General features: G+C 38.5%; 46 protein-coding genes, 1 pseudogene and 2 riboswitches (1 of these 49 running past the window's edge). Of the genes and pseudogenes, 41 read left to right on the top strand and 6 right to left on the bottom strand.

What is annotated here, in order from left to right; translation table 11 throughout:
• The 3 genes in view from BAU15_RS03285 to BAU15_RS03275 are tightly spaced (at most 3 nt apart) and all read left to right on the top strand, a layout consistent with a single transcriptional unit that may run on beyond the window.
• Positions 1–42, top strand: the end of a protein-coding gene (locus BAU15_RS03285) for an AAA family ATPase (RefSeq protein WP_161841343.1). Its footprint begins 894 nt before the window's first position; only the last 42 of its 936 coding nucleotides appear in the window; the start codon falls outside the window, past its left edge; the stop codon is at positions 40–42.
• Positions 43–45: 3 nt separating this feature from the next.
• Positions 46–1,065: a DUF58 domain-containing protein gene (locus BAU15_RS03280; RefSeq protein ID WP_161841342.1), complete on the top strand. Its 1,020-nt coding sequence runs from the start codon at positions 46–48 to the stop codon at positions 1,063–1,065.
• Positions 1,043–3,499, top strand: coding sequence for a DUF4129 domain-containing transglutaminase family protein (locus tag BAU15_RS03275; RefSeq protein ID WP_161841341.1), 2,457 nt, complete (start codon positions 1,043–1,045; stop codon positions 3,497–3,499). Before BAU15_RS03280 ends, BAU15_RS03275 begins: the two co-directional genes overlap by 23 nt.
• Positions 3,500–3,664: 165 nt before the next feature.
• Here the strand turns inward: BAU15_RS03275 and BAU15_RS03270 are convergent, their stop codons facing one another.
• On the bottom strand, positions 3,665–4,276 hold the full coding sequence (locus BAU15_RS03270) for a hypothetical protein (protein ID WP_161841340.1): 612 nt from the start codon (positions 4,274–4,276) through the stop codon (positions 3,665–3,667).
• Between the two features lie 298 nt (positions 4,277–4,574).
• Between BAU15_RS03270 and BAU15_RS03265 the strand changes: the two genes are divergently transcribed.
• The 13 genes and pseudogenes from BAU15_RS03265 to tkt all read left to right on the top strand — a co-directional run bounded on the left by BAU15_RS03265 (position 4,575) and on the right by tkt (position 22,836).
• Complete coding sequence (locus BAU15_RS03265) at positions 4,575–5,903, top strand: APC family permease (protein WP_161841339.1); 1,329 nt, start codon at positions 4,575–4,577, stop codon at positions 5,901–5,903.
• A gap of 122 nt (positions 5,904–6,025) precedes the next feature.
• Positions 6,026–6,868, top strand: a complete 843-nt coding sequence (locus tag BAU15_RS03260) for a DUF368 domain-containing protein (protein ID WP_161841338.1) — start codon at positions 6,026–6,028, stop codon at positions 6,866–6,868.
• Between the two features lie 546 nt (positions 6,869–7,414).
• Positions 7,415–9,298 (top strand): BglG family transcription antiterminator, encoded by a 1,884-nt coding sequence (locus BAU15_RS03255; RefSeq protein ID WP_161841337.1) that lies wholly within the window; start codon positions 7,415–7,417, stop codon positions 9,296–9,298.
• Positions 9,299–9,303: 5 nt separating this feature from the next.
• Positions 9,304–10,104, top strand: a complete 801-nt coding sequence (locus BAU15_RS03250; RefSeq protein ID WP_161841336.1) for a tyrosine-protein phosphatase — start codon at positions 9,304–9,306, stop codon at positions 10,102–10,104.
• 8 nt (positions 10,105–10,112) lie between these two features.
• A pseudogene (locus BAU15_RS03245) lies at positions 10,113–11,420 on the top strand (PTS sugar transporter subunit IIC).
• 39 nt (positions 11,421–11,459) lie between these two features.
• Positions 11,460–11,759 (top strand): PTS sugar transporter subunit IIB, encoded by a 300-nt coding sequence (locus tag BAU15_RS03240; RefSeq protein WP_161841335.1) that lies wholly within the window; start codon positions 11,460–11,462, stop codon positions 11,757–11,759.
• Between the two features lie 3 nt (positions 11,760–11,762).
• A complete protein-coding gene (locus BAU15_RS03235; RefSeq protein ID WP_161841334.1) occupies positions 11,763–12,128 on the top strand; it encodes a PTS sugar transporter subunit IIA in 366 nt (121 codons plus the stop codon).
• A 1,109-nt stretch (positions 12,129–13,237) separates the two neighbouring features.
• Positions 13,238–14,653, top strand: coding sequence for a Na+/H+ antiporter NhaC (nhaC, locus tag BAU15_RS03230; RefSeq protein ID WP_161841333.1), 1,416 nt, complete (start codon positions 13,238–13,240; stop codon positions 14,651–14,653).
• 474 nt (positions 14,654–15,127) lie between these two features.
• Positions 15,128–16,864 carry an adenine deaminase gene (gene ade / locus BAU15_RS03225; protein WP_161841332.1) on the top strand — a complete coding sequence of 579 codons (1,737 nt, stop codon included), beginning with the start codon at positions 15,128–15,130 and terminating at the stop codon, positions 16,862–16,864.
• A gap of 333 nt (positions 16,865–17,197) precedes the next feature.
• Positions 17,198–19,267: a BglG family transcription antiterminator gene (locus tag BAU15_RS03220; protein WP_161841331.1), complete on the top strand. Its 2,070-nt coding sequence runs from the start codon at positions 17,198–17,200 to the stop codon at positions 19,265–19,267.
• Positions 19,264–19,542, top strand: a complete 279-nt coding sequence (locus BAU15_RS03215) for a PTS sugar transporter subunit IIB (RefSeq protein WP_161841330.1) — start codon at positions 19,264–19,266, stop codon at positions 19,540–19,542. Before BAU15_RS03220 ends, BAU15_RS03215 begins: the two co-directional genes overlap by 4 nt.
• A gap of 18 nt (positions 19,543–19,560) precedes the next feature.
• Positions 19,561–20,838, top strand: a complete 1,278-nt coding sequence (locus BAU15_RS03210) for a PTS ascorbate transporter subunit IIC (protein WP_161841329.1) — start codon at positions 19,561–19,563, stop codon at positions 20,836–20,838.
• Positions 20,839–20,859: 21 nt separating this feature from the next.
• Positions 20,860–22,836 (top strand): transketolase, encoded by a 1,977-nt coding sequence (gene tkt, locus BAU15_RS03205; RefSeq protein WP_161841328.1) that lies wholly within the window; start codon positions 20,860–20,862, stop codon positions 22,834–22,836.
• 142 nt (positions 22,837–22,978) lie between these two features.
• On the opposite strand, the gene BAU15_RS03200 is transcribed toward tkt, so the two are convergent.
• A complete protein-coding gene (locus tag BAU15_RS03200) occupies positions 22,979–23,248 on the bottom strand; it encodes an AbrB/MazE/SpoVT family DNA-binding domain-containing protein (protein WP_161841327.1) in 270 nt (89 codons plus the stop codon).
• 230 nt (positions 23,249–23,478) lie between these two features.
• Between BAU15_RS03200 and BAU15_RS03195 the strand changes: the two genes are divergently transcribed.
• The 8 genes from BAU15_RS03195 (at position 23,479) to BAU15_RS03160 (ending at position 30,283) form a co-directional block, all read left to right on the top strand.
• On the top strand, positions 23,479–24,249 hold the full coding sequence (locus BAU15_RS03195) for a TatD family hydrolase (protein WP_161841326.1): 771 nt from the start codon (positions 23,479–23,481) through the stop codon (positions 24,247–24,249).
• Complete coding sequence (gene rnmV / locus BAU15_RS03190) at positions 24,249–24,842, top strand: ribonuclease M5 (RefSeq protein WP_161841325.1); 594 nt, start codon at positions 24,249–24,251, stop codon at positions 24,840–24,842. Before BAU15_RS03195 ends, rnmV begins: the two co-directional genes overlap by 1 nt.
• Positions 24,839–25,729 carry a 16S rRNA (adenine(1518)-N(6)/adenine(1519)-N(6))-dimethyltransferase RsmA gene (gene rsmA / locus BAU15_RS03185; protein ID WP_161841324.1) on the top strand — a complete coding sequence of 297 codons (891 nt, stop codon included), beginning with the start codon at positions 24,839–24,841 and terminating at the stop codon, positions 25,727–25,729. Before rnmV ends, rsmA begins: the two co-directional genes overlap by 4 nt.
• 193 nt (positions 25,730–25,922) lie before the next feature.
• Positions 25,923–26,023: riboswitch (TPP riboswitch) on the top strand.
• 421 nt (positions 26,024–26,444) lie between these two features.
• Positions 26,445–27,122 (top strand): thiaminase II, encoded by a 678-nt coding sequence (tenA, locus tag BAU15_RS03180; protein WP_161841323.1) that lies wholly within the window; start codon positions 26,445–26,447, stop codon positions 27,120–27,122.
• Positions 27,109–27,912, top strand: a complete 804-nt coding sequence (gene thiM / locus BAU15_RS03175; RefSeq protein WP_161841322.1) for a hydroxyethylthiazole kinase — start codon at positions 27,109–27,111, stop codon at positions 27,910–27,912. Before tenA ends, thiM begins: the two co-directional genes overlap by 14 nt.
• A gap of 107 nt (positions 27,913–28,019) precedes the next feature.
• Complete coding sequence (gene thiD, locus BAU15_RS03170; protein WP_161841321.1) at positions 28,020–28,835, top strand: bifunctional hydroxymethylpyrimidine kinase/phosphomethylpyrimidine kinase; 816 nt, start codon at positions 28,020–28,022, stop codon at positions 28,833–28,835.
• Positions 28,828–29,466, top strand: a complete 639-nt coding sequence (thiE, locus tag BAU15_RS03165; RefSeq protein ID WP_237580118.1) for a thiamine phosphate synthase — start codon at positions 28,828–28,830, stop codon at positions 29,464–29,466. Before thiD ends, thiE begins: the two co-directional genes overlap by 8 nt.
• A 184-nt stretch (positions 29,467–29,650) precedes the next feature.
• Entirely contained in the window at positions 29,651–30,283 is a 633-nt protein-coding gene (locus BAU15_RS03160; protein WP_161841319.1) for a hypothetical protein, read from the top strand.
• 1,275 nt (positions 30,284–31,558) lie between these two features.
• On the opposite strand, the gene BAU15_RS03155 is transcribed toward BAU15_RS03160, so the two are convergent.
• Positions 31,559–32,668, bottom strand: a complete 1,110-nt coding sequence (locus tag BAU15_RS03155) for an ABC transporter ATP-binding protein (protein ID WP_161841318.1) — start codon at positions 32,666–32,668, stop codon at positions 31,559–31,561.
• A 200-nt stretch (positions 32,669–32,868) separates the two neighbouring features.
• Here BAU15_RS03155 and mgsA point away from each other — a divergent pair, with 200 nt between their 5' ends.
• The gene (gene mgsA / locus BAU15_RS03150; RefSeq protein ID WP_161841317.1) at positions 32,869–33,291 is read left to right on the top strand and encodes a methylglyoxal synthase; all 423 of its coding nucleotides are present in this window, start codon (positions 32,869–32,871) and stop codon (positions 33,289–33,291) included.
• A gap of 329 nt (positions 33,292–33,620) precedes the next feature.
• Positions 33,621–33,720, top strand: a riboswitch (THF riboswitch).
• 38 nt (positions 33,721–33,758) lie between these two features.
• Complete coding sequence (locus BAU15_RS03145; protein WP_161841316.1) at positions 33,759–34,280, top strand: folate family ECF transporter S component; 522 nt, start codon at positions 33,759–33,761, stop codon at positions 34,278–34,280.
• A 122-nt stretch (positions 34,281–34,402) separates the two neighbouring features.
• On the opposite strand, the gene BAU15_RS03140 is transcribed toward BAU15_RS03145, so the two are convergent.
• Both BAU15_RS03140 and BAU15_RS03135 read right to left on the bottom strand, forming a co-directional pair.
• A complete protein-coding gene (locus BAU15_RS03140; protein WP_161841315.1) occupies positions 34,403–36,172 on the bottom strand; it encodes an ABC transporter ATP-binding protein in 1,770 nt (589 codons plus the stop codon).
• Complete coding sequence (locus tag BAU15_RS03135; protein ID WP_161841314.1) at positions 36,162–37,892, bottom strand: ABC transporter ATP-binding protein; 1,731 nt, start codon at positions 37,890–37,892, stop codon at positions 36,162–36,164. The genes BAU15_RS03140 and BAU15_RS03135 overlap by 11 nt, the downstream gene beginning before the upstream one ends.
• Before the next feature lie 477 nt (positions 37,893–38,369).
• Between BAU15_RS03135 and BAU15_RS03130 the strand changes: the two genes are divergently transcribed.
• The 15 genes from BAU15_RS03130 (at position 38,370) to BAU15_RS03060 (ending at position 56,373) form a co-directional block, all read left to right on the top strand.
• Positions 38,370–39,245, top strand: a complete 876-nt coding sequence (locus tag BAU15_RS03130; RefSeq protein ID WP_161841313.1) for a putative ABC transporter permease — start codon at positions 38,370–38,372, stop codon at positions 39,243–39,245.
• A gap of 232 nt (positions 39,246–39,477) precedes the next feature.
• Positions 39,478–40,677, top strand: a complete 1,200-nt coding sequence (locus tag BAU15_RS03125) for a 3D domain-containing protein (protein WP_161841312.1) — start codon at positions 39,478–39,480, stop codon at positions 40,675–40,677.
• A 739-nt stretch (positions 40,678–41,416) separates the two neighbouring features.
• Positions 41,417–41,824, top strand: coding sequence for a hypothetical protein (locus tag BAU15_RS03120; RefSeq protein ID WP_161841311.1), 408 nt, complete (start codon positions 41,417–41,419; stop codon positions 41,822–41,824).
• A gap of 269 nt (positions 41,825–42,093) precedes the next feature.
• On the top strand, positions 42,094–42,675 hold the full coding sequence (locus tag BAU15_RS03115) for a recombinase family protein (protein ID WP_161841310.1): 582 nt from the start codon (positions 42,094–42,096) through the stop codon (positions 42,673–42,675).
• 834 nt (positions 42,676–43,509) lie between these two features.
• Complete coding sequence (locus tag BAU15_RS03110) at positions 43,510–45,318, top strand: polysaccharide biosynthesis protein (RefSeq protein WP_161841309.1); 1,809 nt, start codon at positions 43,510–43,512, stop codon at positions 45,316–45,318.
• A 13-nt stretch (positions 45,319–45,331) separates the two neighbouring features.
• Entirely contained in the window at positions 45,332–46,528 is a 1,197-nt protein-coding gene (locus BAU15_RS03105; protein ID WP_161841308.1) for a DegT/DnrJ/EryC1/StrS family aminotransferase, read from the top strand.
• A gap of 10 nt (positions 46,529–46,538) precedes the next feature.
• Positions 46,539–47,234, top strand: a complete 696-nt coding sequence (locus BAU15_RS03100; RefSeq protein ID WP_161841307.1) for a sugar transferase — start codon at positions 46,539–46,541, stop codon at positions 47,232–47,234.
• On the top strand, positions 47,235–48,230 hold the full coding sequence (locus BAU15_RS03095; protein ID WP_161841306.1) for a glycosyltransferase family 2 protein: 996 nt from the start codon (positions 47,235–47,237) through the stop codon (positions 48,228–48,230).
• Between the two features lie 47 nt (positions 48,231–48,277).
• Positions 48,278–48,889, top strand: a complete 612-nt coding sequence (locus BAU15_RS03090; protein ID WP_161841305.1) for a GNAT family N-acetyltransferase — start codon at positions 48,278–48,280, stop codon at positions 48,887–48,889.
• A gap of 17 nt (positions 48,890–48,906) precedes the next feature.
• Positions 48,907–50,010, top strand: a complete 1,104-nt coding sequence (locus tag BAU15_RS03085; RefSeq protein ID WP_161841304.1) for a glycosyltransferase family 1 protein — start codon at positions 48,907–48,909, stop codon at positions 50,008–50,010.
• 14 nt (positions 50,011–50,024) lie between these two features.
• The gene (locus BAU15_RS03080) at positions 50,025–51,092 is read left to right on the top strand and encodes an EpsG family protein (protein ID WP_161841303.1); all 1,068 of its coding nucleotides are present in this window, start codon (positions 50,025–50,027) and stop codon (positions 51,090–51,092) included.
• A 10-nt stretch (positions 51,093–51,102) separates the two neighbouring features.
• Entirely contained in the window at positions 51,103–52,101 is a 999-nt protein-coding gene (locus BAU15_RS03075) for a polysaccharide pyruvyl transferase family protein (RefSeq protein WP_161841302.1), read from the top strand.
• Positions 52,094–53,494: an oligosaccharide flippase family protein gene (locus tag BAU15_RS03070; protein WP_161841301.1), complete on the top strand. Its 1,401-nt coding sequence runs from the start codon at positions 52,094–52,096 to the stop codon at positions 53,492–53,494. Before BAU15_RS03075 ends, BAU15_RS03070 begins: the two co-directional genes overlap by 8 nt.
• 29 nt (positions 53,495–53,523) lie before the next feature.
• Positions 53,524–54,396, top strand: coding sequence for a UTP--glucose-1-phosphate uridylyltransferase GalU (galU, locus tag BAU15_RS03065; protein WP_161841300.1), 873 nt, complete (start codon positions 53,524–53,526; stop codon positions 54,394–54,396).
• Positions 54,397–54,597: 201 nt separating this feature from the next.
• Positions 54,598–56,373 (top strand): DNA-binding protein, encoded by a 1,776-nt coding sequence (locus BAU15_RS03060; RefSeq protein ID WP_161841299.1) that lies wholly within the window; start codon positions 54,598–54,600, stop codon positions 56,371–56,373.
• A gap of 284 nt (positions 56,374–56,657) precedes the next feature.
• Here the strand turns inward: BAU15_RS03060 and BAU15_RS03055 are convergent, their stop codons facing one another.
• Entirely contained in the window at positions 56,658–57,614 is a 957-nt protein-coding gene (locus BAU15_RS03055; protein ID WP_161841298.1) for an acyltransferase family protein, read from the bottom strand.
• Positions 57,615–57,671 lie beyond the last annotated feature (57 nt).

Genomic DNA, 57,671 nt, shown 5'->3' with positions numbered 1-57,671 from the left:
AATGAAATTATTGCGGATGTGCCGGTGCCTGTGAGGAGGTAACGAATGCGCAAACGAGTGATGATTGGCCGACTATTCTTGGTCGGATTGTTTTATCTAGTGTTCTTGTTCTACGCAATTATATTTAACAATGATACAGGCTGGACGGTGTTGTTTTTTGTCACCTTAGGCGGGCTTGCGGAGATTTTATCTTTCATAAGCCCATTATCCTGGCTGTCATTGAAGAGTGAAGAGCGACGGTTGGCTCATCTAGGTGAGCAGCTAACAGTTACATTAACGAGTCAGCGGCGATTACCAGTACCGCTCTTTTTTTCATGGCTGACTTTTCATGTGCCTAATGAAAAGCGGCAGCAAACACTGGCTACTTATCTGGGGCAACGGACGACAATCGATTTGTCACTGACGCCGATGAGTAGAGGGTGGCTCAAAAAGCAACCAATCGAGCAAATCGGCGGAGATTTATTTGGTTGGTTTGAAAAGAAACGTCTACGTGATTTGTCGGTTGATTGGTTGATTTTACCTGCCCATCATCCGGCAGGAGAAGCGATCTTGGCAGAGCTTTCGACGCTGATCTATCAGGATTATTCGGGAGAAAGCACGTATCTAATTAAGAATTATCGGGCCTATCAGCAGGGGGATTCGTTGAAGCAGATTGATTGGAAAACCTCTAGTCGTAAGCAGGAATTGATCTTACGTGAGTATGAACGGACGGATTCAGTGAAATGGACGTTTGTTTTTTACGGCATAGCGAGTCCCTATTTTGAAGAAACATTGAGTTTATTTTATACGATTGCGGAAGCCTATCAGAAAAAAGCTGAATTTATTTTGGTTGGTGAGGGACTGACGGATGAAAGGATCGGCTCGCTGGAAAACTATGCGACGATTCAGCCGCTAGAAAATTTGGTTTCATTACCGGAGAAGAAAGGTCGACGAATGTGTCTTTTTCTCCCGGAGCTATCTGACGAGTTAGCCAATGTAGGGATTACAAAGTCGATGCCGATGCTGGTGTACAGTCAACTAATTCATGAGTGGGAGGGCTTCTATGCGCGCGAGAATTCAGACTAAATTTGTCTTAGCCTTGACCTCTTATCTTGCTTTTGTCTTGGCTTTTCATCAATTTTTTGAAGTCTATAACATAGAAAATCAGCTGGCCAAATTTTTTGGTATCGGATTGATTAGCTTAACTGCGTTACTTTTTCCGTCAAAATTAGTGCGCTTTATTTTTTATAGTTTGAGTTTTTTCCTTAACTTAATGCTACTCTTTCCATTTTCTGGTGGCGAATTTACTAGCTGGCTCGATTCATTCGTCCAGCAGCTGCGGCAAATTTCTGAACTGTTTCTCAACAGAGGAGTAGGTAGTCAGTATACAACGGTGGTCGTGATTATCTTATTTGTTGTGACGATTCTACTGATTGAATTATTGGTGGAATACGAGCAAGTAGGTATCAGCATCGGCATGATTGTCGTCTATTTGCTAATGCTGGCACTCTACAATGAGCAAGAGTTTGATGTGGCAATTATTCTCGTCTTAGCCTTAGGCATCTTCCAGAAATATTACCTGAGTCAGGGATATGGAGCAGAGGATGAGGAAACTAGAGAGAGAAATACGATTAGAAAGAAAAATAGAAAGAAAAATAGAAACAAAACCAAAGATAAATCTTTAAACCAAAGTAGAGATAATTTAGCTGCTAAATCTCAGAGTTATGGCTCTGAGATTGAGAATGAGCGTGGGAAACTTCGCATGAGAGGGTTGGTTCAGGTGGGGGTCATTCTGCTAGTCCTTTGTGTAGCAGCGATATTCTTACCGAAGACTGACCTGAAGGCGCCAATTCTTGAACATACGGCGAATCTGAGAACTTTTCTACAGGAGAAAGGCTTGTATCAGTATATTCAACAAAGTGGCCAACAAATCACGTTGAAAACAGGGTTTAGTGAAAATAGTGAGCATCTAGGTGGCCCAATCTCAGATGATGATCAGATTGTCTTTGAGGCGACGCAGAAGAGTGCGCATTATTGGCGGGTGGATAGTAAGGCGATTTACACTGGAACGGGCTGGATAGATTCGACTGTCACGGAGCCAACGGTGATTTTTCCAAACTATGCCGCGATGGATTTACCTTATCCAGATTACAGCGGTCAATTGGAGGATGAGGAGACGATCACGCTTCAATTTGCCCAACCAACGTCGTATATCCCTTTGCCGTATGCCAAAATGGAGGTATACAAGTCGGCGGTTGATGACCAATATACTTATCAGCCGGAGGTTAGACGTTTAGACAGCCAGACGGATTCAGCGGATAATTCAGTGACCATGAGTGTTCAAAATTTGAGCTATACGACCGATGAATTGGCGGCTTTTGGGAATGGGAATCTCAATGCTTCAACTGGCAGTGGCTATGGGGCTACTGAGTATGATGAGGAATACGCTAATCAATATGGCGAGGAATACGACGGTGAATACGATGAAGAATATGCTGGTGAATCCAGCGATGCGAATAACCGATTACTTTATGTGCAGCTGCCGGAATATTTACCGGAGCGGGTGTCTCAGTTGGCCAAAGAGTTGACGGAGGATCAGGATACGCAGATTGATCGGGTGCTGGCGATTGAATCGTATTTGAAGCGGTCAGGGAATTTCCGTTATTCTAAATTGGATGCAATGTATACAAAAGAAGGCCAGGATTATGTGGATCAATTCTTGTTTGAATCGAAGGTTGGTTATTGTGATAATTTTTCGTCAGCGATGGTGATTTTATTGCGTACGTTAGATATTCCGACCCGTTGGGCAAAAGGCTTTGCGCCGGGAACAGCGACGACCTTAGAGGATGGATTGCTCAAATATACCGTGCGTAATACGGATGCCCATTCGTGGGTGGAGGTCTATTTTGACGGCTACGGTTGGTTACCTTTTGAGCCAACGCCTTCATTTGTACAACCACTGGAAGCGACTAATCAAGAAACGACGCCGAGTGAGACCGTGCCACCTCAAGCATCATCTGCAGAAACCAGCGAAAGCACAACGAGTTCATCGAGTAGCACCTCAGCACCAGAAGAAAGTACGACAACTAGTGATCGTGCAACAGCAGGTTCAACAGACAATCCAGTTGCTTCAAATGGCTGGCTGATAGTAGCATTAATTAGCCTGTTACTATTATTATTAGGTGGACTGTTCTATAGAGAACACATTTATTTAGTGGTCGTGATAGTTAGCGCGGTGTCGCAAGAGCCACTGAGAATCGCTTATCCGTACCTGTTAAGAAGATTGGCACGTTTGATTCCACGTGCAGAGGGGCAACCGTTACAAGAATATGCCCAGCTGGTGGAAAGCCAAATTCCTGCGTTGAACCAGGACTTTTACATGCTGACACTGGATTACGAAAGGTATTTGTACAGTCAAGAAAAAGCCACAGACAGTCAGTTGCTCTTGAAGCAGACGGCGAAAGGTATCAGTCATTGGAAATTCCAACGTTTATTCAGACAGTTCAGCAAAGAAAAATAGAGCGTATCAAAAAGGATAGTCACTTGGGATAAACATCATGCTGTGGGAGTGGATTACTGCTGATTATTGATTAGACAGTCATCTCAAATTCAGCAAAAAAGAAGCTACTGCCTACTGATAGTAAGAATAATCTTGTATCAGTAGGTAGTAGCTTTTCGTTTTATTTTAGCGTCGAATGCTGCGTGGTGCAGCGACGGAATTTTTGCCAAGGTTGTGTTTCTTTTTGAAGGAACGAGGCAATAAGAGTAATAAGAAGTCGTAAGGTAAGCCTAGTAAGAAAAAGGCCATGGAACGGCTAAGCACAGACTCTTTATATAACCAATTTAGCAGAAAATGTAATCCTGTGAGTCCTGAGGTTAAGGCGACTAATAGGAACCATTGTGCATCTGGGAAAACAAATTGATGGAGCAGCATAGTGACTAATGGATAGAGGTAAAAGAAGCCACCCACGAGATAGACGCGCCAAGTTTTGACGAAATCACCGATTTGTAGGAGCAGAAACAGCAGTGAAATAGCCAAGGCGAGCGGCGGAAATAAGCCGATTAAAAAGGCATATAAGGTCCCCCAGAGAATCATCAGTGGGCCTTTAATGATCGCGCTAAAGGCCACGAAACCTAGTAAGATTAATAGTTGTTGGATTGGTGAAGCAACTACTAAGCAGGCAAAAAGAAATAACGTGGCCCAATGCCAAATCGTATTTTTCTGTTGAGTTGACTGTGAATCGCGCATGTGCGTTTGCGAAGAAGGATTGTAAAATTGTTTTTGTGTGAATTTCATCAAGCATGGCTCCTTTCAGGTGAGTCATTAATTTTATAGGGACGTTGAATTTAGAATTTAGTCAATCTATCGATTCATGTGGCTTAGTCGAATAAGCCCGTTCGTTTGTTAAGTAAATGATTGTTGTTTCAATAAGTGAAGTATACTCGGAATTTTAAGGTTTTCCCTCAGTCTCAAGAACGATTTCTGCCTAAGACTGTTGTGCGATAGCTTAGGAAACGTTTTCTTTACAAAATTAATGGAAATGGACTGTGTCAACGGGTATACTAACATCTATAAACAGGGAAGGTTGGAATGTATGGAGAATAAATTAAAGAAAGAAATTAATTTATTTGGGGCCTTGTCGACTGTTATGGGAACAGTCATTGGGGCAGGGGTATTTTTTAAAACAGCAGCTGTTGTGGGACATACGCAGTCTGCAAGCTTGACGATATTTGCTTGGATTTTAGGGGGGATTCTAACCATTTGTGCAGGTTTGACAGTGGCAGAATTGGCGACGGCCATTCCTGAAACAGGCGGTGCAGTCAAGTATATCGAGGTAGCTTACGGGAAGCTGCCGAGTTTCTTATTAGGTTGGGCACAGAGTTTGATTTATTTCCCAGCCAATATTGCGGCCTTATCAATTATTTTTGGTACACAATTTGTGAATTTATTTCATTTATCAAACAGTTATTTATTACCGATCGCCATCGTGGCAGCAGCTTCGATTACTGGCGTGAATTTATTGGGTACACGGATGGCTTCGACGGTTCAGTCAGCGACCTTAGTGATCAAATTAATTCCGATTGCCGTAATCGTTTTGATGGGTCTTGCAACGAGTGGAGAAGTTTCTGTTTCGTTATTTCCAATCGAAGCAGGAAAAGATGTCTCATTTTTTGAAGGCTTGAGTGGAGCCTTATTGGCAACCTTATTCGCTTACGATGGCTGGCTTGGCGTCGGTGCGATGGCGGGTGAGATGAAGCGTCCGGCCAAGGATTTACCGAAAGCAATTATTTTAGGCTTGAGTTTTATTACGTTAATTTATGCCTTAGTCAATTTTGTTTTTCTTAAAAATTTACCAGTTGAGGCGATTTCAGGGAATTTAAATGCTGCCTCAGATGCTTCAGCGGTAATATTTGGAGCCAGTGGCGGGAAGATTGTCACGCTGGGGATTCTAGTTTCAGTCTATGGTGCGCTTAACGGCTACACCTTAACCGGCATTCGCGTACCGTATGCGATGGCTTTAGCTGATGAATTACCTTTCAGTCGTCACTTCCGAAAAGTCTCAAAAAAATTCGTGGCGCCTTACGTAGCGGCCCTTGTTCAACTGGCGATTGCCTTAGTGATGATGCAGTTAGGAACCTTCGATTTATTGACGGATATGCTAGTCTTTGTGATGTGGCTCTTTAGCGTGTTAATTTTCTTTGCCGTATTTATTTTACGCAAACGCGAGCCAGATATGGTTCGGCCATATAAAGTTCCTTTCTATCCAATCGTGCCATTAATCGCCATCGGCGGCGCATTATTTATCCTAATTGCGACGATTTTCACCCAAACGTTGTTAGCACTTATCGGCATCGGGGTAACTTTACTAGGAATTCCAGTCTACTATTATCATCAAAAAACGAGCCGTGGAATGAACTCTTAAATTTTCATAAATAGGTCTTTCTAATTTTACGCAACTCAAGTATAGTTATAGTATTGTTGCAAAGAAAAGGTTGTGCCAGAAGCTACTTCTGACACACCGTTTATTTAGGTAAGGAGAGTATTATGGAGAAACAGAAATCAGAAAGTGTATTATCACGATTCATTAAAGGAGTCGTTATTGCTTTAGGCTTTATTTTACCAGGAGTTTCTGGAGGAGTATTGGCGGCAATCCTTGGAATTTACGAACGCATGTTGAGCTTTATGGCTCATTTGACCAAGAATTTTAAAGAAAACTTTTTATTCTTTTTACCCGTTGGGATTGGTGGAGTCGTCGGAATTGGCGTCTTATCAAAACCTTTGGAATGGCTACTAGCCAATTATCAAATCGTCGTTTTGTGGGGCTTTGCCGGTGCGATTATCGGCACGCTGCCATCGTTATTGAAAGAATCGACAAGTAAAAGAGAACGTCGTCCAATCGACATGGTTTGGTTTGTCGGCACATTAGTGATTGGCTTCTTATTACTCTACTTTATGGATGATTTACTTGGCACATTGCCAGCTAATTTCTTCGGCTTCGTGATTGCCGGTGGCTTAATCGCTCTTGGTGTGTTAGTGCCTGGATTAAGTCCTTCGAATTTATTATTAGTCTTAGGCTTATATGATCCGATGTTGAAAGGCTTCAAATCATTTGCTATCATTGATGTTTTTGTGCCAATTGCGATTGGTGGAATTGTTGTGATGCTAGCCTTTTCTAAATTAATGGAGTGGTTGTTAGCCAATTTCCATGCGCAAGTCTATCATTTCATCATCGGGATTGTTGCTGCATCAACCCTTTTGATTGTCATCCCACCCGTTGCTGATTATTCCGGCGCGACACTGATGACCTTAGTTATGAGCATCATCCTATTTATTCTAGGCGCTTGGTTAGGCCTTTGGATGAGCAAATTGGAAGATAAGTATAAATAGTTAGAAACCAATTATCAAATAAGTAGAAGTTCAGTCTCACATAGTTGAATTTTTTAAATGAATAGACAAGAAAAGAGTCCGAGGGGGCTCTTTTTTTTCACCTTTTTTTGAGAAGACCGATTTTTTTATGTGTGCAATCAATTGTAATTAACAAAAAATATTTCTAAAATGCCGAATGGTTTTCCTTTTTTTTCATTATAATGGCTAGCTTTCCTAATGTTTAGGCATATTTTATCTGTCTAGTTATTGAAAATAACGTATGTTTTTACTGTCATTTTTTCTTTGTCTTTTCTAATTAAAAAAGGGTGGTTTTTTGCGTTTTTTCACAGCATAATTAAGGGTGGAGAACAGGCGTATTTTAACTATTTATAGGGAAATACGATGGATAACTTGCTCGTTCTTTGCCCTAATTTCAGAGAGCAAGTGTCCTAAATGAGCAGTTGCGTGCTAGATGACTTCCTTGTGAAAATTTCCGAAGCGAAAGAGACATTATGCAAATGGAGGTCTGGGGGAAAGAAACGTACACTATAAGTGAGGTAAAGATAAATGGAAAAAACAAGCTTATCCTTAATTGAATTATTGAGTAAATCACCTGCTGGTTTGACGAGCGAAATGGCGGCTATTCAATTAGGCGTTAGTTCGAAAACGATTCGCCGGTATGTGACAGAACTGAACCAACAGCGCGAAGAAACTGGCTGTTGGATTGAGGGAAAGAAAGGACGGGGATTATCACTTCAAATAACAAATCAAGAAAAATTTCTGAAGGTGCAGGAACAGACGCGTCAGAAAGAAGATTTGCTAGAACAGTTGATTGAATTCTTTATTGCTCAAGAAGATTATGTTAAAGCGGAAACGATTTGTACGCACTTATTTATTTCTCAAAGTAAACTATCCGCAGAGTTGAAGAATTTCCGACGAATTCTGAGCTATTATCAATTAACCTTAGAAGCAAAGCCCTATTATGGGATGAAGATTGCTGGGAGTGAGTTTGATTTACGGCGGTTTTTAGCTAGTAATTATGTCCAAAAATATCATTTGAAGATGCGTGATGACACGGTTAGTCTATTCGGTGAGACGGCTTCGGAGCTGTTTGAACTGATTAAAGAAATCATTTCTGAAGAGTTTGCTAAACAGGCTTACCCCATCTCAGAAAATATTTTAAACAATTTGACGTATCATCTACAAATTGCGGTCACCCGGATGCAAGAAGGTTGCTACTTGGAACAGAGTATTCCTGTTAAAGGGCGGACCAATAGCGAACAAGAGTTGTTGGGTCAACGGATTATCGATCGTTTAGAAGAGGCTTGTGAGGTACAGTTTTCTGAAAGCGAACACAATTATGTGTTGGGTCAAATTGTGGGGAAACGAATCGCTGTTTCAGAAGAATCTCAGGTGGTTTCAAAAGAAGTTAATGAGTTGGTAAATGAAATTCTTTTGGAAATTAAAGAACAAAAACATTTGGATTTGTTACATGATTTAGAGCTTCAAACGATGTTAAATATTCATTGTGCGCCTTTGATTGACCGGCTACATCTAGGAATTGAGTTGAAGAATCCTTTGTTGGATCAAGTCAAAATCCATTGTGTCATGGGCTATGATTTAGCCATTATTGCCGGACAAACTATTTATCGTAAGTATCAGCAACGAGTTAGTGACCATGAATTGAGCTATCTAGCGATGCATTTTGATGTTTCGCTGAATCGCGAGGCTAATTCGATCGCTAAGAAGCAAATTTTGGTCATTAATGAATTAGGTCGTTCGACGGGTGAATTACTGAAAGTTAAGTTTGGCAAATATTTTCACCATCATATAGATTCCATTACCATCTGTGAGCAACGGGATTATGAAGAATATTTGCAAAATAACGATTATGACTTCATATTCACCACGACACCCGTTGATTATCGCGGAAGCATTCCAATTTTTGACTTTGAGTATTTTCTACAACCTGCTACGGTTCAGAAAATCGAAAAAGTCTTGGCTGCGGAAGTCAGTGCAGCACAATTGTATTCGTACTTTAGTGAAGAGTTATATTTTACCAATAAACAATTTGGTTCACGTAAGGAATTGTTAGCGTTTTTATCGAAAGAAGCGCGGAAGAAACTAGCTTTGCCAGAAAACTTTGAAGCCTTGGTTGAGGAACGAGAAAACTATTTTGGAACGGATTTATTACCAAATGCTGCTTTTCCTCATCCGAATGCTTTGATTAGTCCAAAGACAATGGTTTGTGTATTGACGTTGAAAAAACCAATCTTTTGGTACAAACATTCTGTCCGAATTGTGTTCTTGGTTCTAATTAATAAGAAAGATCATCTGAAAAGCAAGCCGTTGACGGAGCATTTGATCCATTTGTGCTCATCACCGGTCAAGATGCAGCAGATGATTCAAGCAGAAAATTTCGAAGAATTTATGTCAGTGATAAAGGAGTAAAGTGTATGACAGATAAAGAAAAAATTCAATTAGAGGGTGCGTATAATTTCCGTGATTTTGGGGGTTATGAGACAAGTTTTGGTAAGAAGGTTGTTAAAGGGAAATTGTATCGTTCAGATGAACTGAGCAAATTGACGCCAAAAGATCAGGCTCAATTAGCGGAGCTAGGTTTGACGACAATTATTGATTTTCGAAATGAAAAAGAGCGTGTCGATAATGAAGATTTACCGATTGGCGAAGCGCGAGTGGTCTATCTGGATCCAATCGCAAATATTGCGGCATTGGCTTCTTCAGAAAATGGCGAAGAAAAACCGCTTGATTTTGAAAATATGACGGCTGAATTAGCAAAATTCTTGATGACAGAGCAGAATCGGGAGTTTGTTCGTTCGGAACGTTGTCAGGAAGTCTATAAAGAAATGTTAGAAATCTATTTAGATGATAATGAAACGGCGGTTGTGCAGCATTGTCGTGGCGGAAAAGACCGCACAGGGTATGGCGTGGCACTAATTCATCTATTATTGGGTGTCTCAAAAGAGGATATCATGCACGACTATCTCCTGACGAATGTGTATAAGAAGGAGAAAAATGAACGTAGTCTGAAAGAGTTGATGGAACAATCAAACAATCCTGATTTTGTCCAGGCTGTGCGTTATTTTAAAGAGGCTGACGCTTCATTTTTAACTACAGCACTGGAAATGATTGAAGAGTATGGCGGGATTGAGCGTTATGCTAAAGAGGAATTAGGGTTGACTGAAGAGCAGATTACTAAATTAAGAGAAAAATACTTAGAAGATGAAGGAAGGTAGGCAAAAATATGAAAAATGTAAAAGATGCGATTCTGAATGGGGCAATTAAAATTCAAAATAACACGTACATGCGCGCGATTTCGAATGCCATGATGGGTTTGATGCCGGTGATGATGATTAGTTCGATTGCTTCACTAATCAATGCGATTAATATTGGACCGACGCAACAAATCATGGAACAGATTGGCCTGAAAGCATTATTGACGCAGATGAATGCCATGACAATTGACGTGATTTCACTGTATGTAGCGTTCTTAGTTGGTTACAAATTAGCGGAACAACTGAAAGCAGACCAGTTGAATGCTGGACTGATGAGTGTGGTATCATTCTTGATTTTAAGTCCAATTTCACTATTAGAAGAGACCAAAACATTGAAGCTAGAAACTTTAGGTTCAGGCGGTATGTTCGTGGCGATGTTTGCCGGCTTGATCGGTGCTCGAATCTACATCTTGTGTGTGAATAAGAATTTGGTTATCAAAATGCCAGAATCTGTGCCACCAATTGTGAATAAATCTTTTGCAGCAATCGTGCCTGCCGTGATTGTTTCAACTGTGATGGGCATCATCTACGTCGTTATGAGCTTGACTCCATATGGCACATTGACTAGCATGATTTACACATGGGTCCAAGCGCCATTAACTTCATTAGGTGCCAACGTCTTCACGTGTATGATCATTGTGGCCTTCATCGAGTTCTTATGGTTCTTCGGGATTCACGGCGTGCTAGCGGTCTATCCAGTCCTAATGTTAGTGTTCTACCAACCAGGATTAGACAATTTAGCAGCGTATAGTGCTGGCGCAGCGTTGCCACACTTGTTCACGATTGGCTTCATTTTAAATAACCGTGGGGCGCGTTCATTTGCAGTCGCATTGTTAGCTATCTTTAGTTGTAAATCAGAGCAGTTGAAGGCTGTCGGAAAAGTCGGCTTGATCCCTTCAATGTTTGGGATTTCTGAACCAGTTAAATTCGGGATTCCGTAAGTAATGAACATGCGCATGATCATTCCGTTGATGGTGACACCAGCTGTCTCAGTCTTATCAGCGTATCTATTAACAATTGTTGGCTTCTTACCGTATCATAATGGGGTCTCAATCCCAACCGGATTCCCAGTTATCTTTGGTGGCTTCTTAGTAAATGGTTGGCAGGGAATTGTCGCTCAATTAGTTCAATTTATCTTATGTGTGGTCATCTATATTCCATTTATGCGCTCACAAGATAAAGCGGCTTTGGCGGAAGAAAAAGCAATTGCGGCACAAGAAGCTTTAGCAGAAAAAGAAGCAGCATTTCAGCCTGTTGGCGGAGAAGAATTAGCTTAATTATATTCAGAATATACTTAAAATGAGGAGAATTTATCGATGAAAAAAATAATTTTATTATGTGCCGGCGGGATGTCGACAGGTGTCTTAGTTAACAATATGAAAAAAGCAGCTACTGAAAAAGGGGTAGAAGTCACGATTGACGCACATCCGATTGATGCTGCAGCAACCGTTGGAAGTGACGCAGATTGCGTGTTATTAGGACCACAGGTTTCTTATCGCCAAGGAGAGGTTACGTCAGCTGTTTCTTGTCCAGTAGCGGCCATCGACATGCGTTCATATGGCATGATGGACGGCAAAAAAACCTTAGACCAAGCTTTGGCGCTGATAGGAGGATAATGGATGGAAGAAACAGAAATCGTTTGCTTTCAATTAATCTCAAACGCTGGAGCTGCGCGTAGCTGTTATTTTGAAGCTTTGCAAAAATTCCGTAATGGTGAGGAAACAGCGGGTCAAGAACTATTTGCCCAAGGTCAAGAACATTACCGGGAAGCCCATCAAGTGCATGGACAATTAGTGCAAAAAGAGGCGGGCGGCGATACGGTCTGGATGTCTTTACTAATGACGCATGCCGAAGATTTAATGATGAGTGCCGAAACTACTGGCGAATTAGCCAAAGAATTGATGGCAGTCTACGGCGAAATCCATGGACTAAAAAGTGAGTTTGCGAGTTTAAAAGAACAGTTACTACAAGTCGAAAGTGACTAAACAGCGAAAAAATCATAGGTCAAATTGAGTAAAACGCACATAGAATAAGAAGGTCGAGGAACTGCCGATTTATTTGGCAGGAACTCGATCTTTTGCTTGTTCTTATATTCTAGACTATATTGCCATCCTACTACTCTGTAACTTGTCAAATAGGACAGGCAAATCCTTTAGCTAGTGGGTTTTACTCATGAAAAGGCTGTTTTCAATCGTATTTTCCTTTAAGAAAAACGCAACTAGCCACAAGTATCTCAAAAATGGGCAGTTACCTTCTCTAGAATAAGCCCATTGCTGTTTGTGAAAATTATAGAATCCTGTAAGACTGGGATTCTTCGACCGACTTTTATGGAAATCAGAAGATTTTAAGTGGATAGTTAGCACCGTTTCTCAATTTTTTTAGAAAATCACCGCTTTTTTACTTTTTATAGAGTTGTGGCTAGTTGCGGTGTTTTTTGAGATTTTGACGGAATGCAAAATATCAAGAATCCTTTAGAGAGTGGGTTTTTCCTGGAAAAGAGGCCTTTTACCTTCATTTTACCCCTTGAGAACACCGCAACTAGCCACAAGTGCTGCAAAACACCCTTTTTTCTCTCAGTAAAATAAGTTAGTTGAGATTTATTTAATTGGGGAAAGTAGGTATTTGGCAGGGAAGTACCTCATTTTGATCTGAAGTTTTGCTTTCATTTAGCTAGGGCAATTATTTATTGACGCTGTTTTAAAATAACAAAACGGAAAGAATCGTGAGCAGACCTATTGACAAAAGAGTCGAATGGCTATATTCTTCATGGTAAGCTTTAAAACTTTTTAGCGCAGTAGGAAATAGATTCTATGTTCAGGAAGTCGATGGTTGCTGAGAATCGATCAGATCTATTTTACGAAGTACACTAAAATTATAGACACAACTGAATAATATTTGAGAGAAAAACAAGTGATTGTTTTTAAATTAAGGTGGTACCGTGGAGAAATTCGCCCTTAGCTAAATAGGCTGAGGACGGATTTTTTTGTTTTACTAGAGAGGACGAGCAGAATGAACTGTGGTGGGATTATTCGATATCATTCCAACAATCAAAGAAGTCGAAGGATAACTAAAAACAGATTGTGAGGAATAGAAAATGAAAACGAAAAAACAACAAACTGTCTCTGTCATGGAGGCTAGCATCATGCTAATCATTATTGTCGCAACGATTGCGGTGGCGGTGATTGGACTAAAAATAACACCTAATATTGCAATTCTATTTGCGATTGGCATTGTCATGCTCTACATGACGGTCAAGCGTATGCCGTTTGATCTAATCCACGAGGGAATTATCGCCGGTCTGAAGCCAGGAATTATTCCGATTTTTATCTTTATTCTGGTAGGTTCACTGATTGCCGTCTGGATTCAAGCAGGAATTATCCCGACCCTGATGGTGGTGGGATTTAAAATTATTAGTGTCAAATGGTTTGTGCCCTCGGTGTTTATCGTCTGCGCGATTGTCGGCAGTGCGGTGGGTAGTGCGTTTACCGTTATGTCCACGATTGGGATTGCCTTTTTCGGTATCGGCACAACGCTGGGTTTAAATCCGGCTTTAGTCGTTGGTGCGATTGTTTCGGGCGCGGTCTTTGGTGATAAAATGTCGCCTTTATCTGAGTCAACTAATTTATCAGCTGCGATTGTGGAAGCTGATTTGTTTAGACATATTAAAAATATGATGTGGTCGACGATTCCCGCGTTCTTTGTTTCTTTGATTTTGTTCGCTATTCTAGGCGTCAATAATCAAGTGGCAAGCTTGGCTAAAATCGATGAGGTTATCCAAGTATTAGAGGCGAATTTCTCGATTTCTGTCTGGGCGATTGTGCCGATTGCTTTGATGTTTATCTGTGCTTGGCGCAAGATTCCCGCTATTTTGACAATTTTACTGAACATTGGTGTAGCTGTGGCGATGATCTTTATCCAAAATCCGGGCACGAAGATAGCCAGCCTAGGGACTGTGATTGATACTGGTTTTGTGTCGACAACGGGGAATCAAGAAATTGATTTATTGTTGTCACGAGGTGGAATTGAAAGCATGATGCCAACGGTTTCCTTGATTATTCTGACCTTATCTTTGGGTGGTTTATTGATGGAAACAGGGCTGGTCTCAACGGTGATGGCCGTGATTGCGAAAAAATTAACTTCACCAGCCCGCCTAATCTCGACGGCTTTGTTGACGAGTATCGGTGTTAATATCTTTATCGGCGAACAATTTTTATCCGTGATTCTTCCCGGGAATGCCTTTAAAGAAGTCTTCAAAAAAGCTAATCTTGATCCAGTTGTGCTAGGCAGAACGCTGGAAGATGGCGGGACGGTAATTAACTACCTGATTCCTTGGGGCATTGCCGGTAGCTTTGTGGCCAGCACATTTGGCGTACCGACACTGACTTACTTGCCATTTGCCTTCTTCAGTTTATTTTCACCCGTCTTCTCCTTAGTCAGTGCCTTGACTGGGATTGGCGTGAAAAAGCTTGCCGAAGAGCCGACGCATCAGCCTAAAAAAGTGGAAATCTAATCTGTTAGATTGTCCATTATAAGTGAGAATCCACGAATCAATAATCGAGCATCTGAGCGCTTCACGGAAAGTGAGGCATTCGGATGCTTTTTTGCTGTAAACACGAACATTCTGTCTGATGAATTTGATTGTTCGGGATTTATTCGGTTTCATGTTATTCTGGTTAAAAATTAGAAAAAACTTATTTTAACCAGGTGGACCGACTATTTCGTTGGAAGGATGGCTAGATAAATGATTTAGACGAGGTTTATCAGAGATTTGTCAGAAAGGCGAACGATTATTGGTTATAGGAAAAGATTGTTTTATTTTAGCTGAGGGTATATAATTTGTTTCAATAAAAAAATGAGTCTTCAAAAACGCAGAAAAATTAGGTTGAAGATGAATCGAGTGAATGAGGAAAATATCCTGATGAAAAGTAGGGTAATGACTGGCCGTTTGGCAGATAAATTCTAATGAGGAGACGTGATTGATAGAATGAATAAGCATGAATTAACGAATCTAATTGACGTAGCAGTGGGGAGAAAACCAGCAGATTTGGTGTTGAAAAACGGCGTAATCGTGGATGTCTACCAAGGGACTACGATGTTAGGCGATGTGGCGATTGTTGATGGCAAGATTGCTGGGATTGGCGATAATTACGAAGGCAAAGAAGTTCGCGATGTCGCAGGGAAATATATTGCGCCGGGCTTGATTGATCCGCATATTCACGTGGAGTCTTCGTATGTGACGCCGGAAGAATTTGGTCGCTTATTGGTTCCTCATGGCACGACAACGGTCATGGCAGATCCTCATGAAATCGTCAATGTTGCGGGCTTAAAAGGGCTGGATTATATGATTGAAGCAGCTAAGCATACGGCATTAGACATTCAATACATGTTGCCTTCATGTGTGCCAGCCACTAATATGGAAAATGCCGGTGCCATTTTGACTGCGCGTGATATGGAAGCTCCTTTAATAGAAGGAAAAGCTGCTGGACTTGCTGAATTTATGGATTTCCCAGGCGTGATTCACGCGCAAGAAGCCGTGATTGAGAAGCTTTTAGTGGCTAAAAATTTGCATAAACGGATTGATGGTCATAGTCCGATGGTGTACGGCAAAGAATTGAACGCCTATGTGGCAGCGGGTATTGAAAATGACCATGAATGTTCGACGGTGGAAGAATTGCAAGACCGTCTTGCTCGTGGGATGTATGTGTTCTTGCGTGAAGGTTCAGTGACGCAAAACTTGCGGGCTTTACTGAAAGGTGTCACGCCGCAGAATGCTCGCCGTTGCGTATTATGTGGCGATGATGTGCAGGCCAAAACGATTTTGGAAAAAGGGCATCTCGATAATAGTATTCGAATTTGTCTTGAAGAAGGCGTCGATCCGATTCAAGCGATTCAGATGGCGACGATTTATACGGCTGAATGTTGTCAATTATTTGACCGTGGGGCAGTGGCGCCAGGTTTGAAAGCTGACCTAATCCTCTTCTCTGATTTGAACAATTTTGCTGTAGAAGAAACCTATATCGATGGCAAATTAGTTGCAAAAGACGGCGAATATATTGTGCCCGTGACTAGAGCTGAAACCACTAAAGTTCAATCCAGTGTCCACATTGGCGATTTTTCAGTAGAGAAGCTGGTCTTACCGTTGACTTCAGATAAAGCGCGAGCAATCGGCGTGATTCAGACGGAAGCTTTAACTAACGAAGCAATCGTCGAGGTGACACGAGACGCAGCAGGCAACTATCTATATGATGAAACGCAGCCTGTCGCAAAAGTGGCAGTGGTCGAACGGCATCATAATACTGGCAATGTTTTTGTCGGCTTGCTGAAAGATTATGGTATCAAAAAAGGCGCAATCGGCATTTCAATTGCCCATGATTCGCATAATTTAATTGTGACCGGCACGAATGATGCGGATATGGCCTTGGCAATTGAAACATTAAAAGAACAAGATGGCGGCGTAGTCCTAGTCGAAAATGGCCAAGTTTTAGGCAGCATGGCCTTACCAGTCGGTGGCTTGATGAGTGATTTGACCGGTGAAGAAATTGTTCAACAACAAGAAGCCGTCAATAAAATTGCCCACGAAGTCTTAGGAATCGCCGAAGATGTCGACCCAATCATGACGTTAGGCTTTATGTCACTTGCCGTGATTCCTAGTCTGAAGATTACTGATTTAGGATTAGTCGATGTCACGAAATTTGAATTTGTACCAGTTTCAGTGGACTAACTAAATCTTAATAACAATACAAAAAACAAATGAATCAACAACTGTTTAAATAAGTAAAGTACACTCTGTAAGATAACTTCTTGGATGTAAAAGAGAAGTTGTCGACAGGGTGTTTTTGTGTAGATAGGTGGTTCATTTGTCCTATTTATTGTGTGAAAAATGAGTTTAAGTGAAGATGAATTATTTAAAAAGAGAATTATGTGAAATAATGAATATAAAATAACGGAAATAAAAAGTGATTGTAATTTTTGTAAAACCGCTTACAAATCTTGCTATAAAATAGAATTGAATTGTAGTCACTTCGATCTTACTATTTAGTTAGGAGTTGAGGACATGATTGATGATAGAACTATTGCGATTCTTCATGATTTAGTTTTCAGAAAAGAAAGAGATATTTGTGGAATTAGAGAGAAGTATAGCTTGAGTAACAGACAGATTTCTTATGCAATACAAAAAATTAATAATCTTGTATTGCACAAGAATGAAACCGGAATCATTTTATCTGACAAGGAGGTTTTAATTGATAAAGAAGGTGAACGATTTTTACAGGAATATTTAATCAATTTAGAGAAAGGAAATGATCTATTTTATGATAAGCAAAGTAGGAAGCTATTCATATTATTAAAATTGGTATGTTCTTGTGATTATTTATCTTTAGATGATTTTGTATACATGGTACATGCAAGTAAGTCAACCGTGCTAAGTGATGTAAAAGAATTAAGACAAGAATTCTTAAAAGATGGATTTCAAATCGAATATTCACGAGAGAAAGGTTACTACATTTCTGGGAATGAATCAGTAATTCGCTCAATGCTTATGCAAAAGGTTATCCATTGCTTGTATGAAGATAATGGCGAAACGCTTCTTCAGAAATATATTCAGCAAGAAATAGAGCAACCATTTGAAGAGACAAGAAAGACGATTGTTGCTGCAAGTCATCGATTTTCCATTCATTTTGTTGAGAATAAGTTAAAAGAGTTTACTTATTGTTTTCATCTGTTAACCGAGCGCTTTATTCGTTGTTCTGTTGAGGATGAAAAGCTAATCGATATTATTGATTGTGATTCGAAGGAGTATAAATTTAGTGAGTACTTAGCACAAGAAACGGCTATTCAAAGTCAAAAGAACATTACTTATATTTATGCGTGGATGTTAGGCCTATCAATGGGAAATATTGAAGAAAATACGCGAGATCAAACAATAATTAAGCAGCTAGGCAATCGTTTAATTCATCGATTTGAAGCTCTGTCGGGAATTAAATTCAAAAATCATTCAGCTATTGCGCAACAATTATATGAACACCTTAGACCAGCTTACTATCGATTACTCTATAAACTCCCGATTGTTAACCCGTTAAAGAAACGAATTAAAGAAGAATATGGTGAAATGTATTCGTTAGTGCAAGAAGCGCTACAACCACTGTATCCTATTTTTCAACATGAAGTCCCTGACGATGAGATTGCTTATCTAACGGTTCATTTCGCGGCATCGACGTATGAAGAAAAAGAGCAGAAAGTCTATAGGAAAAGAAGTCTAATCCTTTGTCCTAGTGGTGTCGGGACGTCCATTATTCTGAAACGAGAATTAGAAGAATTGTTTCCGGATATGGAATTTATCTTGCAGGATTACAAGAAAGAAATCGTAACCGAAAACGTTCAAATTGTTTTTTCAACGGCAGTTTCGAGTAGGCTTCTTTCTATAAACAAGCCATTTATAATTTTGAGTCCTATTATGAATGCAAAAGAAAAGTATCAATTGATTTCTAAAGTTTACGATTTGTTGAATGACGAAGAATTAGTCGATCCTACCATAGAAAAAGTTTTAGTAACGATAAAGAAATATGTAACTTCAGATCAATATAGAATGATTAAAAAAGAGATATGTCAAAAAGAAAAATATCTTTCTAAAATTGTAGAAGAGGAAGGGATGAGGTATCCATTGTTAAGTGAAATAACGTCTGAGTCATTAATCTCACTAAATATTGAGGCAGCTGATTGGGAAGAGGCCGTTCGTAAAGCTGCGCAACCACTGATTGATAAAGAGAAAGTTACGCCTAATTACGTTGATGACATGATAAAAACAGCTAAAGAGAGTGGACCGTATATTGTGATAACTAAACATGTTGCTTTACCTCATGCGAGACCAGAAGCAGGGGCAAAAGAAATTGCTATTAGTATTGCTACATTAAAAACACCCATTTCTTTTGGCAATAAAGAAAATGACCCAGTTTTGTATATATTTGGCTTAAGTGCACTAGACAATCAGACACATATTACTGCAATGGCCGAATTAGCAGAATTGCTCGATCAACAGGAATTCTATGATACGTTAAAAAAGGCTATACATCCTAGAGAGATAATGAATTATATAAAAAAATTTGAAAAGGAGTGTCATGAGATATGAAAAAAGCATTAATCGCATGTAGAACTGGTATGGGCTCTAGTATGATGCTAAAAATTAAAGTAGATCAAGTTGTGCGTGCAAACAAGTTTTCTTTAGATGTACAGCACAGTACCCTTGATGATGTAAAAAGTTTTAAGGGCGATTTAGTGATTACGATGGCAGACGTTGCAGATGAGATTAGAGACCAAGTCCCTTATGTTATCGGTATTCAAAATTTGATGGATAAAAATGAAATTGAGGCGAAATTAAAGCAGTTCTTTTCTGATCAAGAATAAAAAGTGAGGAGTGAAATTATGGAGATTTTAAAAGTTATTGTTTTTGATTTACTTGCATCGGCACCAATCTTAGTTGGGGTAATTGCACTAACCGGACTAATCTTACAAAAAGAGTCGGTTGACAAAATCATATCGGGCACATTAAAAACAATTGTTGGCTTTTTAGTTTTTGGCGTAGGATCTGCTGCTGCAGTCACTGCACTAGATAGTTTTCAAGAATTATTCGCAAAAGGCTTTGGTTTAAAGGGTGTACTGCCTTTAGCTGAAGCAGTTACAGCATTAGCTCAGCAGCAATTCGGAACCACCGTTTCATTAGTTATGCTGATTGGATTTTTGTGTAACTTATTAGTAGCTAAATTTACCCCGTTGAAATATATATTTTTAACTGGGCAACATAATTTATACTTAGCAGCACTTTTAACAATTATGTTTAAAGCACTAGGTCTAGGTAATACAGCAATAATTATTTTTGGTGGAATTATATTAGGGTTCTGTGCGGCATTATTCCCAGCAATTGCCCAGCCTTATATGCGAAAAGTTACAGGTGATGATGAACTTGCTATGGGTCATTATGTAACTATTGGTTATGCCCTTTCAGGTTGGATTGGATCAAAAGTAGGAAAACCGGAAGATAGTACAGAAAATTTGAACTTGCCTAAATGGCTAACAATGTTTAAAGACTATGTAGTAGGCGTTTCTATCACGATGATCATATTCTTCTATATTGCTGCAATTGCTGCTGGAAAAGAATCTGTAGAAGTACTTTCTGGCGGTGTGAACTGGTTAGTATATCCATTATTCCAAGGATTAAGCTTTGCAGCAGCCTTATACGTGATAATTACAGGGGTTCGTTTGTTCCTAGGTGAAATTGTAAGCGCGTTCGTAGGGATATCAGAGAAATTGATTCCAAATGCGAAACCTGCATTGGATTGTCCAGTGGTCTTCCCGTTTGCTCCCACTGCGACAGTGATTGGCTTTTTATCGGCTTACGTTGGCGGTTTATTATGTATGGTAATAATGGGTGCTCTAGGAAGTATCGTTATTATACCCGTTGCAGTTCCTTACTTTTTCATTGGTGCTACAGCAGGAGTTTTCGGAAATGCAACTGGCGGTTGGAAAGGCTGTATCGCAGGTTCGTTTGTTGTAGGAATCTTAATCGCAGTTGGACCAGCGTTAATCTATCCAATCATGGAAAATATTGGGTTAACTGGAACATCTTTCCCAGAAACTGATTTCAACGTTGTCGGCTTACTTATTTATTATGTAGGAGAATTCTTAAAAGGAATTTTTAATTAGAAGAGATATGGAGGGAATTAAATGGATTTAAAAAGTAGTTCTGTAGCAACAATTAGAAGTCTTGTAGTCGATAGTGTGGAAAATGCGCATCACGGACACATGGGTATGCCTCTTGGGTCAGCACCAATGGGGTATGAATTATTTAGAAATCAGATGAAACATAACCCTAAGAATCCACAGTGGTTCAACCGAGATCGCTTTGTTTTAACGTCAGGACATGGGTCAATTTTATTATATATCCTACTTCATTTAAGTGGATACGATGTTACTATGGAAGATTTAAAACAATTTCGACAACATGATAGCCGTACTCCAGGACATCCAGAGGTATTTCATACCCCAGGGGTTGAGGCAACAACAGGACCTTTAGGACAAGGCTTATCAATGACTGTTGGACTTGCGATTGCCGAAGCTCATTTGAGTGCAAGATTTAATAAAGAAGAGTATTCAGTTGTGGATCATCATACTTATACAATATGTGGAGATGGTGATTTGGAAGAAGGTGTAGCATTAGAGGCTGCAGCCGTTGCAGGGAATTTAGGATTAGGCAAACTAATTGTTCTTTATGATTCTAATGATGTGACATCAGATGGCCCAATAGAATTATCTTCCAGAGAAAACACCCAACAAAAATTTCAAGCGATGAATTGGCAAACACTCTACGTAGAGAATGGTAATGATTTAACAGAAATTGCCAAAGCTATTCAACAGGCGAAAATGGAGAAAGAGAAACCAACGCTGATTGAAGTGAAAAATATTATCGGTTTTGGCTCTAGTCTACAAGGAACTGAAAAGATTCATAGTAACCCTGTAGGTGAAGAAGAAGCGAAAGTAATTAAAAAAGCAATAGGTTGGGAACATGAAGAATTTTTTGTTCCTGAAGAAGTTAAAACAGATTTTTCGGGAATAGTAGAAAAGGGTAAAGTAGATGAAGAGGATTGGCATCAATTAGTAGCTAATTATGCAAAAGCATATCCAGAGCTTCATGATGAATTGTTGAAGGTCATGAATGAATCATTTGAGTTGTCAGATGCCACACTGGAATTATTTACAGAGAAAAGTATGGCTACTCGAACTGCGTCAGGGAAAATGCTCAATAAAATATATAAAGATTTACCAATACTTATAGGTGGATCAGCTGACTTAGCTTCTTCAAATAAAACAACAATAGAAGACGCCCCATTCATGAAACAAGGGGATCATAGTGGGCCAAACATTCACTTTGGTGTGAGAGAATTTGCGATGGCTTCCATTTCAAACGGTGTTGCCTTACATGGTGGATTAAAAGGATACTGCGGTACATTTTTAGTCTTCTCAGATTATATGCGTTCGGCTATTCGCCATGCGGCATTGATGGGTGTACCTGTCACATTTATTATGACTCATGATAGTCTTCAAGTTGGTCAAGATGGTCCAACACATCAGCCAGTGGAGCACTTGATTTCTCTGCGTGCTATGCCAAACTTAATTGTTTATAGACCAGCTGATGCGAATGAAACGATTGCGGGCTGGAAGTTAGCGATGGAATCAAAAAAACAGCCTTATCTATTAGCGTTAGGCAGACATGATGTTCCGGTTTTACAAGAAGTTGATTTAAGTAAGGCCGAAAAAGGTGGGTATGTATTATCTAAAGATAGTGAGAATCCAGATATCATTTTGGTTGCTACAGGTTCAGAGGTTTCTATGGTATTAGAAGCAAAAGAAGAACTTTCAAATGAGTACAAAGTAAATGTTGTTTCTTTACCTAGCTGGGAGTTGTTTGATCAACAGGATGAGGCATATAGAGAATCAGTGTTGCCAAAAGGATGTCTTAATAAATTATCAGTTGAATTAGGATCTACCATTGGTTGGAGTAAATATGTCGGAAGTTATGGTGATTCTATCGGTGTTAGTAACTACGGGAAATCTTCCCCAGTACCAGAACTACTTGAAGACTATCAATTTACGATTGCTCATATTGTACAATCAGCGAAAGAATTATATGAAAAAAATAAATAAGTAGTCAGTATCCTCCTTGTGATATCGAAATTTATTAACGTGCACCTACCCAAAGATAATTTTGTGTAGGTGTATATTATTTTCGCATGGCGGAGTGGACAAACGAAAAAGAGTAGGACGTGTGTCTTACTCTTTTTGCCGCTTATCGTATTTCATACCCAATTGGTTCTCCCAAATTTTGTAGGCTCGTTTGAAATTTTTTAGTTGTGTATCCAGAAAATAGTTCTTCAATCGTTAGCTCGTTTAATGTAGATGGATTTTTCGCTTCAATGATTAATTGATATCTGCCGTGATTGATTTCAAAGATAAATGTGACCTCATCTCCAGTTTGAATCTCGAGATAGTCCATAGCTTTTTTAGGAAGACGTAACCCGTAACTATCTCCCCAGCTTTCTATTTTTAATGTGTCCATAATACATCTCCTCTTTGTGCACCAAGCATAAGGTAGATAGCTACCTTTGTATAGCCTTAGATGAAATATTAATGAAAATAAGTAGTAAGTGGTTGATCATAATATAATGAATAGAGAAATAATTGAGGTATTCTACGCTTTTTTTCAGTAAATCAAGGGACGAGCATTCAGCTTTTGTGGGAAATATGATAAAGTAGGAAAGAACTCATTGATAGAGGAGACGAATCATTATGATTTTTGATACACATACACATTTAAATGCAGAGCAATTTGCTGATGATATTCCAGAAACGATTCAGCGGGCGCTTGACCTTGGCGTGACGGAGATGGCTGTTGTAGGCTTTGATACGCCGACGATTGAGAAGTCTTTGGAGCTGAGTCAGACCTACGATTCTATTTATAGTATTATTGGCTGGCATCCGACTGAGGCGGGGAGTTACACGAAAGAGATTGAGGAGCGTTTGCAGCATCAGCTGACTTTGCCGAAGGTTGTGGCTTTGGGCGAGATTGGCTTGGATTATCACTGGATGGAAGATCCTAAAGAGGTCCAAGATCGCGTGTTTCGCCGGCAGATGGCGATTGCGCGGGAGATGAATTTGCCGATTAGTATCCATACGCGTGAGGCGCTGGATGATACCTATAAGATTTTGAAGGAAGAAAAGGTTCAAACGATTGGCGGGATTATGCATAGTTTTAGTGGGGATGGCGAGTGGGCCAAACGCTTTTTGGATTTAGGTATGCATATTTCATTTAGTGGCGTCGTGACGTTTAAAAAAGCGTTGGATGTCCAAGAAGCAGCGACTCAGGTGCCGTTGGATAAACTTTTGGTTGAAACGGATGCACCTTACTTAGCGCCAGTGCCTTATCGTGGCAAACGAAATGAGCCTGGCTATACGCGTTATACGGCAGAGAAGATTGCGGAATTGCGAAATATACCGTTGGAAGAGTTAGCGAGAATTACGACTGAAAATGCCCATCGTTTATTTCGGTTAGAGAAATAATGGGGAAATTAAAAATTGAAGAAATCATTGTCGTCGAAGGAAAAGATGACACTCGGCGTTTGCAAGAAGTGGTTGAGGCCGATACGATTGAGACGATTGGCTCAGCGATTAACGAAGAAATTTTAATGCAGATTGAACATGCGCAAGAAACTCGTGGCGTGATTGTGTTTACGGATCCTGATTTTTCAGGGGAAAAAATTCGTAAGACGATTATGGAAGTCGTGCCAGATGCCAAGCATGCTTTCTTGCCGCGAAAAGATGCGGCGCCGAAAAAAAGAGGGACTAGTTTGGGCGTGGAACATGCTAGTGATGAAGCGATTTTAGAAGCTTTGCGAAAAGTCGTTACGCCGATCACTACGAAAGAGAAGCGCGACAATCAGACTGAATTTTCTGAGACTGCGATTACGCGAGAAGATTTAGTGGATTACGGCTTAATTGCCGGTGAGGGCGCTAAGGCACGCCGCGAGTTATTGGGTGATGAGCTGAGAATCGGCTATACCAATGGAAAACAGTTGGAAAAACGTTTAAGAATGTTTCGGATTACAGCAGATGAGCTGGCACAAGCGATGAAAAAAGTGGAGGAATCAATTTGACTGAGTATAAAGAAATTGCAACACCATCGAGAACCAAAGAAATTTTAAAAGAACATGGCTTTCAATTTAAGAAAAGCTTGGGCCAAAACTTTTTGACTGAGCCAAACATTTTACGCAAGATTGTCGAAACAGCTGCGATTGATGAAGAGACCAATGTCATCGAAGTTGGACCAGGAATCGGGGCATTGACGGAACAGTTGGCGATGAATGCCAAGGAAGTTTTGGCTGTCGAGATTGATGACCGCCTGATTCCCGTGTTAGCCGACACCATGCACCGCTACCCAAATGTGACGGTCGTTCACCAAGATGTCTTGAAGGCGGATTTGGTTGAGATGACGCGCGAACATTTTAGCGCAGACCTGCCGATAAAAGTCGTGGCAAACCTGCCGTATTACATCACAACACCAATTATGATGCACTTTTTGGACTCTGATTTAGAGGTCACAGAAATGGTTGTCATGATGCAAAAAGAAGTTGCAGATCGTATTTCAGCACAGCCGGGCACCAAAGCGTATGGCTCATTGACGATTGCCGTGCAATATTATATGGAAGCATCGATTGCCTTCATCGTGCCAAAAACAGTCTTCATTCCGCAACCGAATGTCGACTCAGCAATCCTAAAATTAACTAAACGCGAAACACCAGCTGTCGAAGTGACTGACGAAAAAGGATTCTTCAAATTGACGAAAGCTTCTTTCCAATCACGCCGCAAAACGTTGTGGAATAATTTGCAACAAACCTACGGAAAAACAGATGAAATCAAAGCATGGTTAACAAAAAGCTTAGAAATCGCCGAAATCGATCCAGGCCGCAGAGGCGAAACACTGTCCTTAGCTGAATTTGCTGCATTAAGTAACGCGATGGAAGCGAATCGGATTGCGGAATAAGTTGGAAGTAGCAGGAAATTAATTCGAAAACTAAATAATATAGAGCCAGAATGAGCGAGATATTCAGTCAGCGTAACAGCTGAAGGGGAATCGCGCTCATTCTTTTGCAATAAATAAAAGATATTACTGATTTTTAAGAAAGCCAAAACAAGTAATCAATCAAGGCAAGCCCACGTATCTATGTTATAATGAAAACAGTTACTAGGGGAGTCAATTTTGACTGAGATGTTCACACGAACGGACCCTTCGAACCTGTAAGTTGATACTTGCGTAGGGAAGTAGTCTAAAAATCAATCAGTAAGTTTGAAGACACTTCACGCAGGAAAAATCTGTGTTGAAGTGTCTTATTTTGCCAGTTGCCAGTTCCACTTACCAAGTACCGCAGTAGTGGAATGGTATGCGTAGAGCGATGATGTGAACTGGAACAGTTCACTCCATTTAAAAAGCTCTTAGCTGCTCAGCACAATAGTTCTAGGACCATCTAGTCGAATGCTATGCGTAGAGCGATAAAGGGAATTGGAACAATTCCCCTCATTTAGAAGCTCTTAGCTGCTCAACGCAAAGTTGCCGGACTAGTTAGTTGAATGCTAAACGTAATCTGACAAGCAATGGAATATTTCAAATTTCTGAAGCTAGTACCCCAGCCCTACCAAACCAAACAAACTCCTGATTGATCCAGACATCTTCCACTAAATTTATTTTAGGAGGAAAGAAATTGTTATTTACCGAAAAAATTAGAAAACGAGCAGCACCAATATGGGCACAGAGCATGAGGCACCCGTTCATAAAAGAGTTACAGAAGGGGACCTTAGCAGAGGATAAATTTCGTTTTTATCTGATTCAAGATTATTTTTACTTGCAGGCCTTTGCCGAGATTCATCGGACTGCAGCTGACAGTACAGAGGATTTAGAAATAAAAAAATTATTTTTGCAAAATATTGCTGGAATTGAGCGATCAGAGATCTCGGTGAGAGAGACATTTTTTGCAGAGCTTTCGATTACTGAGGAGGAGATTCGGCAAACCGATATGGCACCGAATACCTATCATTATATTTCGCATTTGTATCGCGCGGCTTATTCGGGAAGCGTTGGTCAGATGGTGTCGGCGTTATTGCCGTGTTATTGGTTGTATCAAGAGATTGGCGATGCGCTGATTGCTGAGGGTTCACCGCATTCATTGTATCAGCGGTGGATTGAAACCTATGAGAGTGAAGGGTACAAATTGACGGTTGAGGCGCAAAAAAATTTGACGAATCAATTGGCAGAAGCTGCGTCTGAAGAGGAACAGCAGTTGATGGAAGAGACCTTTGTGATTAGTAGTTATGAAGAATTGTATTTTTGGGAAATGAGCTATCAAAAAGAAGAATGGAGTAATAAATATGTATCCTTATAAGTTGGTTGATGAAATGAGAGTCCAAAATCCGCTTGTCCACAACATTACGAATATTGTCGTGGCTAACGATTCGGCGAATGGTCTGTTGGCGATTGGCGCGTCGCCGTTTATGTCGAGTGCCGTGCCTGAAATGGCTGAAGTGGCTGGGATTGCGGATGTCGTGGTTTTAAATATGGGTACGCTGAATGAGGAACAGATTGAGGCGATGGAGATTGCTGGAACGACTGCCCGAAAGCTGGGCAAACCGGTTGTCTTTGATCCAGTCGGGATTGGCGCGACGAGTTTTAGAAAGACTGCAGGCATTCGCTTGATTGAAATGATTAAGCCGACATTGATACGGGGGAATGCTGGCGAAATTGCGACCTTGGCTGAAGCGGATTGGTCGGCTAAAGGCGTCGATGCTGGCTCGGGCGAGGGTGATGTGGTGGCTATGGCGAAAACGGTGGCGAAGAAATATCACACGTTTGTCGTAGTCAGTGGCGTGGAAGATGTGATTACCGATGGCGAAAAGACTTATCTTGTCAAAAATGGTACGAGCTATTTTCCTTCTATGACTGGTGCTGGCTGCCTGCATTCCTGTGTCTGTGGTGCTTATCTGGCATTGACTGAGAAACCTGTGATTGAGCAAGTCGTGGTTGCCAGTGCGATGTACGCGTTAGCCGGTGAATTGGTGGCGGATATGTTGCCGGTCTTAGCAGTGGGCTCGTTTAGAAATAATTTATTGGATCAGTTGAGTCAAATGGATACCCTTTCGGTGCAAGAGAATTCACGGATTGAAAAAGTTGACTAAAAAGGAACCAGAAATAAATTGACGACTGAAACAAAATTGAAACTGATTAACTAATAAATCGATAAAAAGTAGATGGATGAAAATCGAAAATTGAGAGGATGGATCAAATGAATGAGACGATACAGGCATTAACGATTGCGGGCTTTGATGGTGGCGGAGGCGCTGGCATGCAGGCGGATTTAAAAACGTTTCAAGAACGCCGAGTGTTCGGAACTTCTGTTTTGACGGCGTTGCCGATTCAAAATACGAAAGGCGTGACGAATGTTTTTGATTTGCCGATTGAGGCGCTAAAAGAGCAATTGGCCAGCATTAAAGATGACTTTAAAATTTCTGCGGTTAAGACAGGGATGTTATTTACGGATGAAATTACCACAATAGTTGCGGAATTTTTGAAGACGGCCGATTTTGGACCGTTAGTGGTGGATCCGGTGATGATTGCCAAGAGCGGTCATGCACTTTTGAAGGATTCAGCTGTGCACGCGGTGAAGGAACGTTTATTGCCATTGGCTTGCGTGGTGACGCCGAATGTGCCGGAAGCGGAAGTCTTAACGGGCATGAAAATTACGACCAAAGCGGAGATGATTGAAGCAGGGCAATTGATTCAACAAATGGGCGCAAAAAATGTGGTAGTTAAGGGTGGCCATCATGTGGAGGGTGCCGAATCTGAGGATATGCTTTTGTTAGAAAATGGCCAAGTTGAATGGCTGGCTGGCAAACGGATTGATACGAAAAATACTCATGGGACCGGCTGCACCTTTTCGGCTTGCATCACGGCAGAGTTAGCCAAAGGAGCGAATGCCCTTGAGGCAGTTACGACGGCGAAAGCCTATATTCAAGCAGCGATTGAAGATGGGATTTCTGTCGGTCACGGCAATGGACCGACTAATCATTGGGCGTATCGCAAGGTGGAAGCCCATGACTAAGATTGAAGAAATGTTAGCAGTTTATTTTATCGCCGGGACGCAAGATATTGTGCAAGGGAATTTATTTTCTGTGTTAGAAGAAGCTTTACAAGCGGGTATTACTTGTTTTCAATATCGCGAAAAAGGGGCGGGTAGTTTGACTGAACCAAGTGAGATTGAAGAAACGGCTAGAAAGTGTCAGGAATTATGCCGAGCATACAAGGTGCCGTTTTTAATCAATGATGAAGTTGAATTAGCTTTAAAGATTGGTGCGGATGGCGTACATGTCGGGCAATCGGATCAAGCGATCGAAGAAGTGTTGCGCTTGTTTGATGGGAAGATCGTTGGATTATCCTGCGAGACAGCAGCACATGTGGAGAAAGCCAATCAACTGCCAGGAATTTCTTACTACGGTATCGGTCCAGTATTTGGCACCGTCTCTAAAGCTGATGCGGTACAACCCATCGGCGTAGAAAAATTGGCTGACTACGCACGTCTGGCGCAAAAACCAGTCGTAGCAATTGGTGGGATTAGTTTGGAAAATGGTCAAGAAGTCTTGGCGACAGGTGTTCAAGGCGTTTCAGTTATCTCAGCAATCACGCGAGCAGAATCAATTGAGGAAGCTGTTGAGGGATTGAAGAAAAGAAAGTAAAAGTTATCAGAAAAAAATATTGAGGCACTTCACTAGTCATAAAGTGAGGTGTCTTTTTTTACGTGACCAATAAAATAATTTTTGAAAAAGAATTCAAACTAATATGTCTTGACAGCTCTGTGGAAAGAAAGCTACAATAGGGATTGTAAAATATGTCTTGACACAAAAACGAGGAGTCCTTCAAATGAAAAAGAATTCAGTTCGACAGTTAACAATCACCGCACTACTGATTGCCATGGGGATAATTATTCCACTGGTGATGCCAAAAATCATGATTCCGCCCGCTTCCTTCACCTTAGCGAGTCACGTGCCCTTATTTATTGCGATGTTTTTCTCACCCGGCGTAGCGATTGCGGTGGCTTTGGGAACAGCTTTTGGCTTTTTCCTTTCTGCGCCAGTCATCATTGCTTTACGCGCGCTCTCACATATTGTTTTTGCCTTAGTTGGTGCTTGGTTTCTTCAAATGAGACCGGATATTGTTTTGGTCGATGGAAAGTTTTCGTTGGGGAACTTGCGGTTTCAAAGTTTTAATTTGGTTATCGGCATCATTCATTCAGTCTTTGAAATGCTAGTGGTCAGTGCTTTCTTCTTTATGGGTAATATGCCAGATAGCTATTATGCCGATGGTTATTTTTACACAGTATTTGTGTTGATGGGGATTGGCGGGCTGATTCATAGTCTAGTCGATTACAATATTGCTTACTTTGTAGCAGGGACTTTGAGTAAACATTTCGATGTACCAATTTTTACGAAAGCTAAAACAAGTAATCGAGGACAAGTTCTACCATTTCAAAAGAAAGCAAAAGTTAGTCGCTAAATTTTTAGCATTAATTGTATGAGTTTAGAGTGTGAGATGAAACTAGATTTTAGTTTTATCTCACACTCTTTTTTTGTTAGAAAATATGATTAACCGAGGAATACTCAGTACGAAAAAACTCCTAACTCATTAGACTATAGTTGGTTTCCCGACCGCTACAGTAAACAAATTAGGAGATACCTTTAATGAAAAAAGGTTAAAGAAATTCTATCATATAGAGCATAGAGCTGTAAATATCAGATGGCTAGTTTTAAGCGATGGGGATTAGCGGCTCGTTATTGAGTTGAGCAGCTAGGAACGGGTAAATAATGAAAATGTACCATTTTCTTTATTGTCCTACGCATACCATTCCTACTAGTGCTGAGGTAAGGAAGCGAACTGTTCCAGTTCACTATTATCGCACAACGTTTACCATTCCACTACTCTGACACTTGGTAAGTGGAACTGGCAACTGGTAAAAAATATAGCTCGCCAGAGGGTAGCTGGCGAGCAAAGGAGTTAAAAAATGAAAAAGTGTTTTTGTTAGGGTTGTTTGTTGGTATGTATATAATATAACGGATAAGTTTGAATAAATTGTGACGGAAGTGTAGTGAAAGAGTAAAGAATTCAGTAGGGAAATGTTAAGGATGAGATTATATAGGTGAGACGTAGAGTACTAATATAGAGTTGAGTGGCTAAGGACTGGCAAAGTAGAACTGGTAACAAAATTAAAGCTCGCCAGAGGGTAGCTGGCGAGCAAAGGAGTTAAAAAATGAAAAAGTGTTTTTGTTAGGGTTGTTTGTTGGTATGTATATAATATAACGGATAAATTTGAATAAATTGTGACGGAAGTGTAGTGAAAGAATAAAGAATTCAGTAGGGAAATGTTAAGGATGAAATTGTGTAGGTGAGAGGCAGGGTGCTGCTATTGAGTTGAGTGGTTAGGGACGGATAAGGAATGAAAATGTGCCATTTTCTTTATTGTCCTACGCATACCATTCCGCTGCTAGATGATCTTGGAACTATAGAGTTGAGCAGCTAGGAGCTTTTAAAGGAAGTGAATTGTTCCAATTCACAGGATTGCTCTACGCATACCATTCGACTACTGCGATACTTGGTTAGTCGAACTGGCAAAGTCGAACTGGCAAGCTAGGGGCGAGTAAGGTAATGAATTGTTCCAATTCAATTTATTGCCCTACGCATATTATCCCGCTACTGCGATACTTGGTAAGCGGGACTAACAAAATAGACCCTGCTGTCTTTTAACAGCAAGGCCTAGAAAAGGGGGACCGTGGTTTAAGGTAACTTGATCACGTCTTCTGATTCTTTGTCGAAGAAGTGAGCTTTACTGATGTTGAATGCTAGGTCAACTACTTCACCTGGACGGTGGAAGTCGCGGGCATCAACTTTTGAGATAAATTCTGTATCGCCGATTCTTGTATAAAGCATAGTTTCAGCTCCAAGTAATTCAGAAACGACTACTTCAGAACGAACAACTGCTTCAGGTGTAGCATCTAAAACAACTTGTTCACTGTGGATATCTTCAGGACGAATACCAAAGACGATTTCTTTGCCATCGTAGCCTTTTTCAACTAAAATTTTATTTTTTCCTTCAGGAATGCGTAATTCTAAGCCATGTCCGTCAGTGATAACACCGTTATTAAGTGTTACGTTGAAGAAGTTCATTGCTGGTGAACCGATAAATCCGGCTACGAACATGTTTACTGGTGTATCGTAAACTTCTTTTGGAGAACCGATTTGTTGGATGAAACCGTCTTTCATGATAACGATACGGTCAGCCATTGTCATCGCTTCTGTTTGGTCATGGGTAACGTAGATTGTTGTTGTTTCTAAACGTTGGTGTAATTTAGCTATTTCGGCACGCATCGCTACACGCAATTTAGCATCCAAGTTAGATAAAGGTTCATCCATTAGGAAGACTTTTGCATCACGTACGATGGCACGACCTAAGGCAACACGCTGACGTTGTCCACCAGATAAAGCAGCTGGTTTACGTTTTAAGTATTCAGTTAAGCCTAAGATTTCAGCAGCGCTATCAACACGTTTTTGAATATCAGCTTTGTCATATTTACGAAGTTTCAAACCGAATGCCATATTGTCAAATACAGTCATATGTGGGTATAAAGCGTAGTTCTGGAATACCATTGCGATGTCACGATCTTTAGGAGCGACATCATTCATCACTTTTCCACCGATCTCTAATTCGCCTTCAGTGATATCTTCAAGGCCCGCGATCATACGTAGAGTTGTTGATTTACCACAACCAGAAGGTCCAACGAAAACGATGAACTCGCGATCTGCGATATCTAAATTAAAGTCAGTTACAGAATAACTATCTGCGTTATCATATTTTTTATAAACGTGTTTCAATGCCATTTCTACCATATTGAATTCACTCTTTCTGTTAATTAATTTTTTATTATATTGAAAGTATAGCTGAAAGCGTTATCTACATTCAATGGTAACGTGCACAAGAAAATCACTAGTTTTTCGTCAGATTGACAAATGAGGAAATATTTTTGGGTAATTTGTCGAAGGTTTTGGTAAAATAGACTTATAAGTATCGATAGAAGGAGGGAACAAATTTGAAAATAGCTTTAATTGCCCATGACCGTAAAAAAGATTTAATGGTACAAATGACGACAGCCTACAAACATATCTTAGAGCCACATGAATTATTTGCGACAGGAACCACTGGTATGCGAATCGAAGAAGCGACTGGCTTACCCGTGCATCGTTTTAAATCAGGTCCATTAGGTGGCGACCAACAAATCGGCGCAATGATTTCTGAAGATAATATTGATATGGTGATTTTCCTACGTGATCCATTAGCAGCGCAACCACATGAACCGGATGTGACTGCTTTGATTCGTTTGAGTGATGTCTACGAGATTCCTTTGGCAACAAATATTGGGACGGCTGAGATATTGATTCGCGGCTTAGATGCTGGCTTTGCTAACTTCAGAGAAATCGTCCACGAAAACGACAATCGCCCAATATCTTTCTAAGATGATTCGAGTAAAAGTTTAAATGGAACCGAAAAAAACCACTCTTGATGAGTGGTTTTTGTCTTATATAGAGTTATTTAAATAAAGTAGGGGAACTTAATAACTCCTTAATACTCTTTGCATTTAAACAGATTTTTCAATCAGCATACCGCTGAAAATTAATGGGTAATAGAAGATTTTTTCGTTCTGATTTTGCATGTATACGTATACACAGGTTTCATTTCGTCTAGTACCGAACATTCCCCAAAAAAAGCCTAGCCAAAGAGCGAGTTTGATTGCTTAGGCAGGATAGTCTGTGCTATATTCTTTATAGGCTTAGGCCTAATAAAATCAGAGTAGGAAACGAAGCGTTAAGTGCTGAGGGGATGGGATGTTGCCTTTTGGACGAAGAATTGAGAGATTCGCGGTTTTGTTTTCGCATTCGCTGCATATTTATTGTGTAGCAACTCTTTGAGGAGATGCTAGAAATGAAAAGAAAGATTGACGGTCGAATGATTGCTGTCATGGGCTTACTCATCGCTATGATGGTGGTCCTATCACAAGTTTTAGGTTTTGAGCTTCAATTTATTAAGATTACGTTTACCTTTGTTCCGGAATTAATCATGGGCTTATTATTTGGCCCGCTATGGACGGGGATTGGGGCAGCTGTTGCAGATGTGATTGGCATGATGCTCTTTCCGAAAGCCGCTTTTTTCATCGGCTTCACGATTAATGCCTTTGTCGGTGGGGTCGTGTACGGGCTCTATTTTCACAAGAAGGAAGTCACCGTATTGCGCGCGTTTTTGTGCACACTGACGAATACGATATTAATTTCCCTACTATTAACGCCATTATGGTTATCAATCATGTACAATGTGCCGTTGAACAGCTGGGCAATTTGGAGCCCACGTTTGATCAAAGTAGCGGTTATGTTGCCACTAGAAACGATTATGCTCTACTTGGTGGGCGCTGCCTTACCTTATCGCAAATGGGTCAAAAAATTCGCATAGATAAATAAACGAAACTAGCGCCAGCCATCCCAAAGGCGACTAGTTTTCAATAGAAAGCCCTCTAGAATTCAGGATTGACTGAATTCTAGAGGGCTTTTTGAGTTCGTTTCTTTTGGATTACTTTAACTACTTTGCGCGGTGAACTGTGCTTCGTAAAGGCGCTTGTAGTAGCCGTCTTGTTTGAGCAGCTCGTCGTGGCTGCCAATTTCGACGATTTGACCTTGGTCGATGACGAGAATTTTATCGGCGCTTCGAATGGTTGAGAGGCGATGGGCGATGACGAAGCTGGTTCGTCCGTGCATCATTTGTAAGAAGGCATCCTGAATTTTGGCTTCGGTTAGTGTATCGACGGAGCTGGTGGCTTCATCGAGGATCAGCATTGGCGGATTACTAATCATGGTACGGGCAATCGTCAAGAGTTGGCGTTGTCCTTCTGATATTTTCAAACCTTGTTCACCGATAATCGTGTCGAGTTTTTCAGGGAGACGTAGCACAAAGTCATACATATGAGCAGCTTTTAGCGCTTGATAGATTTCTTCGTCAGAGGCGTGATCATTGCCGTATTGCAAGTTTTGGCGAATCGAGCCTTCAAAGAGCCAGGTGTCTTGCAGGACCATCCCAAAGCTTTGTCGCAATTCTTCGCGGACCATCTGCCGAATATCGATACCGTCAATTTTGATTGTGCCTTGATTGACTTCATAAAATCGCATTAATAGGTTAACTAGGGTTGATTTTCCAGCGCCCGTTTTACCGACAATCGCGATGGTTTGGCCAGGTGTGGCAGTGAAGGTGAAGTCTTCAATCAATGGTTGATTCTGATTATAGGAAAAGTAGACATGGTCAAATTCGACGGTGCCCGTGATGTCTTTGGCCGAGCGTTCGATGGCATCTGGTTGGTCGGCTGTTTCGATTGGCTGATTGATGATCTCAAAGGTCCGCTCGATACCGGCAAGGGCGGTCTGAATTTGTGTCGTGATTCCGGATAATTCGATAAAAGGTTTTGAAAATTGGGTCGAGTAAATCGTGAAGCTTGAAATCACGCCGACAGTGACTAGCGGGTTACCAGAAAGTACGATTAGTCCTCCAACTAAACCGATTGCCACATAGGCTAAATGATCCACGAAGCGTGACGATGGATTCGATAAAGAGGAGGAAAATTGCGCTTTTTGTCCCCGCGTATAGAGTTCCTGGTTGAAGGCTTCAAAGGTTTGTTGCGTATAGGCTTCTTGTTGAAAGGCTTTGACCAGTTTCTGATTGGCAATCATTTCATTAATATAGCCTGAAATTTCACCGACGACTTGCTGTTGCGCAGAGAAATTGGCTTGGGAAGCTTTAGCAATCAACCAATTGACGAGAAAAATGATGGGCGTTGAGCATAAGACGACCAGTGTTAGCAGCGGACTTAGGCGTATCATAAAAATAAAGGCTACGAGAACCGTGGCAAAACCGGAAAAGAGTTGATTGAAGACAGCTGCACAGGCGACCGAAATATTATCCATATCATTGGTGAAACGGCTGACAATATTGCCGTGAGCATTCTGGTCATAGTAACTCAGCGGTAATTTATTCAGATGGCTAAAGGCGTCTTTGCGCAATTTTGCGACAGCTAAGTAAGAAACACGATTGCCTAGCCGTTGAATCAGCCATTGACTGACGACGGTTAATAGTACGATACCAGCAAAAAGTAATAGGATCTCGATTAATTTTGTGAAATTAACTTGGCCGAGACCGATCATCTGATCGACGGATTGTCCGATTTGATAGGTCATTAGGACGGAGGTGATGCCACTGACTAGGCCCAAGATGACGGCGGTCATAATTTCCTTTGGATAGGCAGAAAGGTAGGGCATAAACTGCTTCAATGCTTTAAAATTGAACTTTCTAGGCTTCATGAGATCCCTCCTCTGCTTGTGATTGGACAATTTCTTGATAGTCGCTTGAGTGCTTGAGTAACTCTTGATGCGTTCCTTTGGCGACTAATTTTCCGCTCTCCATGACCAAAATTTGTTGCGCTTCTTGAATGGAACGAATGCGCTGAGAAATGATGATGACGGTGGCGGTTAAATCTCGTTGAAGGGCACGGCGTAAGTCTAAGTCAGTCTGATAATCTAAGGCGCTCAACGAATCGTCTAAGATTAGTAACTCAGGCTTGGCAATTAAGGCGCGGGCGATGGTTAGACGTTGTCGCTGACCACCAGAAAAATTCTTACCGTTTTCCAGAATCAAGGTATCCAGTTGTTCAGGAAGATTTTGTGCAAAGTCTAGACATTGAGCGGTGCGCAAGGCAGCCCAACATTCTTCATCTGTAGCGTCGCGTTTACCCCATTGTAAATTCTCCCGAAGCGTGCCGCTAAATAAAACAGCTTTCTGGGGGACCAAGGCGATTTTCTGACGTAAATCAGAAAGCGACCAGTTACGCACATCTAAGTGGTTCACCGTAATTTCCCCTCTGGAGATATCATAAAAACGGGGAATCAATTGGGCAATCGTGGTTTTCCCGCTACCTGTTGGACCAGTAATCCCTAGAACGGTGTTGCGTCGAAGCCGGAACGTGATATCCGTCAATGCGAGTCCAGAGTCGTCAGTATACCGAAAGTCGACATGAGAAAAATCAATAAAGAGCGGATCTTTTGCGGGAGCGGTGGTGGCATTCTGTGGCTCAACTAACCGATTTTCCGTATTAAAGACCTCATTCACACGGCTAGCAGAAGCAGCAGCGCGAGTGAAAATAATGACTAAATTCGAGACGATAATCAGGGCCAGTAGCATCTGATTCATATAATTGATCAGTGCCAAAACTTCCCCTTGCTGCAAGCTGCCAATGTTAATCTTAATGCCGCCAACATAGAGTAGCAGAATAATTCCACCGTTCATAATCAATGTGGTGAGCGGGCTGAGGAGTGCTGAAATATTGGTGACACGTTGATAGACCGCTGACAAATCATCGCTAGTTTCGGCAAATTGGCGCGTTTCTGTCTTGGTACGAGCAAAGGCGCGAATCACGCGGACGCCGCTCAAATTTTGATTGACTAACTCATTCAGGTGATCTAATTTCTGCTGCACTTTTTTATACAATGGGACTGTTTTTTTGATGATAAAATACAAAATCACGCAGAAAATAGGCAGTAGGCCTAAGAATAAAAGCCCCATTTGAACATTAATATAAAAGGCCATGATAACGGAGCCGATGCTTAAGAAGGGCGCGCGAATCACGAGACGGATCAGCATCGCTAAAGCCAACTGCAGCTGATTGATATCATTGGTCATGCGAGTAATCAAGGTATCTGTCCCGAAATGGTTCAATTCTGAGTGAGAAAAAGTGTTAATCTTGCGCATCAGCTGATTCCTCAGCTCCGTGCCAAACCCTTGTGAGGCAATCGACGCGTAATATTGGCAGGTGATGGCGAAAATCCAGCCTACCACAGACATCAGAACCATCCATAAACTATACTTGATGACCGTCGCTTGATCCCCGGCCTGGATTCCCTGATCCACTAAGCGAGCCATTAATAAAGGTAAAATAAGTTCAAAAACGGCTTCCAAAAACTTGAAGACCGGGCCGAGAATTATTTGTTTGCGGTAATTTTTGGCAAAACGCAGTAACTTAATCATCAAATTCCTCCAATATAAGTGCAATTTTCTTGATGGGTTTATGGTTCGTGCCGTCAGCTGCTAGCTAGATTGCCTCAGTTAACTAGAATGGCTAGGCTAACTAGTTTACTTAGGTTACCGAGACTAGCTAGCTTGTCTAGATCCTAGATTAACCAGATTGACTAGATCAATCAGTAGCAGACTAACGGGTTATTCTTTCTATCTAAATGATTTTTTATTGGTGTGCATCACTTAATACTATAGAAGGAAACTGTTCGAAGTGGAAAAATAAAACTTGAATGCAACAACGAATACAAGCATCCGATGCAATGTGAACGTAATCCGTGTAATTTTTTTGATGTTTTCTGAATAAATTGCTTGTGTTCATTGTATCTTAATCGTTTGGCGAGATAAAGCAAAGGAGATAGTTTTTTGATATGCTTAGGGATTTTTGAGTGAGTTTGTTACAATGTAGGGTAACTAAGAGAGGAGCTTTGTATGGCAGAGTTTAATCGAGTGATCTTGCTATTTTTTATTTATTCATTTATTGGCTGGCTGTGGGAGACGGTGTATTGCTCATTGAAGGCCAAGCATTTCGTTTATCGGGGCTTTTTAGTCGGACCGATTACGCCTATTTATGGCTTTGGTATCCTGGGTGTTTTGTATTTCATTGAGCCGTTCCAACAAAATTTATTCCTACTTTACGGTTTGTCAGCGATACTAGTGACGATACTGGAATACCTGACAAGTTATGTCTTGGAAAAATTATTTCACGCCACTTGGTGGGATTATCATGATGTGCCGCTAAATATTAATGGGCGTGTGGCAGTGCCAGTCTCCTTGTTTTGGGGCATTGGCTGTGTGCTAATTGTGCGGGTGGTTCATCCGAGAGTGCTTATACTGGAAGAGTTTTTAGTGGATAAATTTCAATTTTATTTGCCAATCGCGCTAGTCTGCATTACACTAATCGACTTGACTTACACAATCATTAATATGGCAGCCTTCAAGAAAGCGACTCAACAGTTAGAAGAGGCCATCGAGTTACGTAAGGCGGAGCTGCAAGTGAGTTTGGATGAGACGAAGGATGAGTTTTCGAAAAGAATTGCCGAGGCGCGAGAAAATGCGACGAGTCGCTTCGATCAATTAACGGCTGACGTTGCAAACTATCGTAAAGATAAGCCAACGGCAGCGGAATGGCTGCATTCTTTCCAAGAGAATCCTAAATTAAAAGCGAACTTACCAAAATTAAATCTGACACAACGCCGTTTGTTGAAAAATTTCCCCAAATTAAAACTAATGGATGCTAAGAACACAGAAGATATCCGTCAGTTGGTCGAGTTATTGAAGAAAAACAATGAAGAGAAACGGAAATGATAGAGGAGTTTCCTGTATAAATCCTCCCTTATTTCAAAAAAACAGTAGTTTTTTATAGCGGTAGATAAAGGCTGGTTTCATATTTTGCAAGTGAAACGAAAATTAAAATCGTGTTACATTGATTGTGCGAAAATCACAAAATGTAATAAAATGTAATCTGTCTGAAATATTTATCGGTGATTTCATTTGTATAATAGATAGGGTGTAAATCATAGGAAAGGTGTTGGATTCAGTGAAAGCAAAAAAACTTAAGGCAGTAGTGACCTTGTTGATTATGACAAATTTACTATTCCCTATGTTTGCTAGTGCAGAATCGCTCGATACTTTAAATGAAAAAGAGAGCGCAGCGATGCGCCAAGGGGAAGAAATCAGCCGGCAGGTTCAAGCGACATTGGATGATGTCAATGCGAAGTACGCTGAGGTAGAGAAGCTGAAAGAGAAGATTTCTGATAATGAGAATTCTTTGAAAGAGGCACAGAGCGAAATAAAAGTAACCGAACAAAATATCGAAAGACGCAAAGAGGCGATGGCCGAGCGTTTACAGGATATTCAATTAAATGGTGGGACAGAAAGAACCTTACAAGCATTGGTAGAAGCGGATGACTTTGGGGAATTCTTCAACCGTGCGTACGGCATGTCCGTTATGCAAAATGCCGAAAAAGAAAAAGTAACTAGTTTGAATGAAGAAAAAGCTAAGCTAGAGGACTTGCAGGCAGAAGTTAAGGCAACACAAGCAACCTTGAAGGATAATCAAGTGGATCTTGAGTCAGAGATGGATTCGTTGAGTGGGAAAATCAGTGGCTTAAAGCAACAGCTTGCTGAAAACGAAGCAGTTCTTTCACAGATTGCGCAAAGTAAAGAAGTTGAACAGGCGAGAATTCAGGCCGAAGCGGCACGCAAAGAACGTGCTGCCAAAGAAGCAGCAGAAGCGAAAGCTGCCCAAGAAAAAGCCGCGAAGGAAGCGGAAGCTAAGAAAAAAGCGGACGAAGCCAATAAAGCGGCAAATACAAAACCAGATACCTCGAACGATTCATCGACGGGTGCCGGAACAACGGCGCCACCAGCAGAATCAACGGATACAGGAAATTCTGGTAACACGGGCAACACTGATAATGGTAGTAACAGTGGCAATACCGGAAATAATGGAAGCAAAACCTTGTATGTAGAATCGACTGCTTACTCATATACTGAAGCAGGCGCAAGTTTCTATACGGCTACTGGAATTGACTTACGAAAAAATCCAATGGTCATTGCCGTAGACCCAAACGTTATTCCATTAGGTTCAATCGTTGAAGTCCAAGGCTATGGTATTGCGGTTGCTGGGGATACCGGTGGCGCAATTAAAGGGAATATCGTGGATGTCCATTTCCCAACTAGAGATCAATGTCTGATCTGGGGACGTCGTTATAACGTGAAAGTTACAATTATGTAGGTAAAATTAAATAATGAATGTAAAAAGTACTGGCTGAGGAATTCCTCTATCAGTACTTTTTTTGCTAAAGGGATTGTAACTATAACAAATGCTAGGAAGCTTCTTAAGGTAGGTTTTCTAATTCTTTGTACTGAGATTAACCCTGTATTTAATCCGACTCATTGTGTATTAGTTGGAAATTAGAAATTGTTCACTAGTCCTCATTCGCACTGTTTTCAGGTTTTTTAGTAAAGTCTTAAAGTACAAGAACCCATTGTCTAGTGGGTTTTACCTCTAAAATCATTCAATTCAGCTCATTTTTACTCTTAAAAAGTGTGCGAATGAGGACTAGTGATGAAAAATTAGATAATTACGACTCATAAAATGTTTGGATTGAAACGTGTAAAGGTCGAATAATCCTATAGATACGGGATTTTATGGCTAATTTATTTTGAAAATAATCTGAAATAAAGCCTGAATTTAGTTATATTCATTGTATATTCGCTGGAAACTCCACTAGTGCCCATTCGCACAGTTTGATTTTTTTCAGAAAGAATCAAAAGGAAGTGAAAATAGAATGATACGGGGAATACAAATAATTGAATAACATATTTTGATAGTGAATATCATTAGTTATCGAAAACGAAAGTAAAAGTACGGATGCTTTTTTATAAAGTTATAGAAAATCATAAAATAACGTTTAGTACTTAAAGATTGTTTGGTATAATCGGGATAGAAACTAGAATAAAGGGGAAATTGTATGAAGAAAGCATGGCTAGTAGTTTTAGGATTACTCGTGACTGTGACCTTGGTAGGTTGTGGTTCTAAAGAGGATAATAAGGACAAAGAATTACAAGAAGTTGCGAAAGTTACTTATCAATTTGTAAAAGAAAAGGCTGAGAAACAAGGAGCTGAAACCCCACGCTTTGTCGAAGATGAATCGAATGCGACTATTTATGAAGATAAAGAATCAGATTTATATTACATATTATTAGAGAAAATGGAAAAAGAAAATCGGACCGAAAAAGTCGGCTACCGATTGTATAAGGTGGAGAAAAACGAAGATGGCAAGTATACATCAAAAGATGTGGAAGAAACCGAACGCCACGCAGCCAAATTGGATTCGTTAAAGAAAGTCTATGAAATGAAGAACGTGGAATTACAATAAGAAGAATAAAAATCTGGTGAACAGTCGGAATGGCTGTTACTGTGGTTGATGAAGACAATCTTTTCTGAGGGAGAGGTTGTCTTTTTGTGTTTATAGACTAGAGATGTAGAAAAATGCTTTAAGTCGTTAAGTCCGAGTATTCGATGAGGGTACAGTATAATTTTTCTGTAACAAGCAATGGAAGTAGAGGAATGGGAGGGGATTATCATTTAAAATAGCACTATATATCGAAATCAGCGAAGACTAAATTTATAGGAGGTCAAAAATTGATGAGTAAAACCGTTGCTTATGCTCGGACGAGTACCAACAAGCAAGATTTAGGAATCGATGTACAGTTAGAGGCATTTAAAATCTATGCGCCTGATAGAATCTTTCAGGAACAAGTGTCTGGTCGTAAAGAAGATAGAGAAGAGTTAGCCAAAGCCCTAGGGATTTTGGAGAAAGGCGATACGTTTCTGATTTATCGAATCGATCGATTGAGTCGAAGTGTCCGCCAGCTGATTAACCTGGAGGCAGATTTGCGAGAGAAAAATATACATTTAAAAATAATTCATGAGAATATCGACACATCTACAACGATGGGCAGATTAGTCTTCAATATCCTGGCAACTTTTGCAGAAATGGAAAGTGAAAATGTATCTTTGAGAACGAAGTCTGCCTTACATGAATTAAAGAAAAAGGGTGTAAAGCTTGGAAACAAAGGATTAGAGAAAAAAACCAATGCGAAGATTATCGAACTGTATGAAAATAGTTCGATGACGCAAAAACAAATAGCAGAGGCTTGTCGCGTCTGCACAAAAACTGTATACAACGTAGCGAAACGGAATAAATTAATAAGAAAATCTCTATAGAACCTTTGTCAATCTAGGTAAATGTGATAGAATTATGTATCGTCGTTATTATGAAACAAACGAACGTTAAGAACCACAACAAGAAACTGATCTAAAAGGATGTCTGAATCCCTCTAAATCAGCTTTTGTTAATGCGTTATTTTTCGTGATTTCAATATGTATTTAACGTTCGTTTGTTTCGTGAAATCTATGGAAGAAAGAAGGGGTAGGATGTTCAGCAATCGTTACCTCATGTTTGGGCAGCGTAAAGTCTGTCAGAATAGGCCTCATTTGAGCGGTTAAATCAATAACGAAAGTCATTTATCAATAGATGATTTTGGGATTGTAACAACGAAGAAAAACTATGAGAAACAGATGATATTTTTCGGAAAACAAATTTGTAGTAAATAATTCAAGGTAATAATCTGAATTACTCAAAAAAATTGACTATCCTCACGATTGTTTTGGCAATATTTAATAGGAAAATACAATTTCCAAAAAAATATTGCATTATTTGAAAAATAATTTGATTATAATACATAGAAAACAAGGAATTAGACGTTTTTTTTGTCATATTTATATGATAGAATATCTAAAGGGTCTGTCCAGTTTCTGGTATTTGACTACTAGTTGGGGAAATAGTTCAATAGTTGGAATGATAGACAGAATAATAACGTAGGTTTTTTATTAGAATAAAAAAAGAGATATAATAGAATGAGCAAACAGCTGCGAACGTGCGTACAAAATTAGCTGGTTGCGAATATAAATAGGTTAAATAAATGAGTAGATCTACTGAACTTAATGCCAGAAATTTAAGTCATGATAGACGTTATAAGGAAGAGGTAATAGAGCGCTATGAGTAGAAAAGGGAAAATTTTTATTTTGGTTGGGGTAGATACAATTTTAACATTCGTAGGAAGCTTGGCAGCTTTTTACTTTTTGAAGCCATACGTGTCAGTATCTTTTAACTTCTTAAATTGGGAAGTCATACTGTCAATAGGGCTTTATTTGTTTTTTGGGTACGTTTTCAATGTGTTTAACAGAATTAATCGCTATACAAACTTGCGAGAAATTATTGCTATTACGCTAGCAACCGCTCTTTCTGCGGTTGTTCAGGTGGGAATATTTGAATTTATGGATGGTGATTATAGTCGTCACTTTGTATTTTTCTCCTTCTTAGTGAGTTTAGTTGGAATTATTGCCAGTCGACTGGCTTGGCGATTGTTAGTAGAACAAAAAATTCATAAAGAATCCTTGCGACCTGATGCTAAACGAACATTAATTGTGGGGGCTGGTGAAGGTGGACGAATCTTGCTCAATAGCCTTAGCGGTTCGAAAACGAGCGGAGACATTATGGTAGTTGGTTTCATTGACGACAATGTGGATCGTTATCATACGTATTTATCGAATAAAAAAGTTTTAGGAGCTACGAAAGATTTACCTGCTTTAGTAAAAGAGTACGATATTGAGATGGTAACAATTGCTATTCCTTCATTAGAGCCGGAGGGTATTCAACGAATTCTGGATATCTTGGAACCTCTGCATGTTAAAATTAATTCTATGCCTGCCATTGAAGAAATGGCTTTTGGGGACATTACTGTTTCGAAGTTAAAAGAAATTGACGTGATTGATCTTCTTGGAAGAGAAGAAGTTCAGCTAGATATGGCTACAATCAAGGATCAACTCGCTAATCAAACAATTTTAGTGACGGGTGCTGGTGGCTCAATTGGTTCAGAAATCTCTCGACAAGTGATGCGATTTAATCCGAAAAAACTAATTCTATTAGGTCATGGAGAAAATTCGATTTACTTGATTGAAAAAGAGTTGAAGACAAAATATCGCGATAAATTGAGCTGTATTATTCCGGTTATCGCTGACGTTCAAGATCGCGAAAAGATGATGGAAGTCATGCAGGAACATCAGCCAGATATCGTCTACCATGCTGCGGCACATAAACATGTTCCTTTAATGGAAGCTAATCCTTATGAAGCAGTAAAAAATAATGTCTATGGGACAAAAAATGTTGCAGAAGCAGCTAAAGCGAATAATGTAAAGAATTTTGTTATGATTTCGACAGATAAAGCCGTTAATCCACCAAATGTCATGGGCTCAACAAAACGAATTGCTGAAATGATTGTAATGGGATTGAATGAACCAGGTAAAACCAAATTTTCTGCTGTCCGCTTTGGGAATGTTCTAGGGTCTCGTGGTAGTGTTATTCCAGTCTTTAAAGAACAAATACAAAAAGGTGGTCCAATCACTGTGACTGATTTTCGGATGACTCGCTACTTTATGACAATTCCAGAAGCAAGTCGATTAGTAATCCAATCAGGCGCTTTAGCTAGAGGTGGCGAAATCTTTATCCTTGATATGGGCGAGCCAGTTAAAATTGTTGATTTAGCCAAAAATATGATCAAGCTTAGTGGCTATACAGAAAAGGATATCCCAATCGTTGAATCTGGTATTAGACCTGGCGAAAAATTATATGAAGAATTGTTGGTCAGTAAAGAAGTTAATCCGAAACAAGTTTTCGAAAAAATCTTTATTGGCAATGTGAAAGGCTTCTCGTTAGAAAAAGTTATGACCTTTGTTGAAGAATTACCAGAGGATAAAAAATTATTAGCAGAAGAACTAGTACGTTTTGCAAATGAATCAAGTAAGTAAAGGAGAATATATAATGAAAAGTATTCCATTTTCACCACCTGATATGAGTGATAAAGAAGTAGCTAATGTAATGGAAGTTTTAAAAAGTGGATGGTTGACTACAGGCCCAAAAACTAAACAATTTGAAAAAGAAATTGCGACGTATTGTCGTACAGAACGAGCTGTTTGTCTAAACTCAGCAACAGCATGCATGGAGTCTACATTGAGACTTCTTGGTATTGGAGAAGGGGATGAAGTCATTACGTCTGCATACACATATACTGCATCAGCTAGTGTTATCGAGCATGTGGGTGCTAAGATTGTATTGGTTGATACAGCTCCTAACTCTTTCGAGATGGATTATACAAAGTTGGAAAATGCAATTACAGAGAAAACTAAGGCCATAATTCCTGTAGATTTAGCTGGCATTATGTGTGATTATGAAAAAATATTTGAAATTGTGAATAGAAATAAAAAAATATTTAAATCTAAAAATGAGATTCAAAATATCTATAATAGAATTGTTGTTATTGCAGATGCAGCTCATTCATTTGGTGCAAAACAGAAAGATAAAATGAGTGGTGAGGTTGCTGACTTCACTTGTTTTTCATTTCACGCAGTTAAAAATTTAACGACCGTCGAGGGTGGGGCAGTTACTTGGACACACAAAGATGGTCTGGATGATGAGGAAGTTTATCGGAATTTTATGTTGCTGTCTTTACATGGGCAATCTAAAGATGCGTTAGCTAAGAGTGCGCTGGGATCTTGGGAATATGATATTCAAATTTTAGGGTATAAATGCAATATGACGGATCTTCAGGCGACGATTGGTTTGGCTCAGCTAGATAGGTATAATAAATTACTTTCTAGAAGAAAAGAAATAATCAATTTTTATAATGAAAATTTGGATAATCAGCTTATCGCACATTTGCCGCACTATACATCTAATAGTGTTTCAAGTGGACATTTATATATGGTGAATTTGAAGGGGAAAACTTTAAGTCAAAGAAATCAATTTATAGAAAAAATGGCCAAATCTGGTATTGCTTGTAATGTCCATTACAAGCCATTACCAATGCTTACTGCATATAAAAATATTGGTTTTAGCATTGAAGAATACCCTAATGCGTATCAAATGTTTAGCAATGAAGTCACATTGCCTTTGCATACTCTATTGTCACAAGAAGACTTAGAGTATATAGTAGAATTTGCTAATAAGTATGTGAAATAGGAGAGAATAAATGTTATCGAAGTGGAACAAGCTCCCGAAAGAAATGAAGAATAAAGAAATCGAATATTACTATAATAAATTGAATAAAAAGCGTAGTAGTCTATTTTTGAAACGCCTGTTTGATTTTATAGTAGCTTCGCTTATGCTAATAGTACTGGTTGTTCCACTAATCGTTATTGCTATACTAATAAAATTAGATAGTCGAGGTACAGTGTTTTATAAGCAGATTCGAGTAACAAAAAATAAGATTGAGTTTGGAATATATAAATTCCGTACTATGGTTGCTAATGCAGATAAAAAAGGGTCGTTAGTGACGATTGATAACGATGTTAGAATCACGAAAATTGGAGCAATTTTAAGGAAATATCGTATTGATGAAATCCCTCAATTAATTAACATAGTAAAAGGTGAAATGACTTTTGTCGGTGCAAGACCAGAAGTACCTCACTATGTGTCTGAATACACGAATGAAATGGATGCTACATTCTTATTACCTGCGGGAGTTACTTCATTAGCGAGTATAAAATATAAAGATGAACAAAAGATACTTTCAGATGTTCAAAATATTGATGAAGTATATGTTGATGAAATATTACCTAAAAAAATGGCATATAATTTAAATTATTTAGAGAAATATAGTTTTTTAAATGATTTAAAGATAATGATTAGTACGTTGATTGCAGTGACAAATAAGGAGGTTGAATAAATGTTAGTATCATTATGTGTAGTTGCTTATAATGAAGAAAATACGATTCAATCTTTGTTTGAGGATATTAAAATGCAAACATACTTACACAAAAATATTCAGATAGTTTTGGTGGATGGCAACTCTGAAGACAGAACTAGGGAAATGATGGATAAATTTAGTGAAAGTCACGATTTTTATGGAGTTAAAGTGATTGGAAATCCTAAGAGAAAGCAAGCTTCTGGATGGAATAAAGCAATTACGAACGCTGATGGTGATGTAATTATTCGAGTTGATGCCCACGCATCAATTCCACCTACATTCATTCAAAAAAATATAGATATAATAGAATCAGGAGAAATGATTTCCGGTGGGAAGAGACCAAATATACTAGTAAACTCGACAGACTGGACAAACACATTGCTGATGGCAGAGTCGTCGATGTTTGGAAGTAGCTTTGCTCCATACAGAAAAAGTGAAAAGAAAAAATATGTAAACTCGATGTTTCATGCGGCATATAAAAAAGAGGTTTTTGAAACAGCTGGACTATTCAATGAAGATTTAGGAAGAACAGAAGATAATGAGTTGCATTATCGTATGAGAAAAGCAGGCTATAACTTTTGCTATAGTCCGGAAATTATTTCTTATCAACATGTTCGTAGCACCTTGAGAAAAATGATTCAACAAAAATTTTCAAATGGATACTGGATTGGACGGACAGCATTTATTTGTCCACGATGCCTTTCGATGTATCATTTTGTGCCATTAATTTTTTTCTTAGCAATCGTGTTGAGTATACTTGCTGTAATTAAAAGTACAACATTCCTGATACTGTTACTATCTTTATACTTTATAGTGGCTGTATTAATGAGTATCACATCCATAATTACGGAGAAAAAATTCACTATTGAAATGTGTTTATTGCCACTTCTCTTTTTTTTATTACATTTTTCATATGGTATAGGAACGTTTATCGGAATTATAACATATCCGTTTAATCGTAAAGTGAGCAGTTGAAAATTAAATTTACTGTGTAATTTGTAAAGGAAGGAAGAATATATCTCATGGAAGACCAAGTATATATTTGCTCTGTTACAGAATCGGATCTGGATGAAATTGTAAAACTTCATTGTGAACTTTTCGATAACTATTTTTTGAAAAATTTAGGCCACAAACTGATTTATAAATATTATCTAGCATATTATAAAGATGAGGGAACTATTTTCTTAAAAGCATCGCAATCAAATAAAATTGTTGGTTTTGTTTTAACTACATCAAATTATTCAGAAATAATTCACCGATTTTATCGTGATCATGTACTAGAGTTAGCAATGAAAATAATTTGGGAAACATTAAAGTTAAATAAAATAATTTTCTTAGGATTGAAAAGCCGCATAATAAATATGTTCAGTTCATCCAATAAACAAAATGAAGAAGTGAAAGAAGAAGAAGATTGTTTATTATCAATAGCAGTGAAAAAGGAATTGAGAGGGAAATCTGTAGCGAAATTGCTAGTAGATAATGTCGAAGAAGTGCTATTGTCAAAAGATGTGAGAGCGTATAGTCTATCTGTAAAAAAAGATAATCCTAGAGCCAAACATTTCTACGAGAAACTTGGATTTAAGAAAATTGGTGGAAAAGGAGAGTTAGAGTACTATACTAAGCAATTGCTTTAAGATGAAAAGGAGAAATAATGTTTCCATTAAGAGTATTACAACTACCAAATACATTGAATAAAAAAAGCGGTGTAATGAGTGTTGTTATGAATTTTTATAAAAATATTGATAGAGAGAAAATCCAATTTGATTTTTTGTGTTTCGATGTTGAAGAAGAAAATTATGCACAGGAAATCACTGAATTAGGTGGGAAAATTTATTATATCGATTCAAAGTATCAAAAAAATCCGTTTAAGATGAAAAAAGAAATAATGAACTTTTTGAAAAAACATAATTATTCAATTATTCATTATCACGCTACCTCGATATGGAAAGTAGCTTTGAAAGTAAGTATAGAATTGGGTATTAAAAATAGAATAGCCCACAGCCACGCAACTACCTATTCAGAAAGCAGGATTGGCGCATTTCGAAATAAAATTTTATCTCGAAACCTTGTTAAGGAAGCTAATTATTACTTAGCCTGCTCAACTGAGGCGGGTGAATTATTATTTAAACAAAGGAAGGTAAAATTACTACATAATGCAATTGATGTAGAACGATTTTCTTATGATTCTGCTAAAAGAAAAGAATATCGCAAATTGTTAGGTTTAGAAGGGCAATATGTAATCGGTCACGTTGGACGATTTTCTGAACAAAAGAATCATGATTATCTAATAGATTTATTTTCTGAATATCATAAAAATAATGGAGACTCTAAATTGCTACTTGTCGGAAATGGTCCCTTGCAAAAAGAAATTGAAGGGAAAATTAGGTCGTTAAATTTAAATTCAGTAGTGAAAGTCGTAGGATTTAACAGTGAAGTGGAAAATTATTACCAAGCCATGGATTTATTTGTAATGCCCTCTTTGTACGAAGGATTACCTGTAGCAGGAATTGAGGCACAGGCTTCGGGATTGCCATGTTTATTTAGCCAAACAATTAGTAAAGAAGTTTCTCTTTGTGAAGATGTTGCTTTTTTTGATATTACGAAAGAGGTAAGCAAAAATACGGTTTTGATAGATAGAATGAAGAAGCGGGTAATAAGAGAAAAAATGAGCGATATTGTTAGGGAAAAGAACTATGATATTAAAAGTGAAGCAAAGGAACTACAAGATCTTTATTTATCAATGGATTATGAATAGGAGGATACTATCGAGTGGGATTATATATTATGTTATTTATATATTTATTAGTATTATATCTAATAAATATTACTTTGTTTCCAAAGAAAAATTGTAGCTTGCTAGCTATTCTTCCATTTTTTATATTATCCGCTTTTAGAGATAGTTCAATCGGGAATGACACGATGTCATATCTTGCTATTTTTGATAGGGTTAAGTTAAGCCAGATTGATTTTCAAAATACAAACTTTGAAGCTGGATATATGAAGCTAAATCAAATAGTTGCCTTCTTTTTTTCTGATTTACAATCGATTTTAATAGTTACATCTATCTTAATCTATCTAGGATATTATTTCTTTATAAGAAAATACTCTGTATCACCGATTTTTAGTGTTGTTCTCTTTATTTCTTTAGGTTATTTTAGTAATTCGCTAAATATACTTCGCCAACAGATTGCTTTAAGTATAATATTTGTAGCATGGTATTACTTAAACAAGAGTAAAACTATTCTTCCAATTTGTTTAATTCTTTTAGCGACGCTGTTTCATAATACTGCGTTAATTTTTATCTTAGCTATTTTATTAAGAAAAGTGAAAGTAAATAAATTAAGTCTAAGTGTTTTATTTGCTACAATATTTATTGGGTATTTTGCCTATGCACCATTTTTAAGAATATTTATAAGAATATTTCCAATATACAATAGTTATTTGGGAAGCATCTATATGAGTGGGGAAATCCGAATGGCTTCAGTCATGAATGCAGTGATATTACTATTAATCCTACTTCTTGGCTTAATCTTTAAACCTGATAAAGATTCAGAAGAGTTTTCATACCAGTTATGGAATACTTGGACTATATATATAATGGTGAGCATTGGTTTGACTGTGTTATCTTTTAACTTTAACTTGATTGCTCGAGCGGCTGAATACTTCAGCGTGTTCTCCATAGTTTATATTCCTATTTTATTTAAGAGTATAAAAAATAAAAATTTAAAAATATTAATGAGCTTTTCTGTAATTGTATTTGCCATTATATTTTTCTTCTTCATTCAAGTATACAAACCTGAATGGAATGTAATATATCCATATAAATTTTATAGATAGGAATGATAATATGAAAAACATTGTTATATTTGACACATCAATTGCTTCACTAAACATGGGTGACGAAATAATTGTCCGTTCTACAAAAAGAAATATGAAGGATTTATTTTCAAAAAATTACTGTATGACGTTTCCAACACATACACCGACATATTATAAATTTCAAAACTTATATGCAAAAGAATATATTGAAACATATTCAAAAGCTGATTTGAAATTTGTTTGTGGCTCAAATTTATTGTTTAAAAATATGCTACGTCCGATGCCTGTATGGAATATCAATTTGTTTAATACAAAAGTAGCAAATGCCTCAATTTTATTAGGTGTTGGTAGTGGAGAAAATGGGAAGAAAATCAATTTCTATACAAAGAGCTTGTATAAAAAATTACTAAATAAAAATTATATTCATAGTGTGAGAGATGAAAAAACAAAGATCATGGTTGAAAGTCTAGGATACCGTGCTATTAATACTGGGTGCCCAACGCTTTGGAGTTTGGATGAAGAACACTGTAAAAAAATTCCTACTAAGAAATCAGATAGTGTGATTTTCACTTTAACTCATTATGAATACGCTAAGAATGTTGAAAAAGATTCATTAATGATTGACATCCTAAAAAGAAACTACAATAATGTATATTTTTGGCCTCAGTGTGTAGCAGACTATGATTATTTAGTTGAGCTAGGTCAAGAAAAAGGAGTTACAGTGGTAACTCCAAATTTGGATAGTTATGAGTCTATTTTACAAAATGATATGGACTATGTAGGTTCGCGTTTGCATGGGGGGATTTTTGCTATTCAGAATTATAAACGTGCGATTATATTAGCGATTGATAATCGTGCAAGAGAGATAAAGAAAACTAATCACATTCCTTGTATTGAACGTGATGAGTTGGACGTAAAATTAGAAGATATGATTAAATCAGATTTTGCAACAGAGATTTATTTAGATAAGGATAAAATTAATACATGGAAAAACCAATTTATTGAAAGTACTATGGCGTATGAATAAATATAAAAAATTGTTAAATAACTCAATTGTTTTTGCAATTGGGAATTTGGGAACTAAGCTAATTGCGATATTATTAGTGCCACTGTATACATTTTATCTAACGCCTGACGAATATGGTATAACTGATTTAATTACAACCACGACTAATTTAATGTTACCTATTGTATCACTAAGTATTTTTGATGCTGTATTAAGATTTGTGATGGATAAAGATGAAGATAAAGAGTCAGTATTAACAAATGGCATATTAGTTTCTGTGATTGGAACAGTTATTTCGATAGGTATATATCCAATCATGTTTTCTTTTATAAAAGATCATCAACTGGTCATCTGTCTATATGTGTTACTCTTTTTTCAAATTTTTTTCACTATCTTTTCTCAGTTTGCTAGAGGCATTGGAAAAGTTAAAGTATTCGCTGTGTCTGGGATTCTAGTCGCATTTTTTCTATTCTTGTGTAATCTATTTTTTATTGTATATCTCGGATTAGGAATCCTAGGTTATATATTATCTATGATTTTTTCTACTGCAGTAGGGATAGTATATTTATTAATCTCGATTAACCTATTTTCTTATGTAAAGTTAGATAAAATTAATAAAGAATTGATTAAAAGAATGTTAATGTATAGCATGCCATTGATTCCAAATGCATTAATGTGGTGGATTACAAATGCATCAGGACGTTTTTTTATCTTATACTATTTAGGGTTATCTGCGAATGGGCTATACGCTGTGGCTAATAAATTTCCAAGTCTACTTTCTATTTTGTATTCTATCTTTTCTCAAGCCTGGCAGTTATCTGCCATCGAGGAATTTGATTCAGAAGAGAGCAACACTTTTTATTCAACTATTTTTAATTTATTTACTTTTGTAATGTTTACAGGTGCTTCTCTTTTCTTAATTTTATTGAAGCCATTGTTGACAATAGTAGTTGAATCAAATTATTATGTTACTTGGCAGTATATACCGTATTTACTTTTAGGAGTTATCTTTTCTAGTTTCTCTTCGTTTATTGCTGCAAATTATATAGCCGCAAAACAAACAAAAGGTGTGTTTACAACGTCAATTTACGGTGCTGTTATAAATGTAGTAGGTAATTTTATTTTGATTCCTTTATTAGGCTTAACAGGTGCTTCTCTGTCTCTTTTAATCAGTTTTTTTGTTACTTGGATAATCCGAGTTTACGATACAAGAAAATTTGTCAATCTTCAACTTAATAAATTAAATATCTTTTTAAATCTGATATGTCTATCTGTGCAGATTTTTGTATTAAACTTGCGACTGAGTCTAGGATATGAAATGCTTATTAATTTAATTGTATTTTTGGTTATTTGTATTGTAAATAGAGTCTATTTTAAAACGTTTTTTCATAAGATAAGCCTGAAAAAAAGATAAAAAGAATATAGGTATAAGGAGTCTACATCATGAGAAAAGTACGTAAAGCGGTTATTCCGGCTGCGGGCTTAGGTACGCGTTTTTTACCAGCTACTAAAGCAATTGCCAAGGAAATGTTACCGATTGTTGATAAACCAACGATTCAATTTATCGTTGAGGAAGCATTAGCATCAGGAATTGAAGATATTCTGATTGTTACAGGTAAGGGCAAACGCCCAATCGAAGATCATTTTGATTCGAATGTTGAATTGGAAACTAATCTTCGTGAGAAAGAAAAAACAGAGTTATTGAAACTTGTTGAAGAAACAACGGATGTAAATCTCCATTTCATTCGTCAATCGCATCCTAAAGGATTAGGACATGCGGTTTTACAGGCAAAAGCTTTTGTCGGTAATGAGCCGTTTGTTGTCATGCTTGGTGATGATTTAATGGAGGATGAAATTCCATTAACGCAACAACTAATTGATAATTACCAAACAACTGGTTCATCGACGTTGGCGGTTATGACTGTTCCTCATGAGGAAACATCGCGTTATGGGATCATCAATCCTGAATCTGAAATTTCAAAAGGCTTATATAACGTTTCTAGTTTCGTTGAAAAACCAGATCCAAAAGATGCACCAAGTGATCTAGCGATTATTGGGCGCTATCTGTTAAAACCTGAGATTTTTGAGATTTTAGAAAACCAAGCGCCTGGAGCTGGTGGCGAGATTCAATTAACTGATGCAATCAACACTTTAAATAATACACAACGTGTATTTGCGCATGAATTTAAAGGCAAACGTTACGATGTGGGAGACAAATTAGGCTTTGTGAAAACAAACATTGAATTTGGCTTAAAACATCCAGAGATTGCTGGAGAATTAAAAACTTATTTAAAAGATTTAGCAAAAGACTTATAAACAAAAAAACAACTAACGATAAGCGCTGAAACAAGAAGAGAAAAGTCAATCATTGGCTTTTCTCTTCTAAGCCCTCAGACCGATTTTTTGTTAGGGATATTGTAAGTGGTATAGCTATCACTTATAATGAATGTAATCACAAGTGATGCTTCTGCCTTTGGTGGGAGCATTTTGTTGTCTCAAATGAAGGAGGAGAAAAGAATGTTTGTAGATTATATAGGGTTAACGTTATATTTTGGGATTGGGATTATCGTTTCAAATGCGATTAGTTTACTTGCGACAAAAGGAAATAAATGGAAGAGCACGATGGGGCTATTGACTTTTGAATTGATCGTTCTAGTGGCGTTTCTGTATGTTATGTTACCGAGTAAGGCGCTTTCTTCGGTCTTATGGATTAATTTGATTGGCGCAGCTATTGCAGCTGGACTGCTGGTCACAGGGAATTCGGTTAGTATGACAACGGGGAAATTTATACACCCTGAGCGCAAAGAGGTGGGTCAATCGAAAGGCAAGACGTCTAATTGGCCTGGACGTGTATTGGGCTTGAGTATCGTAGGAATGGTGGTATTATTTGCTGTCAGCTCGATTACACAATTGACGTCAATTGATGAAGTATATAACACGATTCCTTTGAAAACTGAGGAAAAATCTGAGGTCTTGACTTCAACAAAAGAAACACCGATTGCGATTGCACCTGAGACAGCGAAGCGTAAAATGCTTCAAAAGTTCTCTGTGATTCCTAACTCGAATATGTTTACACTCGATGGGATTACGGCTCAAGTCGTTAATGGTGAATATGTTTATGTAGCAACTGTTGAATTTAATGGATTCTTCAAATGGATGAAGTTGGGTGAGGTGCCAGGGTACTTCATCATTAGCGCGACTGACATTAATGCACAACCTGAATTTGTTGAAAAACCGTTAATTTACACGCCGTCTGCTTATTTCGGTAAAGATGCGGCACGTAAAATTTATGCAGCATTCCCTGGATTTGCAGCGACTGGGAAAATTAATTTAGAGATTGATGAAGAGGGCAATCCTCAATACGTTCAAACTTTGTACAGAGAGTACGGCGTTTCTGGTCGAATGAACTATAATGAATTCAAAACAGCTGTCTTGAATGCGACAACTGGTGAAGTGAAAGTCTACGACAGTTTGGAAGCTCCAAGCTTTGTTGACGCGCCGATTACTAGTGCGGCAGCGAATAGTATTAATGAATACTTTGGTCGTTATAGCCAAGGTTGGTGGAACCAAACGATGTTTGGTGCGAAGAAAGATGTTAAAGTGCCAACTGAAAATGGGATTTATGCCTCTGGTCAAATCACGCCGATGATGGATAAAGAAGGCGAACAATTACTGTACTTTACCGACTTTACTAGTGGTGATGAAGATCAGGATTCAGCTTTAGGTTATTCATTAATTAATGCTAGAACCGGTCAAGTGACTTACTACCGCGATACGAAAGTTGGGATTATGGATAGTGATGGTGCCATCTCAATCGCTTCAAAAATCTATCCAGAGAAGAAATGGAAAGCTAGCATGCCAGTATTATATAACATTGACGGTGTGCCAACCTGGATTGTTTCTCTAATGGATAGTAAAGGAATCTTCAAGAAATATGTCTATATCAATGCGATCGATAATGATATCGTAGTCGATGCAGATGCGGCTCAGAGCGCGTTAGATGCTTACAGGATTGAACTTGCAACAAAGGGGAGTAACAATACCAACACAGATGCAGGGAACCTTGAGACAATCGAGGGAACCGTTTCGCGTGTAACGCTAGTTGCTGGAGAATCACAGACAGTGGTATCTTTCTTATTAGAAGATAATAAAACAATCTACAGTGTAACCACTAATAATAGTCCGATGTCTCTATTCTTAAAAGAAGGCGATAAAGTCAGCTTCCAAGCAGTCGTTGCTGCCGAAGCAAAAGCTGCTAGCATCGAGAATCTAGTGATTGAAGGCTTAGAATAAACGAGTGTAGTAGAGTTTGTAGATAACTTTTAGTCTGAAAATTTAAAACGAATATATTTAAAAAATATTGTTTTAAAAAAAAATCGACTTATTCGCTATTTCTGCATCGGAAGTTGACAGAAGAAGCGTGTAAGTCGATTACTTATTTATACGTTAAAGGGATTATAAAAAGCAAGGATACTAGAAAGTTTTTAATGAGGAATTTTCTAGTTTTTTTACTTGAATAGCTTTAAATCAAGGTTCTACATCAGAGATTTCTTTGCAACACTAGGGATTAAGTTTAACTATTTACTTTTCATTCCCAAAATTATATTGAGTTTTGGAGTATATTTGTTAATAATTTTTGACACAATAACTGGTAGCCACAGTCCAGTTATAAACATACTAACAAAAATTAAAATATATGGAATTCTACCTAAAAACAAAATTGTTACGAAGGTTTGTGGAAACCACGACAGTAAGTAAATTTGATAAGAATATCCATCAATTCCTTTAAATAAATAAAAATTTAATTGTGTCAAAGATAAACTAAATGACATTAAAACTCCTGTAATAGCAGTAATCAAAGCGAATAATGTATTATCAATTTTTATTGAATTCAATACAATCAACGCTAAAAATAGTATTGCAAAAATCACTCGCATATTAAGTATAGATTTTATACTTGTCCAATAGTACGCTAATAAGCATCCACACCAAAAATATACTAAGTACTCCATTACACCAGATATATTAAAAATTTTGAAGGTACTAGTTGCGCTAAACGTGTTCAATACTACGAAAGCTAATGAGATAATCAATTGCTTCCATTTCGTTTTTATCCCTCTTTCAATTAATGGAGAAATCAAGAAAATAACGAACAGCGTGGGTAAAAACCAAAAGAATATAATTGCATTTTCACTTGGATAAATAAGATTATTCACAAATGAATTTACACTTAATTCAATTGGTCTGTAAGCATATCTAGATAAAATGACTTTTGGGAAAAAGGCAATAGTACTTATTGTAAAGTAAGGTATTAATAATCTAAAAAATTTATTTTTTACAAAGTTTAAATAATCGCCCTTTGTCCCACTGCTATAGATAAATAAAAATCCCGAAATTGCCATAAATAATGGCATGTGGAATGAATAAATCACACTACGAAACCATGCAACCGGCGAGGTAATCCCTTCTGTTGGTAAAGAATGGCCTAATACAACTAAAAATATACCAAAATTTTGTAAAAATGAAAGATTCATCAATTTGTGTTTAATATCATTCACTCCTTAATTATTGAGAGCGTAAAATAGTTTGTG

The sequence above is a fragment of the Candidatus Enterococcus huntleyi genome (assembly GCF_009933175.1).
GTDB classification, from domain to species: domain Bacteria; phylum Bacillota; class Bacilli; order Lactobacillales; family Enterococcaceae; genus Enterococcus_K; species Enterococcus_K huntleyi.
The sequence above is the reverse complement of the archived record's forward strand: the minus strand, read 5'-3'. Positions and strand labels throughout refer to the sequence as shown.

What these genes read in the sequence shown, in the direction of transcription:
- BAU15_RS03270 (WP_161841340.1), bottom strand. Translation starts at nt 4,276, where the DNA reads ATGAAATTCACACAAAAACAATTTTACAATCCTTCTTCGCAAACGCAC.
- BAU15_RS03135 (WP_161841314.1), bottom strand. Translation starts at nt 37,892, where the DNA reads ATGATTAAGTTACTGCGTTTTGCCAAAAATTACCGCAAACAAATAATT.
- BAU15_RS03260 (WP_161841338.1), top strand. Translation starts at nt 6,026, where the DNA reads ATGGAGAAACAGAAATCAGAAAGTGTATTATCACGATTCATTAAAGGA.
- BAU15_RS03255 (WP_161841337.1), top strand. Translation starts at nt 7,415, where the DNA reads ATGGAAAAAACAAGCTTATCCTTAATTGAATTATTGAGTAAATCACCT.
- tkt (WP_161841328.1), top strand. Translation starts at nt 20,860, where the DNA reads ATGGATTTAAAAAGTAGTTCTGTAGCAACAATTAGAAGTCTTGTAGTC.
- BAU15_RS03280 (WP_161841342.1), top strand. Translation starts at nt 46, where the DNA reads ATGCGCAAACGAGTGATGATTGGCCGACTATTCTTGGTCGGATTGTTT.
- BAU15_RS03100 (WP_161841307.1), top strand. Translation starts at nt 46,539, where the DNA reads ATGTTATCGAAGTGGAACAAGCTCCCGAAAGAAATGAAGAATAAAGAA.
- BAU15_RS03070 (WP_161841301.1), top strand. Translation starts at nt 52,094, where the DNA reads ATGAATAAATATAAAAAATTGTTAAATAACTCAATTGTTTTTGCAATT.
- BAU15_RS03215 (WP_161841330.1), top strand. Translation starts at nt 19,264, where the DNA reads ATGAAAAAAGCATTAATCGCATGTAGAACTGGTATGGGCTCTAGTATG.
- thiE (WP_237580118.1), top strand. Translation starts at nt 28,828, where the DNA reads ATGACTAAGATTGAAGAAATGTTAGCAGTTTATTTTATCGCCGGGACG.
- BAU15_RS03055 (WP_161841298.1), bottom strand. Translation starts at nt 57,614, where the DNA reads ATGAATCTTTCATTTTTACAAAATTTTGGTATATTTTTAGTTGTATTA.
- BAU15_RS03130 (WP_161841313.1), top strand. Translation starts at nt 38,370, where the DNA reads ATGGCAGAGTTTAATCGAGTGATCTTGCTATTTTTTATTTATTCATTT.
- BAU15_RS03060 (WP_161841299.1), top strand. Translation starts at nt 54,598, where the DNA reads ATGTTTGTAGATTATATAGGGTTAACGTTATATTTTGGGATTGGGATT.
- BAU15_RS03160 (WP_161841319.1), top strand. Translation starts at nt 29,651, where the DNA reads ATGAAAAAGAATTCAGTTCGACAGTTAACAATCACCGCACTACTGATT.
- BAU15_RS03095 (WP_161841306.1), top strand. Translation starts at nt 47,235, where the DNA reads ATGTTAGTATCATTATGTGTAGTTGCTTATAATGAAGAAAATACGATT.
- BAU15_RS03265 (WP_161841339.1), top strand. Translation starts at nt 4,575, where the DNA reads ATGGAGAATAAATTAAAGAAAGAAATTAATTTATTTGGGGCCTTGTCG.
- BAU15_RS03105 (WP_161841308.1), top strand. Translation starts at nt 45,332, where the DNA reads ATGAAAAGTATTCCATTTTCACCACCTGATATGAGTGATAAAGAAGTA.
- BAU15_RS03275 (WP_161841341.1), top strand. Translation starts at nt 1,043, where the DNA reads ATGCGCGCGAGAATTCAGACTAAATTTGTCTTAGCCTTGACCTCTTAT.
- BAU15_RS03115 (WP_161841310.1), top strand. Translation starts at nt 42,094, where the DNA reads ATGAGTAAAACCGTTGCTTATGCTCGGACGAGTACCAACAAGCAAGAT.
- thiD (WP_161841321.1), top strand. Translation starts at nt 28,020, where the DNA reads ATGAATGAGACGATACAGGCATTAACGATTGCGGGCTTTGATGGTGGC.
- BAU15_RS03075 (WP_161841302.1), top strand. Translation starts at nt 51,103, where the DNA reads ATGAAAAACATTGTTATATTTGACACATCAATTGCTTCACTAAACATG.
- BAU15_RS03195 (WP_161841326.1), top strand. Translation starts at nt 23,479, where the DNA reads ATGATTTTTGATACACATACACATTTAAATGCAGAGCAATTTGCTGAT.
- BAU15_RS03090 (WP_161841305.1), top strand. Translation starts at nt 48,278, where the DNA reads ATGGAAGACCAAGTATATATTTGCTCTGTTACAGAATCGGATCTGGAT.
- rnmV (WP_161841325.1), top strand. Translation starts at nt 24,249, where the DNA reads ATGGGGAAATTAAAAATTGAAGAAATCATTGTCGTCGAAGGAAAAGAT.
- thiM (WP_161841322.1), top strand. Translation starts at nt 27,109, where the DNA reads ATGTATCCTTATAAGTTGGTTGATGAAATGAGAGTCCAAAATCCGCTT.
- BAU15_RS03120 (WP_161841311.1), top strand. Translation starts at nt 41,417, where the DNA reads ATGAAGAAAGCATGGCTAGTAGTTTTAGGATTACTCGTGACTGTGACC.
- BAU15_RS03110 (WP_161841309.1), top strand. Translation starts at nt 43,510, where the DNA reads ATGAGTAGAAAAGGGAAAATTTTTATTTTGGTTGGGGTAGATACAATT.
- BAU15_RS03220 (WP_161841331.1), top strand. Translation starts at nt 17,198, where the DNA reads ATGATTGATGATAGAACTATTGCGATTCTTCATGATTTAGTTTTCAGA.
- BAU15_RS03155 (WP_161841318.1), bottom strand. Translation starts at nt 32,668, where the DNA reads ATGGTAGAAATGGCATTGAAACACGTTTATAAAAAATATGATAACGCA.
- BAU15_RS03200 (WP_161841327.1), bottom strand. Translation starts at nt 23,248, where the DNA reads ATGGACACATTAAAAATAGAAAGCTGGGGAGATAGTTACGGGTTACGT.
- BAU15_RS03085 (WP_161841304.1), top strand. Translation starts at nt 48,907, where the DNA reads ATGTTTCCATTAAGAGTATTACAACTACCAAATACATTGAATAAAAAA.
- BAU15_RS03240 (WP_161841335.1), top strand. Translation starts at nt 11,460, where the DNA reads ATGAAAAAAATAATTTTATTATGTGCCGGCGGGATGTCGACAGGTGTC.
- nhaC (WP_161841333.1), top strand. Translation starts at nt 13,238, where the DNA reads ATGAAAACGAAAAAACAACAAACTGTCTCTGTCATGGAGGCTAGCATC.
- ade (WP_161841332.1), top strand. Translation starts at nt 15,128, where the DNA reads ATGAATAAGCATGAATTAACGAATCTAATTGACGTAGCAGTGGGGAGA.
- BAU15_RS03250 (WP_161841336.1), top strand. Translation starts at nt 9,304, where the DNA reads ATGACAGATAAAGAAAAAATTCAATTAGAGGGTGCGTATAATTTCCGT.
- BAU15_RS03140 (WP_161841315.1), bottom strand. Translation starts at nt 36,172, where the DNA reads ATGAAGCCTAGAAAGTTCAATTTTAAAGCATTGAAGCAGTTTATGCCC.
- BAU15_RS03235 (WP_161841334.1), top strand. Translation starts at nt 11,763, where the DNA reads ATGGAAGAAACAGAAATCGTTTGCTTTCAATTAATCTCAAACGCTGGA.
- galU (WP_161841300.1), top strand. Translation starts at nt 53,524, where the DNA reads ATGAGAAAAGTACGTAAAGCGGTTATTCCGGCTGCGGGCTTAGGTACG.
- BAU15_RS03210 (WP_161841329.1), top strand. Translation starts at nt 19,561, where the DNA reads ATGGAGATTTTAAAAGTTATTGTTTTTGATTTACTTGCATCGGCACCA.
- BAU15_RS03145 (WP_161841316.1), top strand. Translation starts at nt 33,759, where the DNA reads ATGAAAAGAAAGATTGACGGTCGAATGATTGCTGTCATGGGCTTACTC.